The organism is Pseudomonas nitroreducens (assembly GCF_010994165.1).
GTDB classification, from domain to species: Bacteria; Pseudomonadota; Gammaproteobacteria; order Pseudomonadales; family Pseudomonadaceae; genus Pseudomonas; species Pseudomonas nitroreducens.
In genome coordinates this window covers 57,672-111,414 of sequence record NZ_WMBX01000001.1, presented here as the reverse complement: position 1 = coordinate 111,414, position 53,743 = coordinate 57,672, and the positions used below count along the sequence as shown (strand labels likewise).

Annotated in this window: 59 protein-coding genes (1 of these 59 running past the window's edge); 27 read left to right on the top strand and 32 right to left on the bottom strand. The window is 65.8% G+C overall.

The window, feature by feature from the left end; all coding sequences use genetic code 11:
* Together GJV37_RS00550 and GJV37_RS00545 are read right to left on the bottom strand one after the other, a co-directional pair.
* Positions 1-71, bottom strand: partial view of a WbuC family cupin fold metalloprotein gene (locus GJV37_RS00550; protein WP_193452078.1) — the beginning only. The gene continues 406 nt to the left of window position 1, outside the view; only the first 71 of its 477 coding nucleotides appear in the window; its start codon is at positions 69-71; its stop codon lies beyond the left edge, outside the window.
* A 2-nt stretch (positions 72-73) separates the two neighbouring features.
* Positions 74-631, bottom strand: coding sequence for a hypoxanthine-guanine phosphoribosyltransferase (locus GJV37_RS00545; RefSeq protein ID WP_017519718.1), 558 nt, complete (start codon positions 629-631; stop codon positions 74-76).
* A gap of 155 nt (positions 632-786) precedes the next feature.
* Between GJV37_RS00545 and upp the strand changes: the two genes are divergently transcribed.
* The 3 genes from upp (at position 787) to gpgF (ending at position 3,882) form a co-directional block, all read left to right on the top strand.
* The gene (gene upp / locus GJV37_RS00540; RefSeq protein ID WP_054908629.1) at positions 787-1,425 is read left to right on the top strand and encodes a uracil phosphoribosyltransferase; all 639 of its coding nucleotides are present in this window, start codon (positions 787-789) and stop codon (positions 1,423-1,425) included.
* A gap of 3 nt (positions 1,426-1,428) precedes the next feature.
* Positions 1,429-2,721 carry a uracil-xanthine permease family protein gene (locus GJV37_RS00535; RefSeq protein WP_024762641.1) on the top strand — a complete coding sequence of 431 codons (1,293 nt, stop codon included), beginning with the start codon at positions 1,429-1,431 and terminating at the stop codon, positions 2,719-2,721.
* 162 nt (positions 2,722-2,883) lie between these two features.
* Positions 2,884-3,882, top strand: a complete 999-nt coding sequence (gene gpgF, locus GJV37_RS00530; protein ID WP_024762640.1) for a glucosaminyl phosphatidylglycerol flippase — start codon at positions 2,884-2,886, stop codon at positions 3,880-3,882.
* A 3-nt stretch (positions 3,883-3,885) separates the two neighbouring features.
* Here gpgF and GJV37_RS00525 read toward each other — a convergent pair whose 3' ends face one another.
* Both GJV37_RS00525 and purU read right to left on the bottom strand, forming a co-directional pair.
* Positions 3,886-4,065: a hypothetical protein gene (locus GJV37_RS00525; protein ID WP_193452077.1), complete on the bottom strand. Its 180-nt coding sequence runs from the start codon at positions 4,063-4,065 to the stop codon at positions 3,886-3,888.
* An 86-nt stretch (positions 4,066-4,151) separates the two neighbouring features.
* Positions 4,152-5,003, bottom strand: coding sequence for a formyltetrahydrofolate deformylase (gene purU / locus GJV37_RS00520; protein WP_017519713.1), 852 nt, complete (start codon positions 5,001-5,003; stop codon positions 4,152-4,154).
* Between the two features lie 258 nt (positions 5,004-5,261).
* Between purU and mvaT the strand changes: the two genes are divergently transcribed.
* A complete protein-coding gene (gene mvaT / locus GJV37_RS00515; protein WP_024762638.1) occupies positions 5,262-5,636 on the top strand; it encodes a histone-like nucleoid-structuring protein MvaT in 375 nt (124 codons plus the stop codon).
* A gap of 69 nt (positions 5,637-5,705) precedes the next feature.
* On the opposite strand, the gene sbcB is transcribed toward mvaT, so the two are convergent.
* Positions 5,706-7,136: an exodeoxyribonuclease I gene (gene sbcB / locus GJV37_RS00510; RefSeq protein ID WP_170859775.1), complete on the bottom strand. Its 1,431-nt coding sequence runs from the start codon at positions 7,134-7,136 to the stop codon at positions 5,706-5,708.
* Between the two features lie 142 nt (positions 7,137-7,278).
* Between sbcB and GJV37_RS00505 the strand changes: the two genes are divergently transcribed.
* From GJV37_RS00505 to GJV37_RS00475, 7 genes are all read left to right on the top strand, one after another.
* A complete protein-coding gene (locus GJV37_RS00505) occupies positions 7,279-8,094 on the top strand; it encodes a DUF975 family protein (RefSeq protein WP_065084458.1) in 816 nt (271 codons plus the stop codon).
* Positions 8,095-8,181: 87 nt separating this feature from the next.
* A complete protein-coding gene (locus tag GJV37_RS00500; RefSeq protein WP_037006563.1) occupies positions 8,182-8,919 on the top strand; it encodes an RDD family protein in 738 nt (245 codons plus the stop codon).
* Complete coding sequence (locus GJV37_RS00495; protein WP_024762635.1) at positions 8,916-9,902, top strand: stage II sporulation protein M; 987 nt, start codon at positions 8,916-8,918, stop codon at positions 9,900-9,902. Before GJV37_RS00500 ends, GJV37_RS00495 begins: the two co-directional genes overlap by 4 nt.
* Positions 9,889-11,484 carry a DUF4129 domain-containing protein gene (locus GJV37_RS00490; RefSeq protein ID WP_193452076.1) on the top strand — a complete coding sequence of 532 codons (1,596 nt, stop codon included), beginning with the start codon at positions 9,889-9,891 and terminating at the stop codon, positions 11,482-11,484. Before GJV37_RS00495 ends, GJV37_RS00490 begins: the two co-directional genes overlap by 14 nt.
* The gene (locus GJV37_RS00485) at positions 11,481-12,770 is read left to right on the top strand and encodes a DUF4350 domain-containing protein (protein WP_193452075.1); all 1,290 of its coding nucleotides are present in this window, start codon (positions 11,481-11,483) and stop codon (positions 12,768-12,770) included. Before GJV37_RS00490 ends, GJV37_RS00485 begins: the two co-directional genes overlap by 4 nt.
* Complete coding sequence (locus tag GJV37_RS00480; protein WP_038803565.1) at positions 12,767-13,777, top strand: AAA family ATPase; 1,011 nt, start codon at positions 12,767-12,769, stop codon at positions 13,775-13,777. Before GJV37_RS00485 ends, GJV37_RS00480 begins: the two co-directional genes overlap by 4 nt.
* Positions 13,774-15,102, top strand: coding sequence for a DUF58 domain-containing protein (locus GJV37_RS00475; protein WP_193452074.1), 1,329 nt, complete (start codon positions 13,774-13,776; stop codon positions 15,100-15,102). Before GJV37_RS00480 ends, GJV37_RS00475 begins: the two co-directional genes overlap by 4 nt.
* A 71-nt stretch (positions 15,103-15,173) precedes the next feature.
* Here GJV37_RS00475 and GJV37_RS00470 read toward each other — a convergent pair whose 3' ends face one another.
* The 3 genes from GJV37_RS00470 to GJV37_RS00460 form a co-directional block, all read right to left on the bottom strand.
* Complete coding sequence (locus tag GJV37_RS00470) at positions 15,174-15,533, bottom strand: PilZ domain-containing protein (protein WP_024762632.1); 360 nt, start codon at positions 15,531-15,533, stop codon at positions 15,174-15,176.
* Positions 15,534-15,593: 60 nt separating this feature from the next.
* Positions 15,594-16,016, bottom strand: a complete 423-nt coding sequence (locus GJV37_RS00465) for a DUF4124 domain-containing protein (protein ID WP_024762631.1) — start codon at positions 16,014-16,016, stop codon at positions 15,594-15,596.
* Between the two features lie 75 nt (positions 16,017-16,091).
* On the bottom strand, positions 16,092-16,460 hold the full coding sequence (locus tag GJV37_RS00460; RefSeq protein WP_193452073.1) for a hypothetical protein: 369 nt from the start codon (positions 16,458-16,460) through the stop codon (positions 16,092-16,094).
* A 99-nt stretch (positions 16,461-16,559) separates the two neighbouring features.
* On the opposite strand from GJV37_RS00460, the gene GJV37_RS00455 reads away from it, so the two are divergent.
* From GJV37_RS00455 to pyk, 3 genes are all read left to right on the top strand, one after another.
* A complete protein-coding gene (locus GJV37_RS00455; RefSeq protein ID WP_193452072.1) occupies positions 16,560-17,372 on the top strand; it encodes an outer membrane protein assembly factor BamD in 813 nt (270 codons plus the stop codon).
* Between the two features lie 100 nt (positions 17,373-17,472).
* Positions 17,473-18,381 (top strand): universal stress protein, encoded by a 909-nt coding sequence (locus tag GJV37_RS00450; protein WP_024762628.1) that lies wholly within the window; start codon positions 17,473-17,475, stop codon positions 18,379-18,381.
* 80 nt (positions 18,382-18,461) lie between these two features.
* Positions 18,462-19,913, top strand: coding sequence for a pyruvate kinase (gene pyk, locus GJV37_RS00445; protein WP_024762627.1), 1,452 nt, complete (start codon positions 18,462-18,464; stop codon positions 19,911-19,913).
* Between the two features lie 514 nt (positions 19,914-20,427).
* On the opposite strand, the gene GJV37_RS00440 is transcribed toward pyk, so the two are convergent.
* Genes GJV37_RS00440 through GJV37_RS00430 form a run of 3 tightly spaced genes read right to left on the bottom strand, consistent with a single transcriptional unit; the run spans position 20,428 to position 23,296 of the window.
* Complete coding sequence (locus tag GJV37_RS00440; protein WP_045211038.1) at positions 20,428-21,201, bottom strand: enoyl-CoA hydratase-related protein; 774 nt, start codon at positions 21,199-21,201, stop codon at positions 20,428-20,430.
* A gap of 36 nt (positions 21,202-21,237) precedes the next feature.
* Complete coding sequence (locus tag GJV37_RS00435) at positions 21,238-22,176, bottom strand: iron-sulfur-binding ferredoxin reductase (protein ID WP_084358730.1); 939 nt, start codon at positions 22,174-22,176, stop codon at positions 21,238-21,240.
* A complete protein-coding gene (locus GJV37_RS00430; RefSeq protein WP_024762624.1) occupies positions 22,169-23,296 on the bottom strand; it encodes a GGDEF domain-containing protein in 1,128 nt (375 codons plus the stop codon). The genes GJV37_RS00435 and GJV37_RS00430 overlap by 8 nt, the downstream gene beginning before the upstream one ends.
* A gap of 252 nt (positions 23,297-23,548) precedes the next feature.
* Here GJV37_RS00430 and GJV37_RS00425 point away from each other — a divergent pair, with 252 nt between their 5' ends.
* Complete coding sequence (locus GJV37_RS00425; RefSeq protein ID WP_193452071.1) at positions 23,549-25,072, top strand: fumarate hydratase; 1,524 nt, start codon at positions 23,549-23,551, stop codon at positions 25,070-25,072.
* 131 nt (positions 25,073-25,203) lie between these two features.
* On the opposite strand, the gene GJV37_RS00420 is transcribed toward GJV37_RS00425, so the two are convergent.
* The 3 genes from GJV37_RS00420 to GJV37_RS00410 all read right to left on the bottom strand — a co-directional run bounded on the left by GJV37_RS00420 (position 25,204) and on the right by GJV37_RS00410 (position 26,803).
* Complete coding sequence (locus GJV37_RS00420; protein ID WP_017519692.1) at positions 25,204-25,506, bottom strand: ribbon-helix-helix domain-containing protein; 303 nt, start codon at positions 25,504-25,506, stop codon at positions 25,204-25,206.
* A gap of 33 nt (positions 25,507-25,539) precedes the next feature.
* A complete protein-coding gene (locus GJV37_RS00415; protein WP_065084442.1) occupies positions 25,540-26,121 on the bottom strand; it encodes a DJ-1/PfpI family protein in 582 nt (193 codons plus the stop codon).
* A gap of 103 nt (positions 26,122-26,224) precedes the next feature.
* Positions 26,225-26,803: a DUF2846 domain-containing protein gene (locus GJV37_RS00410; protein WP_037014955.1), complete on the bottom strand. Its 579-nt coding sequence runs from the start codon at positions 26,801-26,803 to the stop codon at positions 26,225-26,227.
* Positions 26,804-26,990: 187 nt separating this feature from the next.
* On the opposite strand from GJV37_RS00410, the gene GJV37_RS00405 reads away from it, so the two are divergent.
* Entirely contained in the window at positions 26,991-27,260 is a 270-nt protein-coding gene (locus GJV37_RS00405) for a CopG family ribbon-helix-helix protein (RefSeq protein WP_024762620.1), read from the top strand.
* Positions 27,251-27,538, top strand: a complete 288-nt coding sequence (locus GJV37_RS00400) for a type II toxin-antitoxin system RelE/ParE family toxin (protein ID WP_193452070.1) — start codon at positions 27,251-27,253, stop codon at positions 27,536-27,538. Before GJV37_RS00405 ends, GJV37_RS00400 begins: the two co-directional genes overlap by 10 nt.
* Before the next feature lie 7 nt (positions 27,539-27,545).
* On the opposite strand, the gene GJV37_RS00395 is transcribed toward GJV37_RS00400, so the two are convergent.
* The 5 genes from GJV37_RS00395 to GJV37_RS00375 all read right to left on the bottom strand — a co-directional run bounded on the left by GJV37_RS00395 (position 27,546) and on the right by GJV37_RS00375 (position 32,390).
* Positions 27,546-28,133, bottom strand: coding sequence for a GNAT family acetyltransferase (locus tag GJV37_RS00395; RefSeq protein WP_193452300.1), 588 nt, complete (start codon positions 28,131-28,133; stop codon positions 27,546-27,548).
* 183 nt (positions 28,134-28,316) lie between these two features.
* Complete coding sequence (locus tag GJV37_RS00390) at positions 28,317-29,609, bottom strand: acyltransferase family protein (RefSeq protein WP_084358732.1); 1,293 nt, start codon at positions 29,607-29,609, stop codon at positions 28,317-28,319.
* Positions 29,610-29,643: 34 nt separating this feature from the next.
* The gene (locus tag GJV37_RS00385; protein WP_024762616.1) at positions 29,644-30,801 is read right to left on the bottom strand and encodes a phospholipase D-like domain-containing protein; all 1,158 of its coding nucleotides are present in this window, start codon (positions 30,799-30,801) and stop codon (positions 29,644-29,646) included.
* The gene (locus tag GJV37_RS00380; protein ID WP_024762615.1) at positions 30,798-31,373 is read right to left on the bottom strand and encodes a YceI family protein; all 576 of its coding nucleotides are present in this window, start codon (positions 31,371-31,373) and stop codon (positions 30,798-30,800) included. Before GJV37_RS00380 ends, GJV37_RS00385 begins: the two co-directional genes overlap by 4 nt.
* 111 nt (positions 31,374-31,484) lie before the next feature.
* Positions 31,485-32,390, bottom strand: a complete 906-nt coding sequence (locus GJV37_RS00375) for a LysR family transcriptional regulator (protein ID WP_170859783.1) — start codon at positions 32,388-32,390, stop codon at positions 31,485-31,487.
* 109 nt (positions 32,391-32,499) lie between these two features.
* Between GJV37_RS00375 and GJV37_RS00370 the strand changes: the two genes are divergently transcribed.
* Entirely contained in the window at positions 32,500-33,999 is a 1,500-nt protein-coding gene (locus tag GJV37_RS00370) for an MFS transporter (protein ID WP_193452069.1), read from the top strand.
* A 239-nt stretch (positions 34,000-34,238) separates the two neighbouring features.
* Here the strand turns inward: GJV37_RS00370 and GJV37_RS00365 are convergent, their stop codons facing one another.
* The 5 genes from GJV37_RS00365 to GJV37_RS00345 all read right to left on the bottom strand — a co-directional run bounded on the left by GJV37_RS00365 (position 34,239) and on the right by GJV37_RS00345 (position 38,401).
* The gene (locus GJV37_RS00365; protein ID WP_054908596.1) at positions 34,239-34,838 is read right to left on the bottom strand and encodes a YceI family protein; all 600 of its coding nucleotides are present in this window, start codon (positions 34,836-34,838) and stop codon (positions 34,239-34,241) included.
* A gap of 186 nt (positions 34,839-35,024) precedes the next feature.
* Positions 35,025-35,372: an amidase gene (locus GJV37_RS00360; protein ID WP_170859785.1), complete on the bottom strand. Its 348-nt coding sequence runs from the start codon at positions 35,370-35,372 to the stop codon at positions 35,025-35,027.
* Positions 35,369-36,496 carry a serine hydrolase domain-containing protein gene (locus GJV37_RS00355; RefSeq protein WP_193452068.1) on the bottom strand — a complete coding sequence of 376 codons (1,128 nt, stop codon included), beginning with the start codon at positions 36,494-36,496 and terminating at the stop codon, positions 35,369-35,371. The genes GJV37_RS00360 and GJV37_RS00355 overlap by 4 nt, the downstream gene beginning before the upstream one ends.
* Before the next feature lie 116 nt (positions 36,497-36,612).
* Entirely contained in the window at positions 36,613-37,398 is a 786-nt protein-coding gene (locus tag GJV37_RS00350) for an oxygen-binding di-iron domain-containing protein (RefSeq protein WP_024762609.1), read from the bottom strand.
* Between the two features lie 106 nt (positions 37,399-37,504).
* Positions 37,505-38,401, bottom strand: coding sequence for an acyl-CoA dehydrogenase middle domain-containing protein (locus tag GJV37_RS00345; protein ID WP_193452067.1), 897 nt, complete (start codon positions 38,399-38,401; stop codon positions 37,505-37,507).
* Positions 38,402-38,549: 148 nt separating this feature from the next.
* Between GJV37_RS00345 and olsB the strand changes: the two genes are divergently transcribed.
* A complete protein-coding gene (gene olsB, locus GJV37_RS00340) occupies positions 38,550-39,305 on the top strand; it encodes an L-ornithine N(alpha)-acyltransferase (protein ID WP_038803564.1) in 756 nt (251 codons plus the stop codon).
* Positions 39,305-40,075 carry a lysophospholipid acyltransferase family protein gene (locus GJV37_RS00335; RefSeq protein ID WP_193452066.1) on the top strand — a complete coding sequence of 257 codons (771 nt, stop codon included), beginning with the start codon at positions 39,305-39,307 and terminating at the stop codon, positions 40,073-40,075. The genes olsB and GJV37_RS00335 overlap by 1 nt, the downstream gene beginning before the upstream one ends.
* A gap of 146 nt (positions 40,076-40,221) precedes the next feature.
* Here the strand turns inward: GJV37_RS00335 and GJV37_RS00330 are convergent, their stop codons facing one another.
* Together GJV37_RS00330 and GJV37_RS00325 are read right to left on the bottom strand one after the other, a co-directional pair.
* Complete coding sequence (locus tag GJV37_RS00330) at positions 40,222-41,082, bottom strand: universal stress protein (RefSeq protein WP_226045570.1); 861 nt, start codon at positions 41,080-41,082, stop codon at positions 40,222-40,224.
* A gap of 75 nt (positions 41,083-41,157) precedes the next feature.
* Positions 41,158-41,751, bottom strand: coding sequence for an acyl carrier protein phosphodiesterase (locus GJV37_RS00325; protein WP_024762605.1), 594 nt, complete (start codon positions 41,749-41,751; stop codon positions 41,158-41,160).
* 278 nt (positions 41,752-42,029) lie between these two features.
* On the opposite strand from GJV37_RS00325, the gene GJV37_RS00320 reads away from it, so the two are divergent.
* The 3 genes from GJV37_RS00320 (at position 42,030) to GJV37_RS00310 (ending at position 44,781) form a co-directional block, all read left to right on the top strand.
* Positions 42,030-42,347 carry an ArsR/SmtB family transcription factor gene (locus tag GJV37_RS00320; protein WP_024762604.1) on the top strand — a complete coding sequence of 106 codons (318 nt, stop codon included), beginning with the start codon at positions 42,030-42,032 and terminating at the stop codon, positions 42,345-42,347.
* A gap of 190 nt (positions 42,348-42,537) precedes the next feature.
* On the top strand, positions 42,538-43,701 hold the full coding sequence (locus tag GJV37_RS00315) for an MFS transporter (RefSeq protein ID WP_024762603.1): 1,164 nt from the start codon (positions 42,538-42,540) through the stop codon (positions 43,699-43,701).
* A 30-nt stretch (positions 43,702-43,731) separates the two neighbouring features.
* Positions 43,732-44,781: an alkene reductase gene (locus GJV37_RS00310; RefSeq protein ID WP_024762602.1), complete on the top strand. Its 1,050-nt coding sequence runs from the start codon at positions 43,732-43,734 to the stop codon at positions 44,779-44,781.
* Positions 44,782-44,920: 139 nt separating this feature from the next.
* On the opposite strand, the gene GJV37_RS00305 is transcribed toward GJV37_RS00310, so the two are convergent.
* The 4 genes from GJV37_RS00305 to GJV37_RS00290 form a co-directional block, all read right to left on the bottom strand.
* A complete protein-coding gene (locus GJV37_RS00305; protein ID WP_024762601.1) occupies positions 44,921-45,190 on the bottom strand; it encodes a FeoC-like transcriptional regulator in 270 nt (89 codons plus the stop codon).
* Positions 45,190-47,484, bottom strand: a complete 2,295-nt coding sequence (gene feoB / locus GJV37_RS00300; RefSeq protein ID WP_193452065.1) for a Fe(2+) transporter permease subunit FeoB — start codon at positions 47,482-47,484, stop codon at positions 45,190-45,192. Before feoB ends, GJV37_RS00305 begins: the two co-directional genes overlap by 1 nt.
* A 7-nt stretch (positions 47,485-47,491) precedes the next feature.
* Positions 47,492-47,719, bottom strand: a complete 228-nt coding sequence (feoA, locus tag GJV37_RS00295) for a ferrous iron transporter A (RefSeq protein WP_024762599.1) — start codon at positions 47,717-47,719, stop codon at positions 47,492-47,494.
* A 189-nt stretch (positions 47,720-47,908) separates the two neighbouring features.
* Positions 47,909-48,748: an ATPase gene (locus GJV37_RS00290; protein WP_193452064.1), complete on the bottom strand. Its 840-nt coding sequence runs from the start codon at positions 48,746-48,748 to the stop codon at positions 47,909-47,911.
* A gap of 264 nt (positions 48,749-49,012) precedes the next feature.
* On the opposite strand from GJV37_RS00290, the gene GJV37_RS00285 reads away from it, so the two are divergent.
* Positions 49,013-49,303, top strand: coding sequence for a hypothetical protein (locus GJV37_RS00285; protein WP_037009468.1), 291 nt, complete (start codon positions 49,013-49,015; stop codon positions 49,301-49,303).
* A 29-nt stretch (positions 49,304-49,332) separates the two neighbouring features.
* On the opposite strand, the gene GJV37_RS00280 is transcribed toward GJV37_RS00285, so the two are convergent.
* Positions 49,333-50,322 carry an NAD-dependent epimerase/dehydratase family protein gene (locus tag GJV37_RS00280; protein WP_024762596.1) on the bottom strand — a complete coding sequence of 330 codons (990 nt, stop codon included), beginning with the start codon at positions 50,320-50,322 and terminating at the stop codon, positions 49,333-49,335.
* Positions 50,323-50,514: 192 nt separating this feature from the next.
* On the opposite strand from GJV37_RS00280, the gene GJV37_RS00275 reads away from it, so the two are divergent.
* Positions 50,515-51,576, top strand: a complete 1,062-nt coding sequence (locus GJV37_RS00275) for a saccharopine dehydrogenase family protein (protein ID WP_193452063.1) — start codon at positions 50,515-50,517, stop codon at positions 51,574-51,576.
* Here the strand turns inward: GJV37_RS00275 and GJV37_RS00270 are convergent.
* A complete protein-coding gene (locus tag GJV37_RS00270) occupies positions 51,563-52,468 on the bottom strand; it encodes a LysR family transcriptional regulator ArgP (protein ID WP_170859790.1) in 906 nt (301 codons plus the stop codon). The two genes, GJV37_RS00275 and GJV37_RS00270, sit on opposite strands and share 14 nt — an antisense overlap.
* 92 nt (positions 52,469-52,560) lie before the next feature.
* Here GJV37_RS00270 and GJV37_RS00265 point away from each other — a divergent pair, with 92 nt between their 5' ends.
* Together GJV37_RS00265 and GJV37_RS00260 are read left to right on the top strand one after the other, a co-directional pair.
* Positions 52,561-52,890, top strand: coding sequence for an ACT domain-containing protein (locus GJV37_RS00265; RefSeq protein ID WP_170859791.1), 330 nt, complete (start codon positions 52,561-52,563; stop codon positions 52,888-52,890).
* A 3-nt stretch (positions 52,891-52,893) separates the two neighbouring features.
* On the top strand, positions 52,894-53,496 hold the full coding sequence (locus GJV37_RS00260) for a LysE/ArgO family amino acid transporter (RefSeq protein ID WP_037009461.1): 603 nt from the start codon (positions 52,894-52,896) through the stop codon (positions 53,494-53,496).
* Positions 53,497-53,743 lie beyond the last annotated feature (247 nt).

Here is a 53,743-nt window from a genome sequence, read left to right as displayed (position 1 = left end):
CGGGGGCTGGCGGCGGCACGGGCCGCAACCTCGTCGAACAGCGCGCTGTCGAGGAAACGCGGCCCGCTCATCGTCAGAGGCCCTTGACGGCGAAGATGCCGGCGGCGTTGCGCCAGTAGCCCTTGTAGTCCATGCCGTAGCCGAAGATGTAGCGGTCGATGCAGGACAGGCCCACGTAGTCGGCCTTCAGGTCCGGGCGGGCCTTGCGGTCGTGGTCCTTGTCGATCAGCACGGCGGTGTGCACGCGCTTGGCGCCGGCGTGCTTGCAGAAGTCCATGATCGCCGAGAGGGTGTGCCCTTCGTCGAGGATGTCGTCGATGATCAGCACTTCGCGGTCGATGAAGGAAATTTCCGGCTTGGCCTTCCAGAATAGCTCGCCACCGGTGGTCTCGTTGCGGTAACGGGTCGCATGCAGGTAGGAGGCTTCCAGCGGGAAATTCAGCAGCGGGAGCAGCTTGCCGGAGAAGATCAGGCCGCCGTTCATCACGCAGAACACCACCGGGTTGGTGTCGGCCAGCGAGCCGTTGATGGCCTCGGCCACACGGGCGATGGCGGCCTCTACCTCGGCGTTGGTGTACAGGCAGTCGGCTTCGGCCATGACTTGGCGGATGTGCGCGAGATCGACGGACATGGGGGTTCTCCCGTGAAAAAGTGCGCAAAGGTACCTATCGGCGTGCCACGGAGCAAGGGTCAGCGGACGAATGTCGCCGACAATCGTGGCCCAAGGTAGCTAGGATGCATTACGCTACCGCAATTTTTTTGCCAGCCCGTCCGGAGAACCCGTCCATGCCCGTACTCGAGATTCGCCATCCCCTGATCCGCCACAAGATCGGACTGATGCGCCGTCACGATATCAGTACCAAGAATTTCCGCGAGCTGGCCCAGGAAGTGGGCGCCCTGCTGACCTACGAGGCGACCAAGGACCTGCCGCTGGAGAACTACGAGATCGAAGGCTGGGCCGGCCCGGTGCTGGTCGAGAAGATCGCCGGCAAGAAGATCACCGTGGTGCCGATCCTGCGCGCCGGCATCGGCATGCTCGACGGCGTGCTCAGCCTGATTCCGGGCGCCAAGGTCAGCGCCGTAGGCGTGGCGCGCAACGAGGAAACCCTCGAAGCGCACACCTACCTGGAAAAGCTCGCGCCGGACATCGCCGAGCGCCGTTCGCTGATCATCGACCCGATGCTGGCCACCGGCGGCTCCATGGTTGCCACCATCAACCTGCTCAAGAAAGCCGGCAGCAAGGACATCCGCGCCATGGTGCTGGTCGCCGCGCCGGAAGGGATCAAGGCAGTCAACGATGCGCATCCGGACGTGCTCATCTACACCGCCTCCATCGACCAGTGCCTGAACGAGAACGGCTACATCATGCCGGGCCTGGGCGATGCCGGTGACAAGATCTTCGGCACCAAGCAGAAGGAAACCTGATTCATGGCCGATGAATTCAACGAACCGCTGTGGCGCCAGATCATCTCTGGCGCGCAGATGCTCTTCGTGGCCTTCGGCGCGCTGGTGCTGATGCCGCTGATTACCGGGCTCGACCCGAACGTCGCGCTGTTCACCGCCGGCTTCGGCACCCTGATGTTCCAGATCGTCACCGGTCGTCAGGTGCCGGTGTTCCTGGCGTCGAGCTTCGCCTTCATCACCCCGATCATCCTCGCCAAGGGCCAGTTCGGCCTGGCCGCGACCATGGGCGGCGTGGTGGCGGCAGGCTTCGTCTACACCTTCCTGGGCCTCGCGGTGAAGGTCAAAGGCACTGGATTCATCGACCGCCTGCTGCCGCCGGTGGTCATCGGCCCGGTGATCATCTCCATCGGCCTGGCCATGGCTCCCATCGCCGCCAACATGGCCATGGGCAAGGCGGGTGACGGCACCGAGCTGATCCCCTACAAGACCGCCATGTTCATCTCCATGCCGGCGCTGCTGACCACCCTGATCGTCGCGGTGTTCGGCAAGGGCATGCTGCGCCTGGTGCCGATCATCGCCGGCGTGCTGGTGGGCTATGGCCTGTCCTTCGCCTTCGGCGTGGTCGACGTGGCGAAGATCGTCGCCGCACCCTGGCTGGAACTGCCGAAGTTCACCGCACCGGAATTCAACTGGCAGGCCATCCTGTTCATCGTTCCGGTGGCGCTGGCCCCGGCCATCGAACACATCGGCGGCGTCATCGCCGTGGGCGGCGTGACCGGCAAGAACTACCTCAAGACCCCGGGCCTGCACCGCACCCTGCTGGGCGACGGCATCGCCACCTCCACCGCCGGCCTGTTCGGCGGCCCGCCCAACACCACCTACGCGGAAGTGACCGGCGCGGTGATGCTGACCAAGAACTACAACCCGAAGATCATGACCTGGGCGGCGGTATTCGCCATCGGTCTGGCCTTTATCGGCAAGTTCGGCGCCATCCTGCAGAGCATCCCGGTACCGGTGATGGGCGGCATTCTCTGCCTGCTGTTCGGCACCATCGCCTCGGTGGGCATGAACACCCTGATCCGCCACAAGGTCGACCTGTCCCAGGCGCGCAACCTGTGCATCGTCTCGGTCACCCTGGTGTTCGGCATCGGCGGCGTGCTGATCGGCACCGGCACCGGTCCGGACGACTTCGGCCTGAAGGGCATCGCCCTGTGCGCCATCGTCGCGATCCTGCTGAACCTGATCCTGCCGGGTGAAGAAGGCTGGGAGAACAAGGCGCTGGAACAAGGCGCCGACGACGGAAAATCCGCCGAGTGATTGGTAAGGGCGCCGACTGAGCGCGGCGCCTTGCCCAGGTAAAGTTCGGCGAACGCAGCATGCCGTTGACGGTCCATTCAGCATGACAGTTCGATTCCGACAGGAGCCTCTGGTTATCCACTCCGCCTCGCTCCTGCCCCTCCCGCCGCCGAAGGTGCGCCCGTGAGCCGTGCCTGGTGGCTGCTGCTCGGCCTGATCGGCGCCTCGCTGATCCCACTCGCCCTCGGCGGCCGGGAAATGCTCGATCACGTCCTCGCCTTCCCTCTCGACAAGCTGCTGATCATGTTCGGCATGATCTGCCTGTGCTGGCTGATCAACGCGCAGAAGCTGCGCGTGCTGCTCAATGGCCGCGCGGGGGAGATCGGCAAGGTGCGCTCGGTGGGCATCATCATGGCCTCGGAGTTCGCTTTCTATGCGACCCCCGGCGGCACCGGCGGCCCGCTGACGCTGATGGCATTACTCGCGCGCCACGGTATGCGCCCGGCCCACAGCAGCGCGATCTTCGCCGTGGACCAGTTGAGCGACCTGCTGTTCTTCCTCTGCGCGCTGGCGGCGGTGCTGGTCTGGGCGCTGTCCCACAGCGTCAGCCCGAACCTGGAAACCTCGCTGATCACCAGCGGCGTGCTGCTGGGCGGAATCTTCTTCGGCGTGGTACTGCTGGCGCGTTTCCAGCGCCGGGTGATCAAGGCCAACGGCCGGCTGTTCCAGCGCCTGGGAATGAAGCCGCGCACACGCCTGCACTGGGCGCGCAAGGCGCTGCACTTCCGCGACACCCTGGTCAGCTGCCTGCGCCAACCCAAGCGCCGGCTGGCACTGATCTTCTTCTTCACCTGCTGCCACTGGATCCTGCGCTTCTCGGTGCTCTACATCACCCTCAAGGCGCTGGGCGTGGACCTGCACTGGGCCTGGGCCTTCCTGATCCAGCTGCTGTCGCTGGCGGCGGGCCTGGCCACGCTGCTGCCCGGTGGCGCGGGTGGTACCGAGCTGACCAGCGCCGCGCTGCTCGCCCCGCTGGTGGGCAAATCCACGGCGGCCGCGGCCATCCTGATCTGGCGCGTGGTGACCTACTACTTCTACCTGGTGATGGGCGCGCCGGTGTTCGCCCTCATGGCGGGGCGTCCGCTGCTGCGCAAGCTGATAGGGATGCGCGAACGCGCCTGAAGCTCAGCCGCTGGCGGGCTTGTCTTGCTTCTGCTCAGGCTTGAGCGAATCCCAGAGCTCGGCGGCGCCGGGAAACTCGGTGCCGTCCTCTTCGCTCAGCGCGTCGGGATCGTAGCGGCTGGTGCAACCTTCGCCCAGGGTGGGCGGTGGGATGGCGATGCCGGGGTTCTTCGGGTCGCTCATGGCGGCGTCTCCGTTGGGCGCAGCGCCCGCCGTTGGTGGACGGCGAGCGCATGCGGAGTACCCAGTCTGGAACGAGACCGCGTGGATCAGTCGAACACCACGGTCTTGTTGTCGTGCACCAGCACGCGGTCTTCCAGGTGGTAGCGCAGGCCGCGGGCCAGCACCAGCTTCTCGACGTCCTTGCCCAGGCGCACCAGGTCCTCGATGTTGTCGCGGTGGCTGATCCGCACCACGTCCTGCTCGATGATCGGACCGGCGTCCAGCTCCTCGGTGACGTAGTGGCAGGTCGCGCCGATCAGCTTCACGCCGCGCAGCGAGGCCTGGTGGTACGGCTTGGCGCCGACGAAGGACGGCAGGAAGCTATGATGGATGTTGATCACCTGGTGGCGATACTTCTGGCACAGGTCCGGCGGCAGGATCTGCATGTAGCGCGCCAGCACCACGTTATCGGCCTGGTGTTCGTCGATCAGGCGCGAGACCTGCTCGAAGGCCGGCTGCTTGTTCTTCGGGTCCACCGGGACGTGGAAGTAAGGAATGCCATGCCATTCCACCATGCTGCGCAGGTCATCGTGGTTGGCGATCACGCAGGGAATCTCGCAGTCCAGCTCGCCGCTGTGCCAGCGGTGCAGCAGGTCGGCCAGGCAATGCGATTCGCGGCTGGCCATCAGCACGACGCGCTTCTTCACCGAGGAGTCGGTGATCCGCCACTCCATGGAGAACTCGCGGGCGATGGGGGCGAAGGCCTGGCGGAAACCGTCGATATCGAACGGCAGGGAGTCGGCACGAATCTCATGCCGCATGAAGAACCAGCCGTTGTCGTTGTCGGAATGGTGACTGGCCTCGGTGATCCAGCCGTTGTAAGTGGCCAGGAAATTACTCACCTTGGCGACGATGCCGACCCCGTCGGGGCAGGCGATCACCAGTCGGAAAGTGCGCATGGGTGTACTCCAGATACATCGCGAAGGCCGCCATTCTAGCGGCTGCCGGGGAAAAGATCAGCCATTGCCGCAGTGCGCCGACGAGAGCCAGTTCGGTGCATTGCGAGTGCATCGATTAATTACCAGAGAATAAATTAGTTAAATAAGTCGACAATTAACGACAAAACTTTCCACAAGCATTTACTTGAACAACTTCGCTGACTATTATGTCTGCTACAAACTATCCGCCACCGCTGGACCCAGAACAAGGTACCCAACATGTCGCTGATCAACGAGTACCGCGCTACCGAAGAAGCCATCAAGGAACTTCAGGAGCGCCTGAAATCCCTGGAGCAGGACGACAAGCTGAAGAAAGAGCTTGAGTTCGAAGAGAAACTTCGCGCGCTGATGGCCAGCTATGGCAAGTCCCTGCGTGACGTCATCGCCCTGCTCGATCCGGACGCGAAGCTGAGCAAATCGCCGCGCACCGCAAAAGCCACCGTCGCCAAGCGCGCGCGCAAGGTCAAGCAATACAAGAACCCGCACACCGGTGAAGTCATCGAGACCAAGGGCGGCAACCACAAGACCCTCAAGGAATGGAAAGCCAAGTGGGGCGCCGAAGCCGTGGAAGGCTGGGCCACACTGCTGGGCTGAGCCTTGCGGAGATGAAAAACGCCAGCTTCGCGCTGGCGTTTTTTATTGCCTGCCGAAAAGTGCGCGGCGCTACAGGCGATAGCGCGCGCGCAACACCTGCGCATACTTCTCCCACTCTTCCAGCACCAAACGGCCGGCCGGCGTGGCATTGACCAGCTGTTCGCTCATTGCCGCGGCAAAGTTATCCAGAGTATTCGGTGCGCCGTATTCGGCCTGACTCAGGCGCGCGCGGCAGAAGTCCTGCCATTGTTGCTGTTGTGTGGCGCTCAAAGTTTCCGGGAAATTGCGTGCCCGATAACGGAAGAGAAGTTCGGGAAGTCGCGCATCATCGAATGGCCATTGTTCTTTCGCCAGCCGCGCGGGATCAGCCTGACGCACCTGTTCGCACAATCGGCGATCACGGTCACCAATAAAGCCGTCATACAACTGCTGCTCGGGATCTTCGCTGCCGGCGAAACTTTCCTCGGCATACAAGGGCGCCAGTTTGTCCTGCCAGATCGCTTTCGCCTGGGTCAGGGTTTGCCCAGCGGCCAGGCAGGCATCGAGATCCACGCCGATGCGCTCGCGATCCTGCGGACGCAGCACGGACAACGGCGCCACCACCGGGCAGCGGTTGATGTGCAGCAGTTTCAGCGGCACCGGCAACTCGCCTTCGGCCAACTCATCACGGCGCGTATAGAGGCGCTTGCGCAACGATTCCGCATCGAGCTCCAGCAACGGCGAAACATCCACGCCCAGGTCGCAGACGATCAGCGCGTTGCGGTTGCGTGGATGCCATCCCAACGGCAGCACCACGGACAGGTAGTGCCGCGCCGCGGAGAACATGCCGGAGATGTGCACCATCGGTTGCAGCACACGAACCTGATCCAGCACGCCCTGCTTGCCGCGCAGGCGATAGAGGTAGTCATAGAGTTTCGGCTGGCGGTCGCGCACCAGCCGGGCCAGGGCAATGGTGGCGCGCACGTCGGACAGCGCGTCGTGCGCCTGCCCATGGTCGATCCCGTTGGCCGCGGTGAGGCGTTCCAGCTTGAGGCTGACGGCGCCATCCTGTTCCGGCCAGACGATGCCCTCCGGGCGCAGCGCGTAGGCGGTGCGCACCATGTCGATCAGGTCCCAGCGGCTGTTGCCACCCTGCCACTCGCGGGCGTAGGGATCGAAGAAGTTGCGGTACAGGCTGTAGCGCGTGACCTCGTCATCGAAACGCAGGGTGTTGTAGCCGGCCACGCAGGTGCCCGGCTGCGCCAGTTCGGCGTACAGGCGGGTCATGAATTCGGCTTCGCCCAGACCGCGCTCCTCCAGGCGGTCCGGGGTGATACCGGTGACCAGGCAGGCGGCCGGATGCGGGAGGATGTCATCACTGGGCCGGCAGTAGAGGTTCAGCGATTCACCGACCTCGTTGAGGTCCTCGTCCGTGCGAATGCCGGCCACCTGCAGCGGACGGTCGCGGCGCGGGTCGATGCCGGTGGTTTCGTAGTCGTACCAGAAGATGCTGGCGTTCATCGTTTTTCCTTGCCTGCAAGCGAGTGCGTCGCAGTCTAACAGTGCTGCCGACCACACTTCCAAAACGCCTCGCTGGCACCTAGCCAGCCCGCGCCTTTATGATGGCCGTCGCAAGGACACCCCACTGGAAAGGACTTTCCTCATGCAAGACCTCGCAGCACAAAATCCCTACAGCGCTCCACTGAGCAACCTCGAACCGGGCGCAGCCCAGGGCGCCGTGCCCTCCGTCGCCGAGGCGCTGAGCCGCGGCTACAACTTCAGCATCAACGAACTGCTGGGCGAATCCTGGCGCCGCACCAAAGGCACCAAGGGGCTGATCATTGGCGGCTTCGTGGTCTTCTATGCGGCGATCTTCGCCCTGGTCAACCTGCTCAGCCTGTTCCTCACCGTGGTCGGCGTCGCCGGCATCGCCGGGATGGGCCTGCTCGGCGATAGCGAAGCCGCCGGCGGCATGGCGGTCGGTGCGCTGGTGGCCTTCTTCATCGGCTCCATCGTCCTGAGCTTCGTCGCCACCGCCGTGTGCTACCCGCTGCTGGCGGGCGTGAACATGCTCGGTATCCGCCGCGCCGCCGACCAACCGCTGCGCTTCAACGAAGTCTTCAGCCACTTCGGCCGCACCTTCCAGGTGGTCGTCTGCGTGCTGCTCAGCACCCTCCTGATCTGCGTCGGCTACTTCCTCTTCGTGCTGCCGGGCATCTACCTGAGCATCGCCTACATGCTCGCCATCCCGCTGGTGGTCGAGCGCGGCCTGTCGCCCTGGGCGGCGCTGGAAGCCTCGCGCAAGGCCATCAGCCAGCACTGGTTCAAGGTCTTCGGCCTGCTGCTGGTGTTCGGCCTGCTGTTCATGCTCAGCACCCTGACCCTGGGTATCGCGCTGATCTGGGTGATGCCGTGGCTGATCGTCGCCATCGGCGTGCTGTATCGCACCATCTTCGGTGTGCTGCCACCGGCCAAGTGATCAATCCGGCCTGAGCCCGCCAGCGTGGTTGCCTCGCCGCACCGCGCTGGCTAGCATCTGGCTCTCAGTCATCGACAGCGGTTTCCCTTGAGCCCAGCAGACCTTTCATCCCAAGCGTCTTCCCACGCCCCCGTCCTGGACACCCGCTACCACGTGGAGACTCCGGAAGGCATCGATCTGCTGCTGCGTCCCGCCGGTGTCGTCCCCCGCGCCCTCGCCTACCTGATCGACCTGGGTATCCGCATCCTGCTGATGCTGGCGCTGTTCATGCTGCTGGCCTTCCTCGGCGAACTGGGCACCGGCCTCGGGCTGATCCTCACCTTCGTCATGACCTGGTGGTACATGGTGCTGTTCGAAGTGCTCAACCAGGGCCGCTCGCCCGGCAAGCAGATGATGGGCCTGCGCGTGGTACACGACGACGGCACGCCAATCGGCTGGTCCGCCTCACTGCTGCGCAACCTGCTGCGCTTCGCCGATATCCTGCCGTTCGCCTACACGCTCGGGCTGCTCAGCTGCCTGTCCAACTCCGCCTTCAAGCGCCTGGGGGATCTCGCCGCCGGCACCCTGGTGATCTACCGCGACCCGCCGCCAAGCCGCCCGCAGGTGTCAGAGGCTGCGCCCGAACTGGCGCCCTGGCCGCTGAAGCTGGAAGAGCAACGCGCACTGATGAGCTTTGCCGAACGCGGCACGCAACTCTCCGCCGCCCGCCGCGAGGAACTGGCCGGCATTCTGGCGCAACCGCTGGGCATCGCCCCGGAACAGGCGGAGGCCCGCCTGAATCGCATCGCCAGCGGCCTGCTCGGTAACGGGACGGGCCACCCATGAAGCAGGCCTTCTTCGAACAACGCCACCAGGGCAGCTGGAAACGCTTCGCCAAGCGCCTGGAACAACTGGAAAGCGGCAAGCGCCAGGAACCGAGCGAGAAGCCCGAAGAATTCGCCGCCGATTACCGGCGTATCTGCCAGCAGCTCGCCCTGGCCCAGGAGCGCGGCTACAGCAGCCACCTGATCGACCAGTTGCAGCAGCTCGCCATGCGTGGCCACCAGCAGTTCTATCGGCACCGCAGCCATCTGGGTGCGCGCATCCTCGGTTTCCTGGTCGCCGGCTTTCCGCGCCTGGTGCGCGAGGAGTGGCGCTGCATCGCCATCGCCAGCCTGCTGTTCTACGGCAGCCTGCTGCTGATGGGCGTGCTCGTCTACCACTTCCCCGACCTGGTCTACAGCGTCATGGCACCGGAGCGAGTGGCCGAGATGGAGTCGATGTACTCGCCGGACACCACGCGCCTGGGCCCCATGAGCACGCGCGACGCCGGCGATGACTGGAAAATGTTCGGCCACTACATCATGAACAACATCGGCATCGCCTTTCAGACCTTTGCCAGCGGCCTGCTGTTCTGCGTCGGCAGCCTGTTCTTCCTGCTGTTCAACGGTCTGATCATCGGCACGGTGGCCGGCCACCTGACCCAGGTCGGCTACATCGAGACCTTCTGGTCCTTCGTCATTGGCCACGGCGCCTTCGAGCTGACCGCCATCACCTTCGCCGGCGGCGCTGGCCTCAAGCTCGGCTGGGCGCTGCTCGCCCCCGGCCGCCTGAGCCGCCTGGAAGCCCTGCGCCAGGCCGCCGCCCGCGCCGTGCAGTTGATCGGCGGGGTGATCCTGATGCTGCTGATCGCCGCTTTCGTCGAGGGCTACTGGTCCTCCGTCACGCATTTCTCCGCCACCGTGAAGTACATCGTCGGCGCCTGCCTGTGGCTGCTGGTGGGCAGCTACTTCCTCCTTGCCGGACGGAGGCGTCATGCGCCTGACTGACGCCAGCGTCGCCATTCGCCCGCGCAGTGCCTGGGAGGCACTGGACCTGGGCATTCTCCTGGCGCGCCGCCACGCCGGTGTGCTGATGGCCAGCTGGGCCATCGTCACGCTGCCGGTGTTCGTGCTGCTCTCCGTGCTGCTGTGGAACTACTCCAGCTGGGCGATACTGATCTTCTGGTGGCTCAAGCCCGCCTTCGAACGCCTGCCGCTGTACATCCTCTCGCGCTCGCTGTTCGGCGACACGCCGACGCTCAAGGAAGCGCTCAGGGCCTTCCCCGGACTGCTCAAGTCACAGCTGCTGCCCAGCCTGCTTTGGCGACGGCTGAGCCCGACCCGCAGTTTCGACCTACCGGTGCTGCAGCTCGAAGGCCTCAAGGGCCAGGCTCGCAGCCAGCGCCTGGTCGTGCTCGGCCAGCGCAACGCGGGCGGGGCCACCTGGCTGACCATCGTCGGCATGCATTTCGAACTGGCGCTGTGGCTGGGCCTGACCACGCTGATGTACCTGATGCTGCCGAACCAGTGGGTGGAAGACTGGGAATGGAAGTCGCTGATCAGCGCCGCCGAAGGCGACTGGGTGTGGCTCGAACACATCAGCAACCTGGTCTACGCCCTGCTGCTGATTGTCTGGGAGCCGGTATATGTCGCCTGCGGCTTCACCCTCTACCTCAACCGCCGCACCGAGCTGGAAGCCTGGGACATCGAACTGGTGTTCCGTCGCCTGCGCCAGCGCCTGATCGGCAGCGCCTATGCCCTCCTGCTGGTGGTGGCCGGCGCCTTCGCGCTACTGCCGGCCCATGACGCGCTGGCGGCCGGCGCGGAAGCCGGCGGCAAGGCCAGCCAGAGTTGCCCGTTGCCCGACCAGAACCCCGACGGCCCGCAGGGTGCGCGGCTGACCCAACAGAAACTCAACAGCGAGGACTCGCGCAGCGCTGCGGAAAGGATCCTCGCTGCGCCGCCCTTCAAGAACAGCGAGAAGGTCACCGGCTGGCGCCTGAGCGAAGACAAGAAAGAGGAAAAGCCGGCAGACCCGAATGACGCCAAACGCCTGAAGAGCTTCTTCGAGGCGCTGGAGAACTGGAAGGCCTTCAAGTTCGCCGCGCAGGGCATCGAGGTACTGCTCTGGGGCCTGCTGTTCACCGTCATCACCCTGGTCATCTGGCGTTATCGGCAATGGCTGCGGTTGTTCGTCGGGCGCATCGGCCTGCCGCAGGCGCCGCGCCGAGAAGCCCCCAGCGTGCTGTTCGGGCTGGACCTGGCGCCGGAAACCCTGCCCAGTGACGTCGCCAGCGAGGCCGAGCGCCTGTGGGACGAGCAACCACGCGCCGCCCTCGGCCTGCTCTATCGCGCCCTGCTCAGCCGCCTGCTGCACGATTTTCGCGTGCCCCTGCGCGAGTCCACCACCGAAGGGGAAGTCCTTATACGCGTGGCCGACCTCAACGACCCGCCGCTGGACAATTTCGCCCGCAGCCTGACCCAGCAGTGGCAGGCGCTCGCTTACGGGCACCGCCCGCCGCGGGCCGAACTCAAGCAGCAGCTGTGCGGCGAATGGCGCCACCTGTTCGGTAACGAGGTGCGGGCATGAAGCGCGGCAACCTCGCCCTGCTGGTACTGCTCGTCCTGCTGGTGCTCGGCGGCATCGGCTACTACCTGTACCGCAACCTCGAGCCCTACACCGAGACCGTCGAGCACGGCGCCTCCCCGGAGGCCCGCGCCAACCCCTACCTTGCCGCCGAGATGTACCTGCGTGGCCGCGGCATCCGCGTCACCACCGCCCGCGGCATGGAAGTGCTGGACCAGCTGCCGAGCAAGGGCCAGACCCTGATCCTGCTGGGCACCCGCGAGAACGTCACGCCGACGCAGAACGCCCGCCTGCTCGACTGGGCAAACCGCGGCGGCCACCTCATCGTCACCGCCGAAAGCCTGTGGGACGAGGATGAAGGCAAGAGTGGCGACCTGTTGCTGGATCAACTGGGCGTCCAGCAATTCCTCACGGCCGACCTGAAGGACAAGGAGGAGGAGAAATCCACTCAGTCCGACGAGCAGACTGCAGTCCCATCCGAGGACCGCGCGGACGACGATACCGGCAAGGCAGAAGTGGAGCACGAGCACCCGGACCAGGCCGCCGGCACTACCGACAAGGCCGATGCAGAAGCCGATCCCTACCCGAACCTGACCAAGCTCTACCTGGAGAACGAAAAGGCCCCGGCCTATATCGACTTCGACACCGACTATCACCTGTTCGATTCGAAGAACCTCGCCTACGCCTGGGCCAACAGCGCCGACTCCACCCATCTGCTGCAACTGCAGCGGGGCCAGGGCTTGATCACCGTGCTCACCGACAACTGGATCTGGCAGAACGGCGAACTCGACGCCTACGACAACGCCTGGCTGCTCTGGTACCTGGCCCAGGACAGCGCCGTTACCCTGGTCTACCGCGCCGACGGCACCAGCCTCATGACCCTGCTGATGCGCTATTTCCCGCAGGCACTGCTGGCTGCCGCCCTGTTGCTGGCACTGCTGCTCTGGCGCAATGGCCTGCGCCAGGGCCCGCAGCAGCCCAATCCGGACCGCAGCCGTCGGCAACTGGAAGAACACCTGCGCGCCGGCGCCGACTTCATCCTCCGCCAGCGCGGCCAGCTTGCCCTGCTGCAAGGCCTGCAACGAGATGTGATGCGCCGGGCGCGGCAGCGCCAGCCCGGCTTCGACCGCCTGCCGGTCGCCGAACAATGGCAAGCTCTGGGCCGCATGACGCGCATGTCGGTCAGCGCCATCAGCCAGGCCATGCGCCCCTATCCGCAACAGCGCATGGCCGTCGCCGAATTCACCCGCCAGGTCGCGCACCTGCAAAGCCTCAGGAATGCCCTATGAGCGAACAGACGCCTGAACCCTCCAGCACCACCGCACCCAATGCCGCCGCCCAGCGCCAGCGCGCCAGCCAGCTGGCCCAGGCGCTGCGCCACGAATTGCAGAAGGCCCTGATCGGCCAACAGGCCGTAATCGACGACGTGCTCACCGCCCTGCTCGCCGGCGGCCATGTGCTCATCGAAGGTGTGCCCGGCCTGGGCAAGACGCTGCTGGTGCGCGCCCTCGCCCGCTGCTTCGACGGCGGCTTCGCGCGCATCCAGTTCACCCCCGACCTGATGCCCAGCGACGTCACCGGCCACGCCGTGTACGACCTCGCCACCGAGCAGTTCAAGCTGCGCAAGGGACCGGTGTTCACCCACCTGCTGCTGGCCGACGAAATCAACCGCGCCCCGGCCAAGACCCAGGCCGCGCTGCTGGAAGTGATGCAGGAGCGCCAGGTCACCCTCGAAGGCCGCGCCCTGCCGGTGCCGCAGCCGTTCATGGTGCTGGCCACGCAGAACCCCATCGAGCAGGAAGGCACCTACCCGCTGCCCGAAGCCGAGCTCGACCGCTTCATGCTCAAGCTGCGCATCGACTATCCGCTGGAGGCCGAGGAACAGACCCTGGTGCGCCAGGTCACCCGCTCCGCGCGCAGCGACATGCTCGACGTGGCGCCCATGCGCGCCCTGCTCAAGGACAAGGACGTGCTGGCGCTGCAGAAGATCGCTGCCGACCTGCCCATCGACGACCAGGTGCTCGACTACGCCGTGCGCATCGCCCGCACCACCCGCAACTGGCCGGGCCTGGCACTGGGCGCCGGGCCACGTGCGTCCATCGCCCTGGTGCGCTGCGCCCGCGCCCGTGCCCTGCTGCGCAGCGGCGACTTCGTGATTCCGGACGACGTGAAAGGCAGCGCCCTGGCCGTGCTGCGCCATCGCGTGCGCCTGTCGCCGGAACTGGAGATCGAAGGCCTGTCGGTCGACCAGGTGCTGCAACAGCTGCTCGACCAGGTACCGGCGCCGCGCGTATGAAGCCATCGCGCGCGCTCCTCGCGCTGCTCGGTGTCCTGTTGGCGATCGCCATTGCCCTGGGCGCGGCCGAGGCGCTGGACTCCGGCTCGGCGCTGCTCGGCCGCCTCTGGTGGGGCGCGCTCTGCGCGCTGCTCCTGCTGGCGCTGGCCGATGCGCTCTGGCTGCGCCGCACGCCCTCGCCGGAGCTACGCCGCCAGCTGAGCGGCAACCTGCCGCTGGGCCGCTGGAGCGAGATACGCCTGCAGTTCCATCACCGCTACGCCCAGCCACAACGCGTCACGGTGTTCGACCACCTGCCGGCCGGCATGGAGTTCGAATACCTGCCGCAGACCGTGGAACTGCACCCCGGTGAACAGACTGAACTGGGCTACCGCGTGCGCCCGCTGTCCCGCGGGCATTTCGTCTTCCAGCGCTGCGAGATCGAGTTGTCCAGCCCACTGCGTCTGTGGAAGGGCCGGCGCTACCTGGAACAGCGCGACGAAACCCGCGTCTACCCGGACTTCGCCCGCCTCTACGGCGCCGAGCTGATGGCCGTGGACCACTGGCTCAACCGCATCGGCGTGCGCTCCGGGCAGCGGCGTGGCCTGGGCCTGGATTTCCACCAGTTGCGCGAGTTCCGCGACGGCGACACCCTGCGGCAGATCGACTGGAAGGCCACCGCACGCAAGCGCACGCCCATCGCCCGCGAATACCAGGACGAACGCGACCAGCAGATTCTCTTCCTGCTCGACTGCGGCCGGCGCATGCGCAGCCACGACGGCGACCTCTCGCACTTCGACCATTCGCTCAATGCCAGCCTGCTGCTGGCCTACGTCGCCCTGCGCCAGGGCGACGCCGTGGGCCTGATGACCTTCGCCGGCGATCAACCGCGCCACCTGCCGCCGGCCAAGGGCAGCGCCCAGCTCACCGCCCTGCTCAACAGCGTCTACGACCTGCGTAGCAGCCAGCGCCCGGCGGACTACCCGGCGGCCGTGCAAGCCGTGCTGACGCACCAGCGCCGCCGCGCGCTGGTGGTGATAGTGACCAACCTGCGCGACGAGGATGACGAGGAACTGGTGGCCGCGGCGAAGCGACTCGGACGCCAGCACCGTGTGCTCGTCGCGAGCCTGCGCGAGGAAGTGCTGGACCGCCTGCGCCAGGCGCCGGTGGAGGCTTTCGAGGAAGCCCTGGCGTACTGCGGTGCAGTGGATTACCTGAACGCCCGCGCCGGCCTGCACGAGAAGCTGGCAGCCCATGGCGTGCCGGTGCTCGACGCGCGGCCGAGCCAGCTGGGGCCGGAACTGATCAGCCGTTACCTGGGCTGGAAGAAGGCTGGCGCGCTGTAACAGCGCGCCACGACCGGACACCGACTCCCTGGCGTCCCACACCGAGCAGATCGGTCAGCGCGTCCTGCGCTTCAGACCGACTCCACCTGCCGGCGAAAACTGAAATAACGGCGCAGCGCGTCGACCAGTTCGACGTACTCCGTCGGCGCCGCCGCCAGGCTGAAGCCCGAATCGTAGTTGCCCGGGTTGACGTCTTCGCGGCACCACTGGCAGGTGGCGGCGAACTCGATCAGCTGCAGCTTGCCGTCATGCCCCGGGATCTTCAGGCGCATTTCGAAGCGGCCACCCACCAGCATCGGCAGCTGGCTGATGAGGAGCAGCCCGTCCAGCGACACGTTGCCCAGGTAACCCATCGGTTTGTCGGTGATGCTGTTGAACACCTTCAGGTAGTAGGGCAGCTGATGGCGCTCGATATGTCGTTGATGACGCATAATGGCGTTTCGCTATGAGATATCGTCCAGTATGACGATGCTGCCCGCCGGGGGCCAGTCCTAACGACAACCTTCCGCCAGTCGTGCGCTAAGCGCCTGACGAGCGGCGTCGATCTGTGCATCGCTGTAGTAAGTCCTGTCGCCACTGCCGTCCTGCGAGAAGTAGCGCCCGCCATGACTGAGCGACTCCAGGTCATGACGCCACTTCGCACACTGCTGGTCCAGCTTGGCCTGCTGCTGCGCCGCCTGGCTCTGCGCGGCTGCGCTTTCATCTCGACGCGCATCGTAGAAGCGGCGGGTACGTTCCTCCCGCTCGCGGGTCGCCGCGTCACGTTCGACGACCTGCGGCTTGACCTCGACGCGTTGCGCCCCTGGCGGTGGTGTTTCGCTGAAGTGCACCTTTCCCTGAGCGTCGGTCCAGCGGTAGATATCCGCCGAAGCGAGCAGGGGGAAACACCAGGCGCAAAGCCACAGGGCGCGCATTCGTACCTCCTTGCACAAAGCACTCAAGAGATTAGCCAGCTAGCGGCCTGGCTCAAGTTCGCCACCGACCGGCGGTCAGTGGGTAGCCGGGTAGGTACGCGAATCGCCGGGCAGCCGACCGTTGAGACGCAGTGTCTCCAGGCGTGCCTTGGCCCGGTAAGCATACTCGCTGGTGGGGTAGCGGGCGATGATGAACTGGTAGGTCTGCGCCGCGTCGACGTAGAACTTCTCACGCTCCAGGCACTGCCCGCGCAGCATGGAGATTTCCGGCTGGATCCACGGCCGCGCGCGGGCCTTGCGCTCGGTCTCGGACAGCTCCAGTTGCACGCGCTGGCAGTCGCCGCTCTTGTACGCGCGGTAGGCGTTGTTCAGGTGATAGTTCATCGACCAGCTGGTGCAGCCGGTAACACTCAGCGCCAGCAGCGCGAGGAAAAGGGTTCGCATGGGCATATCCTCCGTTGGGAAGTGTATCGGCCCGTCTTGGCCGTACTGTAGCCCGCCACTAGACTCACGTGGACCTCGCCCTGGCGCAAAGGAGTTGCCATGCGTTTCGTCCATGCCCTGCCCCTCGTCATGCTGCTGCCCTGGCTCGCCGCCTGCGCCCCTACCACGCCGTTGTTCGTCGCGCAGATCACCACCGGTGAAGTCGCGGAGTACAAACAGCTCAAGAACAAGCGCATGACCGCCGCGGTGGAAGAAGAAGGCGACCTGCTGACCTACAGCGCCCAGGCCATCCGCGATGGCAAGAGCGCCGAGGCCGAAAAGCTCTACCTCACCGGCTACGACAACACCCGCTACAGCCCGGAAGTGCGGGCGATCGCCCTGTACCAGATCGGCCTGATCTACATGAGCCGCTACAACGACCAGCGCGATGACCAGAAGGCCATGGACTACTTCCAGCGCATCGACCGCGAGTTCCCCGGCACCCAGGCTGCCGAACATGCCGACGCGCGAGAGCTGATCATCCGCCAGCGCGCCAAGGACCCGGTGCAGAAAACCGCGAAGCAACTGTTGGCCGATTGGCAGCCGCAGTACAACCTGGACCTGAACAAGCCGACCCTCGATCCGGACATGACCCTGCTGTCACGCCGTGCCGTCCTCAAGGACCGTGTTGACGAGGCCGCGCAACTCTACCTGCTGGGCGCCAACGATTCAGCCATCCCGCCGGACATCCGCGAGAAGGCGCTGTACCAGCTGGGGTTGATGTACATGGCACAGGACAACCCCCACCCGGACCGCGAGAAGGCCATCGCCTACCTGCGCCGCCAGCTCGCCGAATTCCCCAACGGCGAGCTGGCCGACAAGGGCGCCCGCCATCTGGATCGTGCGCTGAACCAGACCTCGCCACGCAGTTGACGGCAAACCCGGCGCGCCGCTGAGCCACATCAAGGCGCACGGCAGGCGCCAGTGTCTACGCTTGCTCTGCATTGAGCGCAGAGCAAGCGAGGACTCCGCCATGAAGCTGCAGCACCTGCTCGTCATCATCGACCCGACCCGCGAGGACCAGCCCGCCCTCACCCGCGCCCGCTGGATCGCCCAGCGCTGCGGCGCGCGCCTGGAGCTGCTGGCCTGCGAATACAACCCGGCGCTGGACAACGCGCTGCTATTGGAGCGCGGCGACCTCGACGCCGCCCAGCGCAACCTGCTGGACGAACGCCTGGCCTGGCTGCAAGCGCTGGCCGAGCCGCTGCGCGACGGCGGCCTCGATGTGCACTGCCAGGTACGCTGGGGCAAGTCCCTGCACCACCAGGTCGTCCTCCACTGCGAGCAGACCACGCCCGACCTGGTCCTCAAGTCCGCGCACCACCACAGCCTGCTCAAGCGCCTGTTCCTCACCAACAACGACTGGCAACTGATCCGCCACTGCCCGCAGCCGCTGTGGCTGGTGCAGCATGGCGAGTGGGCCGGCAGGAGCCTGTGCGCCGCCGTCGATCCGCTGCACAGCGGCGACGTCCCCGCCACGCTGGACCATCGACTGATCACGGTGGCCCGCGAACTGGAGCAGCGCCTGCAACTCGACGCCCATTACCTGCACGCCTACATGGCCCTGCCGCACACCCTCGCATTCAACGCCGAACTGTTGGCCGACTATGAAAATTACGTACTGCGTACCGAGGCGCATCACCGCAAGGCCTTCGACGCCCTGCTGGCCAGTTATCCACAGATCGACCGCGCACGTACTCACCTGGGCCAAGGCTTCGCCGAGGAGCTAATCCCCACCTATGTAAAGGAGCACGGCATCGACCTGCTGCTGATGGGCGCTGTCGCCCGCGGCCAGCTCGACAACGCGCTGATCGGCCAGACCGCCGAGCGGGTCTTCGAGGAAGTCGAATGCGATCTGCTGGTGATCAGACCTGTCACCTGAAAGAGAGTAAGATGGCGCCCTGGCTGCCTCGGACCCGCTCTCGGGGCAACCTGACCGCTGCTTTCCCCTAGGAGTCCCGCATGTCCCTTCGCCGCACCAAGATCGTCGCCACCCTCGGCCCAGCCAGCAATTCCCCCGAAGTCCTGGAACAGCTGATCCTCGCCGGGATCGACGTCGCCCGCCTGAACTTCTCCCACGGAACTCCCGACGAACACCGCGCCCGCGCCCAGCTGGTACGCGATATCGCCGCCAAGCACGGCCGCTTCGTGGCGCTGCTGGGCGACCTGCAGGGTCCGAAGATCCGCATTGCCAAGTTCGCCAACAAGCGCATCGAACTGGCGGTCGGCGACACCTTCCGCTTCTCCACCAGCCACCCGCGCACCGACGGCAACCAGCAGGTCGTGGGCATCGACTACCCGGACCTGGTCAAGGACTGCGGCATCGGCGATGAGCTGCTGCTGGACGACGGCCGCGTGGTCATGGTGGTGAAGGAAGTGAAGGCAGACGAACTGGTCTGCGAAGTCCTGATCGGCGGCCCGCTGTCGGACCACAAGGGCATCAACCGTCGTGGCGGCGGCCTCACCGCGCCGGCCCTGACCGAAAAGGACAAGGCCGATATCAAGCTGGCCGCGAGCATGGACCTGGACTACGTCGCCGTGTCCTTCCCGCGTGACGCCAAGGACATGGAATACGCCCGCCGCCTGCTCACCGAAGCCGGTGGCACCGCCTGGCTGGTGGCCAAGATCGAGCGCGCCGAAGCCGTCGCCGACGACGAAGCCCTGGACGGCCTGATCCGCGCCAGCGACGCGGTGATGGTGGCCCGTGGCGACCTCGGCGTGGAAATCGGCGACGCCGAGCTGGTGGGCATCCAGAAGAAGATCATTCTGCACGCCCGCCGCTACAACAAGGCGGTGATCACCGCGACCCAGATGATGGAGTCGATGATCCACAACCCGATGCCGACCCGCGCGGAAGTCTCCGACGTGGCCAACGCCGTGCTCGACTATACCGACGCCGTGATGCTCTCCGCCGAATCCGCCGCCGGCGAGTACCCGGTGGAAGCGGTCAAGGCCATGGCACGCATCTGTGCCGGCGCCGAGAAGCACCCGACCACCAAGAAGTCCAGCCACCGCATCGGCCAGACCTTCGAGCGCTGCGACGAAAGCATCGCCCTGGCGGCCATGTACACCGCCAACCACTTCCCGGGCATCAAGGCGATCATCTGCCTGACCGAAAGCGGCTACACCCCGCTGATCATGTCGCGCATCCGCTCCTCGGTACCGATCTTTGCCTACTCCCCGCACCGCGAAACCCAGGCTCGCGTGGCGCTGTTCCGTGGCGTGGAAACCATCCCGTTCGACCCGGCCGCCCTGCCGCCGGAGCGCGTCAGCCAGGAAGCCGTCGACGCGCTGCTGCAGCGTGGCGTAGTGACCAAGGGTGACTGGGTGATCCTGACCAAGGGCGACAGCTACACCGCCCAGGGCGGCACCAACACCATGAAGGTGCTGCACGTGGGCGACCTGCTGGTCTGATCCTGCGTCAGCAACAAAAAGGCCGCCCTCGGGGCGGCCTTTTCATTTCCGTTGCAGGGACCTTGTTGGAGCGAGTTTGCCCGCGAACCAGGATCGCAGCAGGGGCTTGTTCGCGAGCAAGCACTGGGCGTGCCCCTCGGTCCTACGAAGAGCAAAAGCTCGTGCTGCTCAATTCCTGTCCAATCCGCGCCAAGGCCTATGGCGCCTGGCTTGCAGCGGTTGCATCAGAGCTTATCCACAACGCCTTCCACATCCACTGTGGGCAACCTGCACGGCATCGCTCAAATACCGCTCAATCCCCTGCAGGCCATGCGCGGCGTGGGTTCTGCAGGTTGCCCCAGAGCTTATCCACAACGCGTTCCACAGATTGTGTGGGCAAACTTTCCTGGCGATGCAGACCAGCGCGCTCCTGCGCCACCAGAGAATCCGGTTGGTGCTCCCTGTAGGAGCGAGCTTGCTCGCGAACATCCTGCCCAACGGCACCGATGCCAATCTGTACGCCGACAGGCAGCGCTTACAGGAACTTCGAGAAATCCGGCTGGCGCCGCTGGGTGAAGGCGCTCAGCGCCTCGTGGGCTTCTGGCGAATGCAGGCGCTGCACGAAATGCTGGCCCTCCTCCGCCACGACGCGGCGCAGCTCTTCGATGAAGGGCGCTTTCAGCAGGCGCTTGCTCAGCGCCACGGCGGCCGGCGGCAGTTGCTGGAAGGCCTGGCAGACCTCGCGGGCACGCTCCAACGCAGCCGCGCCATCGTCCAGTGCCTCATTGGCGATGCCGTAGGCCACGGCCTGCTCGCCGGTAAAACCTTCACCGCGCAGCAACAGGCTGGAAGCCTTCACCGGGCCGACCAGGCGCGGCACCAGGAAGCTGGAACCGAACTCCGGGCAAAGGCCGAGGTTGACGAAGGGCATCTTCAGCTTGGCGCCCTTGGCGATGAACACCTGGTCGCAATGCAGCAGCAGCGTCGTGCCGATGCCCACGGCCGGGCCAGCGACGGCAGCGACCACCGGTTTGGTGAACTCCATCAGCGCGCGCATGAAGCGGAACACCGCGCTGTCCGGGCCGCTGGGCGGTTCCTGGAGGAAGTCGACGATATCGTTGCCGCTGGTGAAGCACTCGGCGTTACCGGTGATCAGCACCACGCGCACCGAACGATCCTCCTGTGCCGCTTCCAGGGCATCGGCGAGCCCCGCATACATGGTGCGGGTCAGCGCGTTCATCTTGTCCGGACGGTTCAGGCGCAGGGTCAGCAGGCCCTCTTCGCGCTCGACGAGAATCTGTTCGCTCATGGCAAGTCCTTGTTGTTTTTGAGTGGAGCGACCGGTTCAGGCGTGGGGCAGGAACAGGTCGGCCAGGGTCTGGCCACGGGGCACGCCGCAGAGATAGAGGCGGCGGGCGAAGGCATCGACGCTGGCGGGATGGCCGCAGAGTAAGGCGAGGGTTCGCCGCGAAACAAGCCGGAGTTGCGCCAAAACCTCGGTCGACTCGGCCGTGGTCATCAGCGTGACCTCCAGCTCCGGGTGGCTGGCGGCCAGGGTTTGCAGGGGTTGGGCGAGGTAGTGGCCAGCACGATCATGGGCCTGGTGAATGACGCGGATCGGCCCGCTGTGATGCTGCCGCAGCGCTTCACGCAGGACGCCCCAGAGCGGTGCCAGGCCGGTGCCGGAGGCCATCAGCAGCAGCGGCCGCTCGTGCCATTCCGGGTCGTAGTGCAGTGCGCCTCCGCGCAGTTCGCCCAGGCGCACAGCGTCACCGATCTTCAGCTCACGGGCGAAATCGGCGAAGGCACCGCGCTCGCGACAGTCGATGTGGAACTCCAGCCAGGGATCGAGCCCCGGTACGCTGGCCAGCGAGTACGGCCGCGCAATGCCGTCGGCACTCCAGAGAATCAGGTGCTGCCCAGCGCCGTAGCGCAGCGGGCGTTGCGGGGCCAGGCGCAGGCGCAGCACGTCGGGGGCTGGCCAGTCCAGTTCGGCGACCGTGGCGGGCAGGCCGTCACGTTGCGGGTCGAAGGTTTCCACCGCAATGTCGCCGACCACCCGGCACTGGCAGGACAACCGCCAGCCCTGGTCTCGCCGTGCTGCATCAAGGGCGTCGGGCAGGGCATCGAGGACTTCGCCCTGCGTGCAACGTACCAGGCAGGCATGGCAACTGCCGGCCCGGCAACTGTAGGGCACAGCGATGCCGGCCCCGCGCAGGGCATCGAGCAGGTTGGTTCCGGGGCTGACCGAAAAGCGTTGCGATCCGGCCTGTATCTCAGGCACGCGTCCACTCCCATGCGGCATCGCAGCGGTTGCGTCCGCTGCGTTTCGCACGGTAGAGCGCCTGGTCGGCCCGTTGCAAGGCTTCGTCTAGATCGTCGTTGGCATCGAGCAGGGTCATGCCCGCGGAAAGGCTCAGGCTTTCGATGTTCACGCCCACCGGCTCTGCCGCGGCATAGGCCATCCGCAGGCGTTCACAGCAGGTGGTCAGGCGGTCGGCATCGGCGTTGGGCAGCAGCAGGACGAATTCCTCGCCGCCGTAGCGTGCCAGCACATCACCCTCGCGCAGGCAGGCCCGCGCCACGGCGGCGAAGGTCTGCAGCACGCGGTCGCCGGCGGCGTGGCCGTGAACGTCATTGATGCGCTTGAAGTGATCGAGGTCGATCAGCGCCAGGCCGTGGCGCTGGCCTTCGCGCATTTCTTCCAGCGCACGGCCGGCCAGACGGAGAAAATGCCGGCGGTTGAACAGACCGGTGAGTTCGTCGGTAGCGACCAGGTCTTCGAGCTGGCGCATCATGCCGCGCAACGTGTCCTGGTGCGCCTGCAGCGCATAGCGGCGCTGACGCATGCGTTGGCGCAGCGACTGCACATAGCCAGCGAACAGGCTCAGCCAGGTCAGCACGATAAACAGCACCAGCAACTGCAACACGGCCTGGGCCGGCAGTTGCAGGCGTTGCTGGAAGGCTTCGTGGAGGTTGAGCCCGGCAAAGGCGATGAAGGCCAGCGCCGCACAGCGGGCGAACACCCTGGGCTGCAACTGGAAGACACCGAACAGCAGGATCAGCACGTAGAGCACCATCAGCGTGCCGCGCGCGGTATCCACGTTGGCCAGGAACAGGGTGTTCCAGACCACCGCCACCAAGACCTGCGGCTCGGTCATGCTCGGGTCGGTGAAGCGCTGGTTGCGCCCGGTGAGGAATAGCCAGCCGAACACCAGCTGACTGCCGGCGACCAGCAGGGTGCAGGTCAGGGCGAAGCTGACGGGCGCGCGATAGAACTCGCCGAACACCGCCAACCACAACAACAGCAGCGCCAGGGCATAGGTCCCGAGGGCCATGCCGAATCGCCTGATGAGTAGTTTTTGTAAGGCGTGCTGCTTCAGAGGTGGTTTCAGCGTGCTCATGGGGCTCCGTCCCGTAATGGCACCTTGCCCTCACTCTACTATCAAAGCGCCCCAGTGCCTAGCCGATCGGAATGTGGGCGGCCCTGGCAAGGTTCAGAGTCCATCTGGGACCAAGGTCGGATCGCTGGCGGGTGCGCGGCGAGCGGCCGCGGCGGTATACTACGGCGCCTTTTTTCGCCGCAGCCGTGTCGGCGAATTCCCGATGTAACAGGCCCCATGCCTGTACTACCCGCCTGAAGAGGACCGTGCTCCATGGCCGTGATCAAGCAAGACGACCTGATCCAGAGCGTCGCCGATGCCCTGCAGTTCATCTCCTACTACCACCCGGTTGATTTCATCCAGGCCATGCATGAGGCCTACCTGCGCGAAGAATCGCCGGCCGCCCGGGACTCGATGGCGCAGATCCTGATCAACTCGCGCATGTGCGCCACCGGTCATCGCCCGATCTGCCAGGACACCGGTATCGTCACCGTGTTCGTCCGCGTGGGCATGGACGTGAGCTGGGCCGGCGCCACCATGAGCGTCGACGACATGATCAACGAAGGCGTGCGTCGCGCCTACAACCTGCCGGAGAACGTCCTGCGCGCCTCCATCCTGGCCGACCCGGCAGGTAGCCGGAAGAACACCAAGGACAACACCCCGGCGGTGATCCACTACTCCATCGTCCCCGGCAACACCGTGGAAGTGGACGTGGCGGCCAAGGGCGGCGGCTCCGAGAACAAGTCGAAGATGGCCATGCTCAACCCGTCCGACTCCATCGTCGACTGGGTGCTGAAGACCGTTCCGACCATGGGCGCCGGCTGGTGCCCGCCGGGCATGCTCGGCATCGGCATCGGCGGTACCGCCGAGAAGGCCGCGGTGATGGCGAAGGAAGTCCTGATGGACGAGATCGACATCCACGAGCTGAAGACCCGCGGCCCGCAGAACAAGATCGAGGAAATGCGCCTCGAGCTGTTCGAGAAGGTCAACCAGCTGGGCATCGGCGCCCAGGGCCTGGGCGGCCTGACCACCGTGCTCGACGTGAAGATCATGGACTACCCGACCCACGCCGCCTCGCTGCCGGTCTGCATGATCCCCAACTGCGCCGCCACCCGCCACGCACACTTCGTGCTCGACGGCTCCGGCCCGGCCGAACTGGAAGCGCCGTCGCTGGACGCCTACCCGGAAATCGTCTGGGAAGCCGGCCCGTCCGCGCGCCGCGTCAACCTCGACAGCATCACCCCCGAGGAAGTGCAGAGCTGGAAGCCGGGCGAGACCATTCTGCTCAACGGCAAGATGCTCACCGGTCGCGACGCTGCGCACAAGCGCATGGTCGACATGCTGAACAAGGGCGAAGAGCTGCCGGTGGACCTGAAAGGCCGCTTCATCTACTACGTCGGCCCGGTCGATCCGGTCGGTGACGAAGTGGTTGGCCCGGCTGGCCCGACCACCGCGACCCGCATGGACAAGTTCACCCGCCAGATCCTCGAGCAGACCGGTCTGCTGGGCATGATCGGCAAGTCCGAGCGCGGCCCCATCGCCATCGAGGCGATCAAGGACAACAAGGCCGTCTACCTGATGGCCGTGGGCGGCGCCGCCTACCTGGTCGCCCAGGCGATCAAGAAGTCCAAGGTCCTGGCCTTCGCCGAACTGGGCATGGAAGCGATCTACGAGTTCGAAGTGAAGGACATGCCGGTGACCGTCGCGGTCGACACCCATGGCGAGTCGGTGCACATCACCGGCCCGGCCATCTGGCAGAAGAAGATCGCCGAGAACCTGGCGGTGGAAGTGCAGTGATCACTGCATGACCGCCCCATGAAAAAGCCCGGCCATGTGCCGGGCTTTTTCATGGGTGAATGTCTGTGGCTTCGATGCAGGGGCAGGCCGATCGCGGATGAGTCCGATCCCGTAACGGTCGGCAGCAGGGCTCAGGCGCTGCGCGGCACCCGGTTCAGCTCCACGACGTTGTCACGGCGCTGGGCGAGGAAGCGCGTACAGCTCACCCGCAGGAAGGAAGCGAAGTTCACCACCTCCCCGCGATAGTCCATCACCTCGTCATAGAGCTTGGCGATCAACTGGTTGGTGGTCATGCCGTCCACCTCGGCGATCTCGCGCAGGATGTCCCAGAACTGGTTCTCCAGGCGCAGCGTGGTGACCACGCCACGGATGCGCAGCGAGCGGGAGCGCGACTCATAGAGGATCGGGTCGGCCTTTACATAGAGTTCGCACATGGACGGCTTCTCCTGCTTCGGGAGCGGGCAAGTTTACAGGCTGATCCTGGTGCCCAGTACGTCGAGAAACTTCGCCAGCCAGGCGGGGTGCGCCGGCCACGCGGGCGCGGTGACCAGGTTGCCGTCGACATGGGCGGCGTCCACCGGGATGTCCACGTACTCACCACCGGCCAGCGTGACTTCCGGGCCACAGGCCGGGTACGCACTGCACGCGCGCCCCTTGAGCACGCCAGCAGCGGCCAGCAGCTGGGCGCCATGGCAGACGGCGGCGATGGGCTTCTTCGCGGTGTCGAAGGCTTTCACCAGTTCGATCACCTTCGCATTCAGCCGCAGGTATTCCGGGGCGCGGCCGCCGGGGATCAGCAGCGCGTCGTAGTCGTCGGCGCGCACATCGGCGAAGTTGGCATTGAGGGCGAAGTTGTGACCCGGCTTCTCGCTATAGGTCTGGTCGCCTTCGAAATCATGGATGGCGGTACGGATGCTCTGGCCGGCCTTCTTGTCCGGGCAGACGGCGTGGACGGTGTGCCCGACCATCAGCAACGCCTGGAACGGCACCATGGTTTCGTAGTCTTCGGCGTAGTCGCCGACCAGCATCAGGATCTTCTTCGCGGCCATCTGGGGCATCCTCCCGGCAGGGCCCCTCCGTGGCGGCGGGGCATGCGGGAGAGCTTAGACAGTCACGCTGGCGGCGGGGTAATACGCCGCTACTACAGCACGGTCAGAGGCCGATGCGCTCGAAGAAGCCCGGCCCTTCGACTTCCTTGCCACTGGCGGCGATGCTCACCGGCTCCTGCACCTGGCGCGTGGCGGGGATTTCCCGCGAGCCCAGCTCCTTGCCCACCAGTTGCAGGGGGCCAGCGCCCTGGCCGGCGGTGTGCTCGTATTTGGGTGGCGTGTGGGTTTCGTCGTAGCGCAGGTAATAAACCTCGCCGGCGCGGGCCTCCAGGGTGAAGCCGGCGATCAGGGTGAAGTCCAGACTGCCACCGGCGAAGAAGGTCCAGAAGCTGCCCAGCAGCGGGCGGCGCATCTGTAGTGGATAACTGCCGGGGGCGAAGTGCAGTGTGAAGTAGCCGTTGCTCGGCAGGCTGCCGATCAGCTCGTTGTTGAGGAACAGCCCCGGCGCTTCCAGTTCTTCATCGGACCACTGGTTCTGCGGCCGGTAGAGGTACACCGTAGCCTGCTGCGAATCCGCGGGCTGCGCACTGTACGGCGGCCCATCCACCGCGCCGAAGAAGGCGCCGGGCGAACTGCAGCCGGCCAGCATCAGGAGAAAGGCGCACAGGGCCAGTCGGAGCATGGAAAGTCCCTCTTATGGTTATGCCCGGAGCATAACCACCGCGCGTGAGCTTGCCACCCGTCGAAAGTCCGGGTCGAAGAGCTCACACAAACGCCAGGGCGAGCCCCGCTCATCCCAACCTGTTTGACACTGCTGCACCCAGAGCGAAGTATTACCCGGTATTACCTTTAACTACACAGGTGCCGCCATGGCCACTTCAGTCAAACTCGACGAGGAAATGCTCGCCCGCGTCCGCGAGCTGGCCGAACTGCGCCAGCGCTCGCCACACTGGATCATGCGTGAAGCCATCGGCCAATACGTCGTGCGTGAAGAGCAGCGCGAGAAGCTCAAGCGCGACACCGAGCAGGCCTGGGAAGAATTCCAGGCGACCGGCCAGCACGTCACTGCCGAAGCGGTGGAGAGCTGGCTGAACAGCTGGGGCGATGAGGACGAGCAAGCCGCACCAAAATGCGAGTGATCTACGCGCCCGCGGCGCTTCGCGACCTCGACCGCCTGCGCCGATTCCTCCGGGAAACCAACCCCACCGCCGCCCGCCGTGCCGGCCAGATCATTCTCCAGGCCACCCAGGCGCTGGGGGCCTATCCGCAGATGGGGCAACTGATCGATGACCTGCCGATCGAATTCCGCGAATGGCCCATCGACTTCGGTGACAGCGGCTACATAGCTCGCTACCACATCGATGGAGAAACACGGGTCATCCTCGCGATCCGCCACCAGCGCGAAGCCGGTTACTGAACCCGAGTCAGCTCAGTTCCTTTAGCCAGAACATCATCGATTTCGCAGTCTCTCGCTGCCCTCCGATATCGCGCCAGTGGTATTCGATCCGCAGGGAGGGCTGCGGAGTGAAGCCGCGCTGCAGCCAGAAGGCGTCCGGTGAGCGATAACCGGCAGGTCGCGCGGCATGCTCCGGTGGTCGCCGAAGAGCGCAGAAGGCCGCCCAATCGAAGCGTCCCAGGCCACGCGCAAAGCGCTCGCGCTCCTCGAAGAAACGCAGGTCGAAAGCGGTGCTGCGGTACTCCGGCAGAACCACCGACTCGCCGAAATAGAAGATTCGTTCCGGGTTCCAGCCCTGCGCGAGGAGCGGTTGCTGGAGAGCCTCGGCCTCGTCCACCAGCGGCAGCCCGGTCGAAGCCCCCACTACCCGGCCCTCATCGATCACCAGTACGCACAGACTCCAGGCCGAGCGCACATGGCTGTCGAGGTATCCGGCTTCGTATTCCGGGCCGCCGTCGTAGAGGTACGGATAATCACGGAACACGGTGATGCGCAGTCGCGCCAGATCAACGATGAACGGGCGAAGGGCGCCGCCGCTGAGTAGACGGAACTCGATGGGCATGGTGGCTTTCTTCCGCAAGGGGCCGCAGCGGCGGCACTGCAGAAAACCTAGCACCGGCAGCGCAGGTCGGCAGAAGCCGGTGAAGGGCGGCGCTGTTTCTGGTTCGCGAGCAAGCTCGCTCCTACGAAGAGCGCAACCTGTCGGAGCGCGCTTGCTCGCGAACGGCCCAACGATGGATTACGACTCGGTAACCACCCGTCGCCGCGGGGCTGGCGGTGTGGGCGGCACCGGCAACAGGTGGCGCACCAGCCATTTGCGCACCGGCACCACGCAGCGCTCCTGCACCAGCACGCAACTGGCGACCATGAACAGCAGGAACAACGGATACAGCCAGATCGACAACTGCTGATGGGTCGCGGACTCGACACAGAACGCCCAGTCCGCGAGGCAATCCCCCGGTGCACGAATCAGTTTTTCCGTTCGCGAGAACAGCGTGAACAGCGGCACGTGCAAGGCGAACAGTGACAACGATGCAGCGCCCAATCGCGGCGACCAATGACGGATCACGCTGCTCTTCGGATCGCGCGGCAAAGCGCTCATGTACACCAGCATCAGCTGGGCCGGCAGCAACAGGCCGTTGTGTAGCAGGAAGTACCAGAACTTCGCGCCGTGGGTGTAGAGGTAATCGGCAACCAGGAAATTGGCCAGCACGAACGCGCCCATCGCCACCAGCATTCCGCGGCCGGGCAGATGGCCGGCGTCCTTGTACTCGCGGAACAGCCCGTAGGCGAGGATGCCGCTGAGGAACTCCGGCAATCGCAGCAGCGGGTTGCGGTGCAGCAGGCCGGTCCAGGGCATGCCGTACTGCTCGCTGGCAACCACCAGGATCGGCGGGATCAGGTAGAGCACCCACAGCGCCAGCAGCCAGCGCCATTTGTGCTGCAAACGTGCCAGGCGCGGGGCGACGAAGGGGAAGCAGAGGTAGAAGAAGAACAGCGTCGACAGCGACCAGAGCGGCGCGTTGAAGGTCAGGTAATACGGGTTCCACGCCTGCAGCATGGTCAGCTGCAGGATGCTGTTGAACAGCAGTTCGCGGTCGCTCATCCAGTGGTGGAACAGCTCCGGCTGCAACCGGCCGATGGCTTCGTTGGTGTCGTAGATGACGAAGCGCGGCGTCGCCTGGTCCAGGTCCGGGCCGATGCCCAGCCCGCTCACCACCAGCAGCACGGCGATGGTCAGCAGGATCGAGAAGATGTGCAGCGGGTAGAGGTTGGACAGGCGCTTGGTGAAGAAGCTGCGCGGGCTCTCGCGCAGGTGCCCGTCGGTGACGTAGACGTGGCAGAGCAGGAAGCCGGAGAGCACGAAGAAGGTGCTGGTGGCGAAAAAGCCCAGGGCAGTCAGGTCATCGAGGCCGGCGAATTTCTGCTCCGCCGGGTAACTGTGCAGCGTGTGGTAGATCACCACGTACAGGCCCATCAGGAAGCGCAGCCACTCCAGCCCGATGAAACGCTCCTTTTGAATCTTTTCCACACCGGCCTCCTACTCGACAGACAACCCTGCGACGTCATCGGCGGCGGTCGAGGAAGTTCACCACCAGTCGGTCCAGCGAGCCCCACAGTCGCTCGCGCAGGCGTTTCCACCAGGGGCGCGCGCGCCAGAAACCCAGGTCGATCTCGCGGCTCTGCGCGAAGTCGGCAGCCAGACAATCGGCCACCGCCGCGGTGAATGGCGGATCGAACGCTTCTACATTGGCCTCCAGATTGAACCGAAGGTTCCAATGATCGAAGTTGCACGAGCCGACGCTGACCCAGTCATCGACCAGTACCATCTTCAGATGAAGGAAGCGCGGCTGGTATTCGAAGATCTTCACCCCGGCGCGCAACAGTCCAGGGTAATAGCGCTGACCGGCGTAACGCACGGGCGCATGGTCGGTGAGCCGGCCGGTGAGCAGCAGGCGCACGTCGACACCGCGCTGTGCAGCCTTGCGCAGTGCGCGACGGACCTTCCAGGTCGGCAGAAAATACGGTGTCGCCAACCAGACGCGCTGGTGCGCACCACGCAGCGAACGAACCAGCGCCTGGAGGATGTCACGATGCTGGCCGGCATCCGCATAGGCAACGCGCGCCAAACCTTCGCCGTAGCTGGGAATCGGCGGCAGGCGGGTCAGCAGGACTTCCTCGCGCGGCTTCCACGCCCGCACGCCGAGGCACGCATTCCACTGGCGCTCGAACAGACGTTGCCAGTCGGCGACGATGTTCCCGGTCATTTCCACCATCACTTCGTGCCAGTCGCTGCGGTTCTCCCGCGCGGACCAGAACTCGTCGGTGGCGCCGGTGCCACCGACATAGGCGATGCGCTCATCTACCAGCAACAGCTTGCGGTGGTCGCGGTACAGGTTGCGCAGGCCGGCTTTCCAGTTCAGCGGGTTGTAGTGGCGCAGCTCGCCGCCGGCCTCCAGCAACTGGCGCGTCCAGGCGCTGGAAAGCTTCAGGCTGCCAAAGGCGTCGAACAGGCAACGCACCTTCACGCCGCGCCCCAGGGCAGCCAGCAGCCGGTCGAGCAACGCCTCGGCGCAACTGCCGCTTTCCACCAGGTAGAGTTCCAGCTCGATCTGCCGCTCGGCGCTGTCGATGGCCTGGAACATGCGCGGGAAGAAGCGCTCGCCATCGCAGAGCAGGGCGAAACGGTTGCCCGTCCGCCAGGGGAAGATCGGGCCGCTCACCGCGAGGCGAAGATCAGCACGGCGCCCACCGGCACCGACAGGCCGATACTCTTCAGCCCGGCCAGTTTGCGCAGCTGCGCCACGCCCGGCGCGAGGCCGAAGTCAGCGGCATTGATCACCAGCGGCTGCAGGGTCACCACCTGGAAGCGGTGCTCGTCCAAGCGGGTGATCAGCACGTCGGTGCGGTAGTTCTTCGCCTGGCCATTGAGCTCCAGGCGCAGTGGCAGGCGCATCTCCAGTTGCACGCCGCTGGCCAGTTCGGTGATCGGGCGCAGGTCGATGCGCGAGGTGATGCGCGCCTCGGGAAACTTCTCGGTATCGAACAGCTTGTCGCGCAGGCGCTCATCGCGCAGCGGAATGCCGCTGCTCACCGAGTCCATCTCGATGCGCAGCTCCACCTGCCCCTGCTCCTCCACCTTGCCGTGCATCACCAGGAAGCGGTTTACCTCGGCGATATCGGCGTTCTTGGTGGTGACGAAGGTCAGCCGCGAGGACTCGTAGTCGAGGTACCAGGCAGCCTGGGCGGAAGCGGCGAAGCAGGCCGCGAAGAGGAAGGCGAACAGCGAGCGCATGAAATCCCTTACATGGACACGGATGGACCAACGGCCAACGATAGCGGCCCGCCGTCGGCTTGCAAACCAGCCAACCGGCGAGCCCTTTGGGCAGGCGCCGGCGCCAATGGTTCAGTCGGCCAGCAGCGCCGGAATCCCGGCCACCAGCGCATCGATGGCGCAACGGATCTTCGACGGCATGTAGCGGGTCTTCTGCCACACCGCATGGATATCCTGCGGCGGCTGATTACAACGCCCCTTGACGACTACCAGCTCGCCGCTCCTCACATGCCGAGACAGCAGCCAGGAAGGCAGACGAGCCAGACCAAATCCGGCCACGGCGGCTGCGGCGATCGCCTGCAGGTCGTCCATGCTCAGTTGCGGATCAATGTCGATACGACGCCGATGGCCGTCATCGTCACGCAGACTCCAGGGCGAGGTGACACCGGCGACCGAATAGCTGATGGCGGCGTGGCCGACAAGATCGTCCAGGCCCACGGGCATCCCACACTGGGCAATGTAGGACGGCGCCGCACCGATGCTGGTGTATTGCGCACCCAGTCTGCGCGCGGCGAGCGTTGCACTATCGCCCAGCGGACCAATGCGCACTGCAAGGTCGAAACCCTCCTCCACCAAATCGACGCGACGGTCGGTGAAGGACATGTCGATCTTCAGCGAAGGGTATTTCCGCGCCAACTCCAGCATCAGCGGCACCACGCAGAGGTGGCCGAAGGAGATCGGCACGCTGACCCGCAGGCGCCCGCGCGGCTCCATCCGACCGCCCTCCAGCGCAGTGTGCGCGGCCTCCAGCTCGGCCAGCGCACGCACGCAGCTGTCGTAGAACACCTGGCCGTCGTCGGTGAGGCTCTGGCTGCGCGTGGTGCGTTGCAGCAGGCGCACCCCCAAGCGCGCCTCCAGCCGGGCAATGGCCTTGCCGACCGCCGAGCGCGTGAGGTTCAAACGCTCCGCTGCGAGCGCGAAGCTGCCGGCATCCACCACCTGGACGAAGGTGGCAATGCCATCGAGTCGGTCATCCATCAGGCAGCCCCTTTTGAGTCCTCAAGAGCCCCAATGATGGGACCAAATGGCGCCAATGGGGAACCCTGTTCTTTTTCAGAATAGTGGTTCGTCCCACGGAGCCATCCTCATGACTGCCCTCCATAACCCCAGAAACCTCATCGCCCTGGCCGCGGTATGCCTGTCCTCGATGATGTTCGGCCTGGAAATCTCCAGCGTACCGGCGAGCCTGCCAGCCCTTGAGCGGGTACTGCACGGCGACTTCCAGGAACTGCAATGGGTGATGAACGCCTACACCATCGCCGTCACCAGCGTACTGATGGCCGCCGGTACCCTGGCCGACCGCTTCGGCCGCAAGCGCCTGTTCGTCATCAGCCTGGCGCTGTTCGGCCTGACCTCGTTGCTCTGCGGGCTGGCGGGCGACATGCCGAGCATGATCGCCGGGCGCTTCCTGCAAGGCGCCGCCGGCGGCGTCATGCTGATCTGCCAGGTGGCGGTGCTGACCAGCCAGTTCAGCGACCCGGCCGAACGCGTGCGCGCCTTCGCCGCCTGGGGCGTGGTGTTCGGCATCGGCCTGGGCTTCGGGCCGATCATCGGCAGCGCCATCGTCGCCCTGGCCAGCTGGCAGTGGGTGTTCCTGGTACACGGGCCGCTCGCCCTGCTGACCCTCGCGCTGGCGCAGTACGGCGCGCTGGAGTCGCGCGATCCGCAAGCCGAGCGGCTGGATATCGGCGGCATGCTCACGCTGTCACTGGCCGTGCTCGGCATCGTGTTCTACATCACCCAGGGCGCCGGCATGGGTTTCGCCAGCCCGGCCGCGCTGGCGATCCTGCTGCTCAGCCTGGCCAGCCTCGCCGCCTTTGTCCTGATCGAGCGCCGCGTCGCCCACCCGATGTTCGACTTCTCCGTGCTGCGCATCCGCGCGTTTTCCGGCGCGATGTTCGGCTCGGCGGGGATGAACGCAAGCTTCTGGCCGCTGATGATCTACCTGCCGGTCTACTACCACGGCGTGCTCGGTTACGGCGACGTGAAGGCCGGCTGGTCGTTGCTGGCGTACACGCTGCCGACGCTGCTGGTGCCGCCCATCGCCGAGCGGCTGGCGCACCGCTTCCACCCCGGCTGGGTGATACCCGGCGGAATGTTCGTGATCGGCACCGGCTTCTTCCTGATGCTCTGGGGTAGCGCCCTGGATCACGCCAGCTGGCTGACCCTGCTGCCCGGCTGCGTGCTGGCCGGCATCGGGCTGGGCATGACCAACACCACGGTGACCAACACCTCCACCGCCGCCGTGCCCGCCGCCCGCGCGGGGATGGCCTCGGGCATCGACATGAGCGCGCGGATGATTTCCCTGGCGATCAATATCGCGGTGATGGGCTTGATCCTGCTCTGGGGCGTCGCTGCCGGGCTGCACGGCGTGAACGGCAGCGAGAAGCTGCAACAGGCCGCCAGCATCGCCGCCGGCCAGTTGGGCCCCGATGCCCCGGCCAGCGCGCGGGCGGCACTGGTGCAGGGCTTCGGCTGGGTGCTGGGCTACGGTGGGGTCAGCGCGTGGCTGTTCGCAGCGGGCAGTTTCGTGACCTTCGGCGCGCGCCGGGCGGCACGACCTACACTGGAGGTAGCCCGATCCTGACTGACAGGAAGACCGCCATGAAAACCATCCTGCTGCTCGCCTTCGTGTTTCTCAGCGCTTCCAGTTGCAGCGTGGGCTCCGGCTTTCGCTTCCAGCCAGACTTGCCGGCAATTGCGGCGCGGGCTTAAGGCTGGCTGTTTTCTCGATTGACGCTGTGCCGTGCGGTTCGCGAGCAACGCCGCCCTGGCCGGCGAATCGCAGAGAAGATCGGCACGAACGAAGATGCCGATCCACAACGATCACGGCGCCTGCTTGATCACCTGGCTGAACCCCAGCACCGCGAACACCGGCACCTCGGGCGTGATCGAAGGCACGTTGGCGACTTCCTTGAGCGGCTCGAGTTTCTCTTCCAGGTCGAAGTCGATCAGCTTGAGCACCAGCGGCTCCAGGGTCGTCACCTCGATGCGGCTCTCGCTGGGGCGGCTGACCAGCACCTGTGACTTCAGCCGACGCTGCTGGCCGTGCAGGTCGAGGTTGAAGTCCACGGTTTCCTGGCGCGACTGGCCGACCTGCAGGTCGTCGTAACGGCTCAGGTCCAGCTGGCTGCTGACGATCGCCTCGGGGAAGCGCTCGATCTCGAAGAAGGAGTTGCGCATGCGCTCGTCGCGCAGCGCCAGGCCGCTGTCGATGGACTCCAGCGGCACCACCACGCGCACCGCGCCCTGGTCGTCGATCTGTCCGGAAAGGCGGTCGAAGCGCTGCACTTCTGCCATCTTGCCGCGCTTGACCGACACGAAGCTGATCCGCGAGGTGTCGCCGTCCAGTTGCCATTCGGCCATCGCCAGGGGGCTGGCCAGCACCAGCAATGCGCACACGGCTCCTGTTACAAAAGAATGCATTCGTCCTCCGAAGCGGGTCGCTCCGCTCCGTGGAACGCGCCCGTCAGAACGTGATTACAATCTCGCGAGCTAGAGCAGAACAAGGCAAAAACAGGCGAGGATGCGCAGTTTACAAGCGGTAAATGAGCAGTCCGAGCCTGTTTTTAACGCCGTTCTGCCGACGCGCAGCAGATCGTAATCGCGTTCTCAGTGGTTGCCCGATTCGGGCAAATCATCCGCCTGGGGCATCAGTTGGCATCCCTCGCGCGCACCGAGCCAGGCGGCTGTCTGTGTACTGCCGAGGCCGCGGGCGGTCACCCGCTTGCGCGCTTCGTCGTCGAGGAAGCCGCTGGTCGGCACGTACTGCTTGGTATAGGCCTGGCAATAGTCTGCCGAGTTCCCCATAACGTAGCGACAGGAGCAGTACTCCTTGGCGGTGTAGGCGCCGATGATGCCGGGGAAGGCCGCGAGATGGACGCGGTTCTGCCAGATCACCACGGCCAGCGCGACGATCAGAAGGACGAGAACGCTGAGGATCGGATGGCGGCGGATCATGGCTGCACCTCCCCGTGGGCGAAGGCCGCCTGGGCGAGTTTGAGGAAGGCGTCGTGCTGGTAGCTGCCGTCGCGGTCGTCGGCGTAGCGGACGATCACCAGCTTCTGTTCGGGGATCACGTAGAGCGCCTGGCCCCAGTGGCCGAGCGCGGCGAAGGTGTCTTCGGGCGCATTCGGCCAGGGTACCGGCGCGCCGGCCACCGGGCGGTTGAGCCACCACTGGCCACCGGGCACCGCTTCGTTGGGTTTCTTCGGATCAGGCTGGTACTCGGGGAACGGCGCAAGAACGAATTTCATCCAGTCCTGCGGCAGCAACTGGCGATCCTTCCAGCGCCCGTCGCGCTCCATCAGCAGGCCGATGCGCGCCATGTCGCGGGCGGTCATGTAGGCGTAGGAGGAGCCGACGAAGGTGCCGCTGGCGTCGCGCTCCCAGACGGCCGACTGGATGCCCAGCGGCTCGAACAGTGCGGTCCAGGGGTAGTTCGCGTAGTCCTTGCCGACCATCTGCTTGAGCGTGGCGGAGAGCACGTTGCTGTCACCGCTGGAGTAGCGGAAGCGCTTGCCCGGCTCGGCGTCGGCGGGGAAGCCGGCGGTGAACTTCGCCATGTCGTCGCGGCCGCGGGTGTAGAGCATCGCCACCACCGAGGAGCGCACCGGCGCGTATTCGTACTCCTCTTGCCAGGCCAGGCCGGAGGCCCAGTGCAGCAGGTCGCGCATCCTGATATCGGGATGGTCGGCGAAGGCCGGGTAATGCTGGGCGACCGGGTCGTCGAGCTGGAACTTGCCCTCGCCGAAAGCCACGCCGAGGACGCTGGCCATCACACTCTTGCTCATCGACCAGGCCAGGTGCGGCGTCTGCGCGCTGGTCGGGCCGGCGTAGCGTTCGTAGATCAATTGGCCGTCGCGAATCACCACCACCGCATCGGTGCGCACGCCCTTGCGGGTCGCGTCGTCGCGGCTGGGGAAGGCGTAGCTTTCGAAGGCTTCGACAGCGGCGCCGCTGGGCGTGGCGCCGTGGGGCCAGTCGGCCTCGGGCCAGGTGTCGGCACCGTGGGCATGGCTGCTGAGCAGGCAGGTGGCCAGGGCCAGTGCGCGCAGCGCTGGCCTGTAGGAAGTGAAGGGCATCGGCGGGCCTCTTGTTATCAGGTCGGCCCGCACCCTAGCACGGTGAAGATGACGAATTAAGCGCCGATCGTGCCGTAATCAAGGACGATTGGCGCAATCGGTCAGCATGGGACCTGTCAGCGTGGCACCTGGTAATCCTCCGGCCCCATCAGGTCCATGCCGCATTGCAGGTCGCTGATCCAGTCGAGGAAGGCTCCGATCATGGCCTTGCCCACGAAGGGCCGGCCGTGCTGCGGGACGATCATCTCGATGTCCATGCCGCGCACCATCGATGCCCAGAGCCGCGCGACCTTGTTCGACGCCATGTAGCGACGGTGGAAGCCTTCCATGTGCGGTACGTGCGCAGCGAAATCCTGCACCGGGCTGGCGTCGTCCACCAGGGAGGCGCCCATGTCGCCGGAGAAGAGGATCTTGCTGACCGGATCGTAGATCTGGAAGTTGCCCACCGAGTGGAGGAAGTGCGCAGGGATCATCTTCAGTTGGCAGCGGCCCAGTTGCACCGACTCGCCGCGGTCCGGCAGCGGAATCACCCGGTCATAGGTGGAGATGCCATGGCTGACCGCCAGGTAGTTGGCCGTCAGGTGCGGCAGGAAGCGCGCCCAGAGCTTCGAGCAGATGACCTTGGCGCGGGTGTGCAGCAGCCACTTGTCCAGCGCGGCGATGATGTCCGGGTCCTGGTGCGAGGCGAAGATGTAGTCCAGGTCCTGCAGCGAGAACAGTTTCGAGAGTTCCAGGGACAACGGCGTATAGGTCAGGTCGCCGCCCGGATCGAGCAGCAGGCGCTTGTCGTGGTCGACGATGAGGAACTGGTTGGATTGCACACCGTCGCCGCTGACCAGATCGTCGAAACACAGGCATTGGTGTTTACCGTCGTCGAACAGCACGATGGGTTCGCGTCGCATGAGGGGATTTCCTAAAGCAGTGGGAGGGGAAAACAGTGGGTAGCCCTGCGGAAATTTCTTGGTATCTCAGAAACATCTGTAAGGCTAACGTCCCCTCCCCAGGCCCTCACTGACGTGGGTCAAGGCCTATTGCCACCCTCGCTTTCTCCAGGCGCTTGGCCCGGGCGGCGCCGGCGATGGCGAGCACACTCTTGTCGCGTCTCCAGACCGCCGCCAGCTCCGGGTCGCCCGAGGCGAAGGCGGCATCCAGCGTCGCAGCGAGGCTTTCGAACTGGCTGAACACACCGGCCAGCAGCAGGTGGGTTTCCGGTTGCGAAGCCGGCTGCCGGCTGACTTCCGCGCAGCCGGCCAGCACACCGGTCAGGCGCAGGCCCAGCTCCGCCGGCCACTGTTTATCCAGCGCCAGGCCGTAGAGCCAGGCGCAGATCGCCGCCAGCACATGGGTATCTTCCAGGGTGCGGAAAGGTTTGCTGTAGGCCTCCCAGCCATCGCCGGGCAGGCGTTCGCAATGGGCGCCGTCGAGCAGCAGGCGGGCGTGGGGGATGTCAGGCAGCAGCGGCAGGGCCGGCAGCGCCTCCAGCTTCACGCCGGGGGCGCCGGCCTGCACCACGGTTATGGCGATGCGCGGAGGCTGCCCCTCGTCCTCGTCACGCGCGGCGACCAGCCACCACGCGGCGCTGTCGGCGGCGGTGGCGAAGTCCTTGCGACCGTGCAGCACCAGACCGTCGAGGCGGGTCTGCAGGTCGGCGGGGCGCACGCTCTTCTTCTCGGTCACGCAGAGCGCGCCGAGGCTGAGCGGGGCCGCCGGCCAGAGCGCGCGCAGGGCCGCCTGGTAACCGGCGAGGAAGGCCAGCCCCGGTGAGGTCGCCAGGCGCCCGCCGAGCACTGCCAGCTCGAAGCTGCCGCTATGGCCGGCGCGTCCCAGCAGTTCGGCGTACCAGTCGTCCAGGGCCAGGCCGGGCGGCAATCGGTCCTGCGGGCCGAACAGGCATTTCCAGGGCATCGCGGCGCTCCTTCCTTCGAGGTCGTTGTTCTTGTCATACAAGCATCACCGCACCGTCATGGGCGTGACACCGGTCATTCCTAGCCTGAGCTTGCACAACAAAGCCGACCGGCCGCAACCCGCATGGCCGGTTCACGGAGGCACTCGCATGAGTCAGATCGCCCTCTCCTGTGACACCCCGGCGCAGCGCCGTCTCAAGGCCGTGCGTCTGCGCGGCGCCCGCGCCCTGCGCGAAGCCCAGGCCCTGCGTTACCGCGTGTTCAGCAGCGAATTCGACGCCCAACTCAAGGGCGCGGACCAGGGGCTGGACATGGACGACTACGACCGCCATTGCGCCCACATCGGCGTGCGCGACCTCAACACCGGCGCGCTGGTGGCCACCACCCGCCTGCTCGACCACCGTGCCGCACAGCGCCTGGGCCGCTTCTACAGCGAAGAGGAATTCGCCCTCGACGGCCTGGACAACCTGCAGGGCCCGGTGCTGGAAATCGGCCGTACCTGCGTCGACCCGGACTACCGCAATGGCGGCACCATCGCCGTGCTCTGGAGCGAGCTGGCCGAGGTGCTGAATGAAGGCGGCTACCGTTACCTGATGGGCTGCGCCAGCATCCCCATGCGCGACGGCGGCATTCAGGCCCGCGCGGTGATGCAGCGCCTGCGTGACCGCTACCTGTGCCAGCAGAACCTGCGCGCCGAGCCGAAAACTCCGCTGCCGCAGTTGGACGTGCCGGACAACCTCACCGCTGAGCTGCCGCCGCTGCTCAAGGCCTACATGCGCCTGGGCGCGAAGATCTGCGGCGAGCCCTGCTGGGACCCGGACTTCGGCGTCGCCGACGTGTTCATCCTGCTCAAGCGCGACGAACTCTGCCCGCGCTACGCCCGCCACTTCAAGGCTGCGGTCTGATGCGCAGCCTGCGCGCCTGGCTGCGCGTTGCACGCCTGCTGCTGGTGTTGACGGTGGGCCTGGTGCTGGCTGCCTTCGTCAGCCTGCTGGAGCGCCTGCCCGGCCGCGACTGGATGCCCCTGCGCCAGCGCCTGACCTGCTGGTACCTGGCGCGCCTGACGGCTGCCCTGCCCTTCAAGGTGAAGGTGCACGGCGAGCTACCCGGCCAGCCGATGCTGTGGGTGTCCAACCATGTGTCCTGGGTCGATATCCCGCTGCTCGGTGCGCTGCTGCCGCTGACCTTCCTGTCCAAGGCCGAAGTGCGCCAATGGCCGGTCGCCGGATGGCTGGCGGAAAAGGCCGGCACGCTGTTCATCCGCCGGGGTTCTGGCGATGCCCGAATGATCAACGCGCAATTGGCCACGCACCTGGCGCGCGGCCGTTCCCTGCTGGTCTTCCCCGAAGGCACCACCACCGACGGCCAGGGCCTGCGTACCTTCCACGGCCGGCTGATGGCCAGCGCCATCGAGGCCGGCGTGCCGGTGCAGCCGGTGGCGCTACGCTACCGGCGCAACGGGCAGGCGTGCGAGCTGGCGCCCTTCATCGGTGACGATGATCTGGTCAGCCACTTGAAGCGGCTGTTCGACAATGATCAGGGAGTCGCGGAAATCCACTTCTTGCCGGCGCTGTCCAGCGCCCACCAGGACCGCAACCTGCTGGCCAGGCAAGCGCACGCGGCAATCCGTGCAGTGGTGTGTGAAGCGCAGGAAGAGGCGGCCATTGCGGCCTGACGTTCGCTGACAAGGGAAGGGATTGGAGCCCGCCGTAACCTACGGCCGGCGGGTTCCCACTCTGACGAAACGGCTTTCAAACTGCGCCGGGCGGCACCCTCGAGTCGCCCGACGCAGCCTGAAAACAGTCTCCAGACGCCGCAGGCTCAAGCCTCCGGCGGCACGACCAGGATGTCACAATCCAGTTCGCGCAGAGCGTAGTCGGCAACACTGCCGATCAGGGCACGCTTGATTCCGCCCATACCCCGAGTACCCATGACCAGCAGATCCGGCCGATGCTTGTCGACCATCCGCTGCAACACGTTGCCCGGCAACCCGACGGCCACCAGTTGTTCATCGATGTGCTCCTCCAGGTGCTGGTCATGGAGGAACTTCTTCAACTCGTCCACCGCCTGGCGCGACTCGCTGCCGACAAATTCGTCGATGCGCTCCTCGCTCACTCCGGAGTACTGCATCATGCCCTTGGCCAGCGGGCTGAAGGCGTAGACACCCCGGCGCACGGCACCTTCGAGCAGGCCCAGTTCATCGGCCACTTCCACCGCATGGGCCGAAGCCGGCGAGGTATCGAGGGCGACCAGCAGGTCGCGGTATTGGCCGCCGGCGGGCTGGTTGACCACCAGCACCGGCAGTTGCCCGGCGCGAAGTACTCGCTCCACCGTGGTGCCGACGAAGATGTCGCGCAGCACGCTCTTGCGGTGGGCTCCCATCACCAGCATCTCGCAGTTCTGCTTCTTCGCCGCAGCGAGGATCTGCTGATTCGGATCGCCGCGCTCCACCAGCAGTTTCGGGCAGGTGCCGCCCAGTTCGGTGAGTTCCACAAGCCGCGCTTCGAGCATCAGGCGCACCTGGGTGACTTCCTGCTCGACCAGCGCCGATGGCTGGTCTTCATCGACCACGTAGAGCACGGTCCAGGGACAGGCGTAGCGCTTGGCGAGCGCCGCCGCACGGTGCAAAGCCTTTTCGGAACGGCCAGACAGATCCGTTGCGACCATTAACGACTTCATCATGCTGCTCCTCTCGTCGTCCTTCAGATGTGTCTATTGCACACGCTATGGGCCGCCGGCCGGTTGACGCATATCAAGTCAGGCCGGACCGTCCATCGATTTCGGCGGATTTCTGACGAACTCCTGAAGCTCGGGATAGAACTCACGGAAGTCGCTGCTCAATGGCTCGTAAAGACGATCCAGCTCCTCCCAGGCGCCATCCAGCAGGGACGGCCGCGACAGGCGCCGGGACATGCCGGAGACAACGTCCTGCAACACCTCGAACTGCCGATAGCTGCCGAGCCAGTCCTGCGCGGCCATGCGCGGTGCAATGCGCGCCAGACGCTCCGGCAGGCCGGGCGTGCGGCCCAGTACACCGTAGACCCGTTGGGTGAACTGCTCCAGCGGCTCGCCGGAGAAACGCTCCCAGTCGCGGGCCAGGCAGTGGTCGTAGAACACGTCCAGCAGCACGCCGGCCATGCGTCGGCGCTCACTGGGGAAGCGCGACTTGGCACTGTGTATCAAGGGATGACTGTCGGTGAAGGCGTCGATGCGCCGGTGCAGGCGGATAGCCGCCTCGATTTCAGCGGGCCACTGCCCGGCCAGCGGGCCTTTGACGAAATCGCCGTAAAGGCTGCCGAGCAGTTGGGCGGGCCGGTCGCCGCCCAGGTGGAGATGCGCGAGGTAGTTCATGAGATGAGCTTAGCGCGTACCGATGCTCTGCTGTAGGAGCGAGCTTGCTCGCGAACCTATTGGCCCCGAGCAGTCTCGGTTCGCGAGCAAGGACTGGTCGCCCCCCGCACCGACTAAAAGCGGCACGGAGCAGAGGCGGAACCATCGCGGACGGAGCACGCTCCCACGGTAGCCCGCCCCTATTATCACGGGCGGTGATCATTACTATCGCGCCAAACGAATTCATATCGTTTTTGACCGATATATAGTTCGTCCCAACGCGATAGACCGATACGCCCATGACTGAACAACACACTCTCGACCTCGACGAAATCTTCAAGGCCCTGGCCCACCCGGTGCGACGCGACATGCTGCACTGGCTCAAGGACCCGGAGAAATTCTTCGTCGAGCAGGAACACCAATCCTTCGAGATCGGCGTCTGCGCCGGCAAGTTCGACCAGCGTACCGGTCTGTCGCAATCCACCGTTTCCGCGCATCTGGCCACCCTCCAGCGCGCGGGCCTGGTGACCAGTCGAAAAGTCGGCCAGTGGAACTTCTTCAAACGCAACGAAGAAACCATCCAGGCCTTTGTTCGCCACCTGAGCGAAGCGCTGTAACAAACCCGTTCAGAATCTTGCGAGCTAGAGCAGAGCAAGGCGAAAACAGACGAAGAAGCACAGTTTACAAGCGGTAAATGAGCATTCCGAGTCTGTTTTCAACGCAGCTATGCCGACGCGCAGCAGATTCAGGACGGGTTTGACCGGCTACTGCCAGCCAAGACAATTTTTACTTTCCAGGAGCAGGCGCATGCCCACTTCGCTTCTCGTCCTCGCTTTGTCCGCGTTTGCCATCGGCACCACGGAATTCGTGATCATGGGCCTGTTGCCCGAGGTCGCGGGCGACCTGTCCGTCTCTATTCCGGCCGCCGGCTGGCTGGTCAGCGGCTATGCCTTCAGTGTCGCCATCGGCGCGCCGATCATGGCACTGCTCACGGCCCGCCTGCCGCGCAAGACCGCGCTGCTGATGCTCATGGGCATCTTCATCCTCGGCAACCTGCTCTGCGCCGTGGCCGCCAACTACGGCCTGCTGATGCTGGCGCGGATCATTACTGCGCTGTGCCACGGCGCCTTCTTCGGCATCGGCTCGGTGGTCGCCGCCAGCCTGGTACCGGCCAACCGCAAGGCTTCCGCCGTGGCGCTGATGTTCACCGGGCTGACCCTGGCCAACGTGCTCGGCGTTCCGGCCGGCACTGCGCTGGGTCAGGTCGCCGGCTGGCGCTCGCCGTTCTGGGCAGTCACGCTGATCGGCGTCATCGCATTGATCAGCCTGTGGCGCGTGCTGCCCAAGCAACACGATGAAGAAGCGGTGGACATGCGCAAGGAAGTCTCCGCGCTGCGCAACGGCCCGCTGTGGCTGGCGCTGGGCACCACCGTACTGTTCTCCGCCGCGGTGTTCGCGCTGTTCACCTACGTCGCGCCGTTGCTCGGCGAAGTCACCGAGGTTTCGCCGCGCGGCATCACCTGGAGCCTGGTACTGATCGGCCTCGGCCTGACCCTGGGCAACATCATCGGCGGCCGCCTCGCCGACTGGCGCCTGGGCACCACCCTGGCCGGCGTGTTCGCCACCATGGCGGTGGTTTCCACTGTGCTGAGCTGGACCAGCGCCGCGCTGATCCCGGCCGAAATCACCCTGTTCATCTGGGCCGCTGCCGCCTTCGCCGCGGTGCCCGCCCTACAGGTCAACGTGGTCCGCGTCGGCGGCGCCGCGCCCAACCTCGTCGCCACCCTGAACATCGGCGCCTTCAACGTCGGCAACGCCATCGGCGCCTGGGTCGGCGGCAGCGTCATCGACCACGGCCTGGGCCTGACCCGCGTGCCCCTGGCCGGCGCCGTGCTCTCCGTACTCGCGCTGATCGCGGTGATGATCGCGTTCGGCGGCAAGCCCAACCAGACACAAACCGTCCTCGATTGAACCTCCACCCTCATGCCCCGGAGTAATGCAATGACTACGCTTTTCGATCCCATCGTCATCGGTGACCTGGAACTGCCCAACCGCATCATCATGGCCCCACTGACCCGCTGCCGCGCCGACGAAGGCCGCGTACCCAACGCGCTGATGGCCGAGTACTACACCCAACGCGCCGACGCCGGCCTGATCCTCAGCGAGGCCACCTCGGTGACCCCGATGGGCGTCGGCTACCCCGACACTCCCGGCATCTGGTCCGACGACCAGGTGCGCGGCTGGACCAACGTCACCAAGGCCGTGCACGCCAATGGCGGCCGCATCTTCCTGCAACTGTGGCACGTCGGCCGCATCTCCGACCCGCTGTACCTGAACGGTGAAACCCCGGTGGCGCCGAGTGCGATCAAGCCGGCCGGCCATGTCAGCCTGGTGCGTCCGATCAAGGAGTTCGTCACCCCGCGCGCCCTGGAAACCGAAGAGATCGCCGACATCGTCGAGGCCTACCGCATCGGCGCGGAAAACGCCAAGGCCGCCGGTTTCGACGGCGTGGAAGTGCACGGCGCCAACGGCTACCTGCTCGACCAGTTCCTGCAGAGCAGCACCAACCAGCGCACCGACCAGTACGGCGGCTCCGTGGAGAACCGCGCGCGCCTGCTGCTGGAAGTCACCGACGCCGTGATCGGCGTGTGGGGCGCCGGCCGTGTCGGCGTGCACCTGGCTCCGCGCATGGACTCCCACGACATGGGCGACTCCGACCCGCTGGCCACCTTCGGCTACGTGGCCCGCGAGCTGGGCAAGCGCGGCGTGGCGTTCATCTGCACCCGCGAGAAGGCCGCTGACGACAGCATCGGCCCGAAACTGAAGGAAATCTTCGGCGGCGTGTACATCGCCAACGAGCGCTTCACCCAGGAAACCGCCACCGAGTGGCTGGAAAGCGGCAAGGCCGATGCCGTGGCCTTCGGCATCCCGTTCATCGCCAACCCGGACCTGGTAACCCGCCTGCAGAAAGGCGCCGCCTGGAACGAGCCGCACCCGGAAACCTTCTACGGCAAAGGCCCGGTCGGCTACCTGGACTACCCGCGCCTGTAAGCGCCGGTACCAGCGCCAACGAAAAGGGCGCCTTCTTGCGAAGGCGCCCGTTTTCCATGCCGGTGCCAATTCGTAGGGCGGATAAGGCCTCAGGCGTTATCCGCCATTGCGGCGTATAACCCGTTCCGGGTTATACGCCCTACACAGAGCTCCAGCGCAGTGGCGCAACAGTGTTTCTCGACGACAACCGATACCCTGTCGTCGAGCACGGCGTCGTCTCCGCGCATCCCTTGCAGCTCCCGCAGGCCGCCGGCTCGGACGCGACCTTTTCCACCACGCCCATCGCCAGCAAGCGCTCCAGCAGGGCTTCGAGCAGAGCCTTCGAAGCGCCGAGGCGTTGAGCCAGAGTCGGCACATCCGCCTCGCCCATCTCACCCAGCAGGTTACGCACTGCGATTGCCGAGGTCATCAGTGGCAGCTCCCGGCCGGAGTGGCGCGCAGTTCACGCTCGCCATTCAGTTCCAGGCCGCGCCGACCGACCCAGCGCAGGATGAGGAACAGCACCAGGTTTAACACCAGCACCAGGCCGATGGCCACCGCGCTGTACTGCGGATGCTCGGCAAAGCTGAACACCTGGTAGCAGAGGGTTGCCAGCGAGTAGGCGACGTTCAGGCCCCAGAGCACCGAGAAGGTCATCCAGCCGCGGCCGCTTTCGCGGGTCAGCGCTCCAAGGGTCGCCACGCAGGGCACGTAGAGCAGCACGAAGACCAGGTAGCTGTAGGCGGCCAACGGACTGCCGAACTTGGCAGCGAAGGTGCCCATGGAGCCCTCTTCCATCTCGCCGTCTGCCATGCTCGCGGCGACCGGGTTGGCCAACACGCTGAGGCTAAACGAGTCGCGCAGGCTGTCCAGCGTATCCGCCCCGGCCTGCTTCAACTGGGCCCAGAGGTCGTAGCCGTCGGCGTCGAACGCTTCGCCCTGGATGTGCTCGGCGGTGTAGAGCGTGTTGAGTGTTCCGACCACCACTTCCTTGGCCAGCGCGCCGGTGACCAGGCCAACGGTGGCCTGCCAGTTGTCCGGGTGCACGCCCATGGGCGCCAGCAGCGGCGTGACCTTGTGGCTGAGACTCGACAGCGCCGAGTCGGCGATGTCGCCCTGCACCGGGCGGCCATCGAGGGTGACGCTGTTCAGCCCGCCGATCACCAGGCTGACCAGGATGATCACGGTGCCGGCGCGGACGATGAAGGCACGCAGGCGCGTCCAGGTCTGCAGCAGCAGGCTGCGCAGGTGCGGCACGTGGTAAAGCGGTAGTTCCATGACGAAGGGCGAGGCCTCGCCGCGCATCAGCGTGTGCTTGAGCAGCAGCCCGGTAAGAACCGCCACGACGATTCCCAGCAGGTACAGCGAGAAGATCGCCAGCGCACCGTTCTGGCCGAAGAAGGCCGCGGCGAATACCGCGAAGATCGCCAGCCGCGCGCCGCAGGACATGAACGGCGCCATCATCGAAGTCATCAGGCGTTCGCGCGGGTTATCCAGGGTGCGGGTGCCCATGATCGACGGCACGTTGCAGCCGAAACCGACGATCAGTGGCACGAAGGATTTGCCCGGCAGGCCGAGGGCCTGCATCAGGCGGTCCATGACGAAGGCCGCGCGAGCCATGTAGCCGGAGTCTTCCAGCAGGGCGAGGAACAGGTACATCAGGCCGATCTGCGGGATCAGCGGCAGCACCGCGTTGATGCCACCGCCCAGGCCCTGGGCCAGCAGCGCGGTCAACCAGTCCGGTGCGCCGCTGCGCGCGCCCAGCCACTGGATGCCGTCGATGAACAGCGCCGAGGAGCCCTGGTCGAAGATCGGCTGCAGCGCCCCGCCCAGAGTGATGGCGAAAAAGAACATCAGGTACATCACCAAGAGGAACACCGGGATGCCCAGCCAGCGGTTCAGCGCGATGCTGTCCAGCATCTGGGTCAAGCGATGCGGCGCGGCCTCACGGTGGTTGCTGGCGCGCTCGCAGAGTTCGCCGATCAGCCGGTAGCGCGCGTCCACCAGCAGCAGTTCCGGGTCCTCTCCACAGGCGCAACGAATCGCGTCACGCGCGGCCAGCAGGCTCGTCGGGTCGAGCTTGAGCTGGCTGGCACTGTGCAAGTCGCCTTCCAGCGCCAGCAGGGCCATCCAGGTGTGGGCCGGCGGTGCGTCGGCCGGTAGCAGTTGAGTGACGGCGTCCCGCAGCGCGGCGGGATACGGCACCTGCAGCGGTTGCTGTACACCCAGGCTGTCGATGGCCTCCTTCAGTGCGTCGATGCCTTCGCCGCGAGTCGACACCAGCGGCACCACCGGGCAGCCCAATTCCCGCGCCAGCGCCTCGCGGTCGATGTTCAGGCCCTGGGTACGGGCGATGTCGAGCATGTTCAGCGCCACCACGCAGGGCAGCCCCATCTCGCGCAGCTGCACGGTGAGGTAGAGGTTGCGTTCGAGGTTGGTGGCGTCCACCACGTTGACCAGCACATCCACCTCGCCATCGACGATGCAGCGCCGGGCGATCTGCTCGTCCAGCGAGGCCTGGGTCGACAAGGTGGTCAGCGAATAGGTGCCGGGGAGGTCCACCAGGCGCACGCTGTGCCGCGCGGTGCGAAAGCTGCCTTCCTTGCGTTCGACGGTCACCCCGGCCCAGTTGCCCACGCGCTGGCGCGAGCCGGTGAGCTGGTTGAACAGGGTGGTCTTGCCCGCGTTGGGGTTACCGATCAAACCGATGCGCAGTTCATCCATGGGTCGATCAGTCCTGCGCTTCGAGCTGGAGGAAGGCCAGATCGCGGCGGCGCAGGACCAGGCTGCACTGGCGGGTATCCACCTGCACCGGATCGCCCAGCGGCGCCACGCGGCGAACCTTCAGCTCGGCACCTGGCAGCAGCCCCATGGAGAACAGACGCTGGCGGAAGGCGGCGCCGATCCCGGGCCGGTACCCCGCGATGCGATACCGGCGTTGCGCTTGAAGATCGTGCATGGAAAGCCTCCGGGCGAATGATCGAACAAGGGGAGAATCAGAATAACTCTCATTTGTTAGCGATTATTCGCTTCGAAGCCCGGCCTGAAACTGATTCAAGACAAGAATTGCCGTGACTACTCCCAAAGAGGGATGGCCAATGAAAAGCCCCCGGACCGTTCGGTGCGGGGGCCTTTTTCAGACCGCGGTTCAGCGCGTGCTGATCTGCTGCTGGAGGTTCTGCATCTGCTGCTGCAGGGTGTTGATGTTGCGCATCACCTGGATGCGGAATACATCGAACTCCTTGGTATCGCTGTTGGCCTGGCCCTGGCGGCCATCGACTTCGGAGCGCAGCACGAAAAGGTCGTCCTGCAGGCTCTTGATCGCCTTGGACTGGCTACCGTCCTTCTTCAGGTTGGCGATTTCCGTGTTGAGCGCCTGGATCTGCTGGTTGGCGGCGGCGAGGTCGGCCTGCACGTTCTTGAACTTGGCCTGCTCGTCGGAAATGGTCTTGAGCTTGGCGTCCAGCTGGGCCATCAGTTGCGCGGCACTTTCCTGTTGCGCCTTGAGGTCGTCGCTGATCTGCGCCAGGCGCTTGCCCTGGGCGCCGTCGAATTCCGACAGGGAAATCTGCTGCGCCTTGGCCTGCTCGGCCAGGCGGCCCTGCAGTTGCTTGACCTGCAGCTTCAGCGCTTCGCGGTCGCTCATGCCATTGGATTCGTTGGCGACGAACTTGCCGCGGATGTCGTCCAGGCGCCCGGCGGCCTCCTCGCTGATCTTGGCGAAGCTTTCCTGGGTGGCGATCAGTTGCTGCTCCATGAGCAGCAGTTGCTGGTGGCTCCACCAGCCCACACCGGCCAGGGCGATGGCCATGGCTGCGACCAGCGCCCACAGCGCACCGGTCCCGCCGCCACGTTTCACCGGCGAGGGCAGCGGACGTCCGCTGGGCTCGACCACACGGCGCGGGTGATGGCCGAATTCGTCGCGGTCGGCGGCGTCGGTGGAAAGGTGGGGCACATCATCGAATTCGTCGAACGTGTCATTACGCATGGAATGAACCTGTGGGGATGAAGCGGCGTGTTGCCTGCGCAGGGCGCAGTATATCCGTTCGCATGACTCTGAGAGCAGCCTGGGAGCAGCGTGCCATCACAGGGCGTCACGCACCTCGTCGGCGCACAGAAGACCCGTGACGGAGGGCGCAGTTCCCCAGGCGACCCGCCAATAGTGGCTTTGCAACATCGTGGCACGCCCCTTGCTCCTGCTCCCGATACTTGGCGCCGCTTTGGCGCCCTTCGCGGGGGAGGAAGTCGGGTGATCGAACTCAACAAGGCCATCCTGGATTGCATGCGCGAATTGCGCCGCCGTCTGCGTGAAGAACAGGCGCTGGAGATCCAGTACCAGCAGAGCGATGCCATCGAGCGAATGCTGCGCGCCTGTGCCGATTCCAGTTGCGAGGAGACCCGCCAGTTGGGCGAGCGCCTCAGCGAGCTGAGCGGCATACAGTTACCGCGCCTGGTGCAGGAGCCGAGCTTCCTGCCAATGCAGGGCGGCGGTGAGCAACAGTATTCCGGCCCACTGCGTGGCGGTGCTCGCGCACCACGCTAGGCAGAGAAGGCTCTCGCAGGAGCGCGCCTCTACATGCCGCGCAACCGCCACCAGTCACAGAACTCGTCCAGCGCATCCCACAGGCTGTTCTGCGGGTCGTAGTCGAGGTACTGGCGCGCACGGGAGATATCCAGGGAGAAGTCCTTGGCCATCACCGCCATGCCCAGGCGATGCAGGGTCGGCTCCGGGCGACCGGGCAGGACCTTGCACACGCCCTCGTTGATCAGCGCCAGGTTGTACGCCAACCCGTAGGGCATGTGCCGCTCCACCGGCTGCATGTCCAGTCGGCGCAGCACGTAGTTCACCACGTCCCACAACGGCAGCGGCTGCCCGTTGCTGATGTTGTAGGCCTGGCCGAGCGCCGCGTCGCCGGCCATCAGGCTGGAGAACAACGCGTCGTTGAGGTTCTGGATGCTGGTGAAGTCCACCTTGTTCAGGCCCTGGCCGATGATGCGCAGGCGGCCCTTGCGGTGCGCGGCGATCATCCGCGGGAAAATGCTGGTGTCGCCGGCCCCGGTGACGAAGCGCGGGCGCAGCGCCAGCACTTCCAGGCCGAACTCCTGGGCGCCGAGGGCGACCAGTTCCGACTGATACTTGGTCGAGCCGTAATGGTTGGCGAAGCGCTTGGGCACCTGTTCTTCATTGATGCCGACATGGGACTGGCCGTCGAAATAGATCGATGGCGAGGACAGGTGCACCAAACGGCGGACCTTCTGCTTCAGGCACGCCTCGACGATGGCCTCGGTCATCACCACGTTGGCCTGGTGGAAGTACTCGTGGCTGCCCCACACACCGACCGCACCAGCGCAATGCACCACGGCGTCGACGTCGCTGCACAGCGCGCGCACCAGCGCCGGGTCCGACAGGTCGCCGGCCATGAACTCCGCGCCACGCGCCACCAGCGGCTGCAGCGCTTCCTCGCGGCGTCCGTTCACCCGTACCGCCAGCCCCTGCTCCAGGGCGAAGCGAGCGAAACGCCCGCCAATGAACCCGCTGGCTCCGGTGACCAGAATCTTCATGCACGCCACTCCTGTTTTTGTTTCCGGCGACTCTATCAGCCGCCGCACGCTACCACTCTGGCCTTGCACGCCAGAAACGAATCCTTGCAGACCGCCGCGAGCCGGCAGGGTTGCACGACTTGAGATCGGCGACATGCCGGGGGTAGTTGCGACTACCCTTGAGGCACTCACGCGTATCCACGAGGCCACATCATGAGCAAGTCCCACTGGATGATCTACGGCGCCAACGGCTACACCGGCCGGCTGGTGGCCGAGCAGGCGCAACGCGAAGGCCTGACGCCGATCCTCGGCGGCCGCAACCCGGCCAGCCTGCATGCGCTGGGCAGTTCGCTGGGACTGGAGTGCCGGGTGTTCGACCTGAACGACAGCGCCGCCGCCCTGGCTGCGCTGGAAGATATCGCCGTGGTCGCCAACTGCGCGGGCCCCTTCTCCGCCACCGCCGCGCCGATGATCGAAGCGTGCATCGCCAGCGGCGCCCATTACGTCGACATCACCGGGGAGATATCCGTCTTCGAATACGCCCACGGCCTCGACGAAGTGGCGCGCACGGCAGGCGTGGCGATCTGCCCCGGCGTCGGCTTCGACGTGATCCCCACCGACTGCGTCGCCGCCTGCCTCAAGGAAGCCATGCCCGACGCCACATCCCTGGCGCTGGGCTTCGACAGCGGCAGCGGCCTTTCGCCGGGTACCGCCAAGACCACCGTCGAAGGCCTCAAGCTGGGCGGCAAGGTGCGCGAAGCCGGCCGCCTGCGCGACGTGCCGTTGGGCTACAAGCGCCGCGACATCGACTTCGGCCGCGGCCTCAAGCATGCCGTGACCATTCCCTGGGGCGACGTGGCGACAGCCTATTACTCCACCGGCATCGGCGACATCGAGGTGTACCTGCCGGTGCCGCCCGCCGCCGCCATCGGCATGCGCGTGATGGACAGCTTGCGCCCACTGCTGGGCCGCGACCGCGTGCAGAACTGGCTCAAGGAGCAGGTGGACAAGCGCGTCCACGGCCCGGACGAAGTGGCGCGCGGCAAGCTGCGCACCTGGGTCTGGGGCGAAGTGCGCAATGCCCGTGGCGAACGCTGCACGGCGCGCCTGGAAACGGCCAACGGCTATGACGTGACCATCCACGGCGTGCTCTTCGCGGTGCGCCATCTGCTGGCCAATCCCACCAGCGTCGGCTACTTCACACCGTCGAAGCTCTTCGGCGCGCGCTGCATCGAGCAGTTGCCGGGCAGCGGCAGCATCGTCATTCGCGGCTGATCGGCACCATCAGCCCCGGCGCCTTCGCCAGCAGGTGCCGGGTCAGCGCGGCGAGCAGTTCGCCGCCGTTGCGCCAGTGGTGCCAGTAAAGCGGAACGTCGATCACCCGCCCCGGCAGCATGTCCACCAGCTCACCGCGTTCCAGCTCGCCGCGCACCTGCTGCTCGGGCACCAGGCCCCAGCCGAGACCGCCGCTGGTCATGCGCACGAAGCCCTCGGAAGACGGGCACAGGTGGTAGCTGAAGTGACCATCGACGCCCAGGTCCTTCAGGTAGCGGTGCTGCAGTTGATCGTCCGGCCCGTAGACGATGGCCGGGGCGCGCACCAGCCCTTCGGGCTTCACTCCCTTGGGAAAATGCCGGGCAATGAATTCCGGGCTGGCCAGCCCGCGATAGCGCATGGCGCCCAATGCCTCGCAGCGCCCGCCGGCCACCGGGCGCGGGCTGGCACAGACACAACCGGCCACCTCGCCGGCGCGCATGCGCTTGAGGCCGACTTCCTGGTCCTCGACGACAAGGTCCAGCAACACATGGCGCTCGCCACAGAAGTCCCCGACCGCCTGCGCCCACCAGGTCGCCAGGCTGTCGGCGTTCAGCGCCAGGCGCAGGCGCTCGGGCGCAGCGCCGTCGTCCAGCGCAGGCACCGATTGCTGCAGGTCGCCCTCCAGCAGGCGCACCTGCTGCACATGGTTGAGCAGGCGCTGGCCGAGATCGGTCGGCTGCGGCCGCGCCGCGCGCACCAGCACCGGCTGGCCGACCCGCGCCTCGAGCAGCTTGATGCGCTGGGAAATCGCCGACTGCGACAGCCCCAGCACCTGGGCGCCGCGCTCGAAACCACCCTGTTCCACCACGGCGGCCAGGGCGGCAAGCAGCTTGTAGTCGAACATGATCATTTTTCCTAATGAGATATCAGCAGTATTGGTTTTTCTTATACCCGCGAAAGCCAGACAATCGCCAGCACTCCCTACTCGACGGACTGATCCTCATGGCTGGCGAAACCTCCCTGGCCGCGCTGCTGCGCGACATGACCCCGGTGCTCAATGACGGCGAATACGTCTACTGCACCTTGCCCGAGGGCCAAATACCCGCCGGCCTGCAGCCGCTGGGCAGCTTCCGTGAAAGCGAAGGGTTGACGCTGATTTTGCCCCGCGCCGAGGCAGAACAGGCCGGGCTGGCCTTCGACTACGTCGCCGCGTGGCTGACCCTCGAAGTGCACTCGGCATTGCAGGCGGTGGGCCTCACCGTCGCCCACGCCGACGGCCCGCGCGCGCTGGACGTCTTGCACGCGCTCACGCTCGACCCGGAAGGGATCTGAATCATGTGGCAGAGCTATCTCAACGGCATCCTGGTCGCCGCCGGGCTGATCATCGCCATCGGCGCGCAGAACGCCTTCGTCCTCGCCCAGAGCCTGCGCCGCGAGCATCACCTGTCGGTCGCCGCGCTGTGCGTGGCCTGTGACGCCATCCTGGTCAGCGCCGGGGTGTTCGGCCTGGCGAAGATCCTCGCCGAGAACCCGACACTGCTGGCCATCGCCCGCTGGGGCGGTGTCACCTTCCTGGTCTGGTACGGCCTCAAGGCGCTGCGTCGTGCAGTCGCACCCGAGGCCATGGCCAACGCCGGAGAAACCGGCCCGCGCTCGCGCCGCACCGTGCTGATGGCCGCGCTGGCGGTTACCCTGCTCAATCCCCACGTCTACCTCGACACTGTGCTGCTGATCGGTTCACTCGGCGCCCAGCAGGCCGCCCCCGGCGCCTACGCCATGGGCGCGGCCAGCGCATCCCTGCTGTGGTTCTTCACCCTGGCCTTCGGTGCCGCCTGGCTCGCGCCCTGGCTGGCGCGCCCTGCCACCTGGCGCCTGGTGGACCTGATGGTCGCCGTGATGATGCTGGGCATGGCCGCGCAACTGGTGTTTGCCGCCTGATCCCAGCACTTCGCGGGAAAATAGTCCGAACGACGATCCGCCATCCCGGTCAGTCTAAGGTGGAGTGATTGCACGCAGCCCGCGACCTTGGGCCTTTGCCCCTACAGTTGCTGCGTGGATATGCCACAGGTCGGGTGCTATGATCCGACCTTCGCGGCGCCGGCGGGCTCTGAGCCTTCCGGACGCAACTGGCGCGCTGCCTGCCTCTTGATGGGGCGCATTGCAGCTACGCCCGGATGCCGCGACA

What these genes read in the sequence shown, in the direction of transcription:
- GJV37_RS00545 (WP_017519718.1), bottom strand. Translation starts at nt 631, where the DNA reads ATGTCCGTCGATCTCGCGCACATCCGCCAAGTCATGGCCGAAGCCGAC.
- upp (WP_054908629.1), top strand. Translation starts at nt 787, where the DNA reads ATGCCCGTACTCGAGATTCGCCATCCCCTGATCCGCCACAAGATCGGA.
- GJV37_RS00535 (WP_024762641.1), top strand. Translation starts at nt 1,429, where the DNA reads ATGGCCGATGAATTCAACGAACCGCTGTGGCGCCAGATCATCTCTGGC.
- GJV37_RS00525 (WP_193452077.1), bottom strand. Translation starts at nt 4,065, where the DNA reads ATGAGCGACCCGAAGAACCCCGGCATCGCCATCCCACCGCCCACCCTG.
- purU (WP_017519713.1), bottom strand. Translation starts at nt 5,003, where the DNA reads ATGCGCACTTTCCGACTGGTGATCGCCTGCCCCGACGGGGTCGGCATC.
- mvaT (WP_024762638.1), top strand. Translation starts at nt 5,262, where the DNA reads ATGTCGCTGATCAACGAGTACCGCGCTACCGAAGAAGCCATCAAGGAA.
- sbcB (WP_170859775.1), bottom strand. Translation starts at nt 7,136, where the DNA reads ATGAACGCCAGCATCTTCTGGTACGACTACGAAACCACCGGCATCGAC.
- GJV37_RS00505 (WP_065084458.1), top strand. Translation starts at nt 7,279, where the DNA reads ATGCAAGACCTCGCAGCACAAAATCCCTACAGCGCTCCACTGAGCAAC.
- GJV37_RS00495 (WP_024762635.1), top strand. Translation starts at nt 8,916, where the DNA reads ATGAAGCAGGCCTTCTTCGAACAACGCCACCAGGGCAGCTGGAAACGC.
- GJV37_RS00490 (WP_193452076.1), top strand. Translation starts at nt 9,889, where the DNA reads ATGCGCCTGACTGACGCCAGCGTCGCCATTCGCCCGCGCAGTGCCTGG.
- GJV37_RS00485 (WP_193452075.1), top strand. Translation starts at nt 11,481, where the DNA reads ATGAAGCGCGGCAACCTCGCCCTGCTGGTACTGCTCGTCCTGCTGGTG.
- GJV37_RS00480 (WP_038803565.1), top strand. Translation starts at nt 12,767, where the DNA reads ATGAGCGAACAGACGCCTGAACCCTCCAGCACCACCGCACCCAATGCC.
- GJV37_RS00475 (WP_193452074.1), top strand. Translation starts at nt 13,774, where the DNA reads ATGAAGCCATCGCGCGCGCTCCTCGCGCTGCTCGGTGTCCTGTTGGCG.
- GJV37_RS00470 (WP_024762632.1), bottom strand. Translation starts at nt 15,533, where the DNA reads ATGCGTCATCAACGACATATCGAGCGCCATCAGCTGCCCTACTACCTG.
- GJV37_RS00465 (WP_024762631.1), bottom strand. Translation starts at nt 16,016, where the DNA reads ATGCGCGCCCTGTGGCTTTGCGCCTGGTGTTTCCCCCTGCTCGCTTCG.
- GJV37_RS00460 (WP_193452073.1), bottom strand. Translation starts at nt 16,460, where the DNA reads ATGCGAACCCTTTTCCTCGCGCTGCTGGCGCTGAGTGTTACCGGCTGC.
- GJV37_RS00455 (WP_193452072.1), top strand. Translation starts at nt 16,560, where the DNA reads ATGCGTTTCGTCCATGCCCTGCCCCTCGTCATGCTGCTGCCCTGGCTC.
- GJV37_RS00450 (WP_024762628.1), top strand. Translation starts at nt 17,473, where the DNA reads ATGAAGCTGCAGCACCTGCTCGTCATCATCGACCCGACCCGCGAGGAC.
- pyk (WP_024762627.1), top strand. Translation starts at nt 18,462, where the DNA reads ATGTCCCTTCGCCGCACCAAGATCGTCGCCACCCTCGGCCCAGCCAGC.
- GJV37_RS00440 (WP_045211038.1), bottom strand. Translation starts at nt 21,201, where the DNA reads ATGAGCGAACAGATTCTCGTCGAGCGCGAAGAGGGCCTGCTGACCCTG.
- GJV37_RS00430 (WP_024762624.1), bottom strand. Translation starts at nt 23,296, where the DNA reads ATGAGCACGCTGAAACCACCTCTGAAGCAGCACGCCTTACAAAAACTA.
- GJV37_RS00425 (WP_193452071.1), top strand. Translation starts at nt 23,549, where the DNA reads ATGGCCGTGATCAAGCAAGACGACCTGATCCAGAGCGTCGCCGATGCC.
- GJV37_RS00420 (WP_017519692.1), bottom strand. Translation starts at nt 25,506, where the DNA reads ATGTGCGAACTCTATGTAAAGGCCGACCCGATCCTCTATGAGTCGCGC.
- GJV37_RS00415 (WP_065084442.1), bottom strand. Translation starts at nt 26,121, where the DNA reads ATGGCCGCGAAGAAGATCCTGATGCTGGTCGGCGACTACGCCGAAGAC.
- GJV37_RS00410 (WP_037014955.1), bottom strand. Translation starts at nt 26,803, where the DNA reads ATGCTCCGACTGGCCCTGTGCGCCTTTCTCCTGATGCTGGCCGGCTGC.
- GJV37_RS00405 (WP_024762620.1), top strand. Translation starts at nt 26,991, where the DNA reads ATGGCCACTTCAGTCAAACTCGACGAGGAAATGCTCGCCCGCGTCCGC.
- GJV37_RS00400 (WP_193452070.1), top strand. Translation starts at nt 27,251, where the DNA reads ATGCGAGTGATCTACGCGCCCGCGGCGCTTCGCGACCTCGACCGCCTG.
- GJV37_RS00380 (WP_024762615.1), bottom strand. Translation starts at nt 31,373, where the DNA reads ATGCGCTCGCTGTTCGCCTTCCTCTTCGCGGCCTGCTTCGCCGCTTCC.
- GJV37_RS00375 (WP_170859783.1), bottom strand. Translation starts at nt 32,390, where the DNA reads ATGGATGACCGACTCGATGGCATTGCCACCTTCGTCCAGGTGGTGGAT.
- GJV37_RS00370 (WP_193452069.1), top strand. Translation starts at nt 32,500, where the DNA reads ATGACTGCCCTCCATAACCCCAGAAACCTCATCGCCCTGGCCGCGGTA.
- GJV37_RS00365 (WP_054908596.1), bottom strand. Translation starts at nt 34,838, where the DNA reads ATGCATTCTTTTGTAACAGGAGCCGTGTGCGCATTGCTGGTGCTGGCC.
- GJV37_RS00360 (WP_170859785.1), bottom strand. Translation starts at nt 35,372, where the DNA reads ATGATCCGCCGCCATCCGATCCTCAGCGTTCTCGTCCTTCTGATCGTC.
- GJV37_RS00355 (WP_193452068.1), bottom strand. Translation starts at nt 36,496, where the DNA reads ATGCCCTTCACTTCCTACAGGCCAGCGCTGCGCGCACTGGCCCTGGCC.
- GJV37_RS00350 (WP_024762609.1), bottom strand. Translation starts at nt 37,398, where the DNA reads ATGCGACGCGAACCCATCGTGCTGTTCGACGACGGTAAACACCAATGC.
- GJV37_RS00345 (WP_193452067.1), bottom strand. Translation starts at nt 38,401, where the DNA reads ATGCCCTGGAAATGCCTGTTCGGCCCGCAGGACCGATTGCCGCCCGGC.
- olsB (WP_038803564.1), top strand. Translation starts at nt 38,550, where the DNA reads ATGAGTCAGATCGCCCTCTCCTGTGACACCCCGGCGCAGCGCCGTCTC.
- GJV37_RS00335 (WP_193452066.1), top strand. Translation starts at nt 39,305, where the DNA reads ATGCGCAGCCTGCGCGCCTGGCTGCGCGTTGCACGCCTGCTGCTGGTG.
- GJV37_RS00330 (WP_226045570.1), bottom strand. Translation starts at nt 41,082, where the DNA reads ATGATGAAGTCGTTAATGGTCGCAACGGATCTGTCTGGCCGTTCCGAA.
- GJV37_RS00325 (WP_024762605.1), bottom strand. Translation starts at nt 41,751, where the DNA reads ATGAACTACCTCGCGCATCTCCACCTGGGCGGCGACCGGCCCGCCCAA.
- GJV37_RS00320 (WP_024762604.1), top strand. Translation starts at nt 42,030, where the DNA reads ATGACTGAACAACACACTCTCGACCTCGACGAAATCTTCAAGGCCCTG.
- GJV37_RS00315 (WP_024762603.1), top strand. Translation starts at nt 42,538, where the DNA reads ATGCCCACTTCGCTTCTCGTCCTCGCTTTGTCCGCGTTTGCCATCGGC.
- GJV37_RS00310 (WP_024762602.1), top strand. Translation starts at nt 43,732, where the DNA reads ATGACTACGCTTTTCGATCCCATCGTCATCGGTGACCTGGAACTGCCC.
- GJV37_RS00305 (WP_024762601.1), bottom strand. Translation starts at nt 45,190, where the DNA reads ATGACCTCGGCAATCGCAGTGCGTAACCTGCTGGGTGAGATGGGCGAG.
- feoB (WP_193452065.1), bottom strand. Translation starts at nt 47,484, where the DNA reads ATGGATGAACTGCGCATCGGTTTGATCGGTAACCCCAACGCGGGCAAG.
- feoA (WP_024762599.1), bottom strand. Translation starts at nt 47,719, where the DNA reads ATGCACGATCTTCAAGCGCAACGCCGGTATCGCATCGCGGGGTACCGG.
- GJV37_RS00290 (WP_193452064.1), bottom strand. Translation starts at nt 48,748, where the DNA reads ATGCGTAATGACACGTTCGACGAATTCGATGATGTGCCCCACCTTTCC.
- GJV37_RS00280 (WP_024762596.1), bottom strand. Translation starts at nt 50,322, where the DNA reads ATGAAGATTCTGGTCACCGGAGCCAGCGGGTTCATTGGCGGGCGTTTC.
- GJV37_RS00275 (WP_193452063.1), top strand. Translation starts at nt 50,515, where the DNA reads ATGAGCAAGTCCCACTGGATGATCTACGGCGCCAACGGCTACACCGGC.
- GJV37_RS00270 (WP_170859790.1), bottom strand. Translation starts at nt 52,468, where the DNA reads ATGATCATGTTCGACTACAAGCTGCTTGCCGCCCTGGCCGCCGTGGTG.
- GJV37_RS00265 (WP_170859791.1), top strand. Translation starts at nt 52,561, where the DNA reads ATGGCTGGCGAAACCTCCCTGGCCGCGCTGCTGCGCGACATGACCCCG.
- GJV37_RS00260 (WP_037009461.1), top strand. Translation starts at nt 52,894, where the DNA reads ATGTGGCAGAGCTATCTCAACGGCATCCTGGTCGCCGCCGGGCTGATC.